Raw genomic sequence first — 53,941 nt, forward strand, 5'->3', positions numbered from 1 at the left:
GCGCGCCGTCCGCGAGAAGTTCCGTGACCTCCACGCGACCGAGATCAACACGCCGAAAATCGTCGCCACGGGGACCGAAGGCGGTACCGAGCTCTTCCCCATCACGTACTTCGGCAAAGAGGCGTTCATGAACCAGTCGCCACAGCTGTTCAAGCAGCTGATGGTCGGCTCCGGTCTCGAACGCGTCTTCGAAGTCGGCCCGATCTTCCGCGCCGAAGAGCACAACACGCCGCGCCACCTCAACGAAGCGACCTCCATCGACTTCGAGTCGGCGTTCATCGACCACACGGAAGCGATGGACGTCTGTGAGGCCGTCGTCAAGGCCGCCTACGAGGCAGTCGAGGAGAACTGTCAGGACCAGCTCGAAGCACTCGACCTGCAGGACGAGTTCGAAGCGCCGTCTGGCGAGTTCCCCCGCCTCACCTACGAAGAGGCCATCCAGCGCATCAACGCGACGGGCGAACTCGACGAGCAACTCGTCTGGGGCGACGACCTGCCGACCGAAGGCGAGAAAGCACTCGGCGAAGACGTCGGAACGCACTACTTCATCACCGACTGGCCGAGCGAAATCAAGCCGTTCTACATCAAGGACCACGACGACGACGAGACGCTCTCGACGGGCTTCGACATGATGCACCCGAACATGGAACTCGTCTCCGGTGGCCAGCGTGAACACCGCTACGACCAGCTCGTCGCAGGCTTCGAACAGCAGGGTCTCGACCCCGACGCGTTCGAGTACTACACGAAGATGTTCAAGTACGGGATGCCCCCGCACGCAGGCTTCGGTCTCGGCGGCGAGCGTCTCATCATGACGATGCTCGGACTGGAGAACATCCGTGAGGCAGTTCTGTTCCCGCGAGACAGACAACGCCTGAGTCCGTAGACGAAGGCGTTTCTGCGAGCGGGAGCTCGTCGGGCGAACGAAGTGAGTCCGACGGTGTTCCCGCGAGCCCGGCAGCGTCTGTCGCCCTAACCGGCACAAAACCCGACTCGGCTATTCTTTCGCAGTCTCGTCGATGAGCCGATAGGCCGTCTCTCGAAGTTCGCCAGTCATGTGCAATCCGCGAGAGTCGATTCGGCGGATGAGGTCTTTGGCCTCACTCGGGTCCAGTCCTTCGTGGACGGCGCGGACGACGACGCCCACAGTTCCGGTAACGGTCGCTCCGAGTCCTTCGGCGACAGTTCGGACGCGTCGGTCGTCAGAGACGATGGCAATCTCTGTATCGATATCACGCTTCCACAGCACCGTCTCGATGAGCACTACGTCGCCACTCGGCGATTCCTCACCCAGTATCTGCTGCGCCTTTTCCCGATATTTCGAAAAACTATCACGGTCACCAGAGCGGCGAGCGTCCTCGCGTTCTAACAGCGAATCGACGTTCGCCCGTGCTGGTTCCGTAGTGACCTCTTCGAGCACCGCCGTAGGTACGACGACGTTCCCGTCGAAGTTCAGCAACAGTTCCAACTCCCCAACCGTCCCCAGCGCTATCAACGTCGACGCGTCCACGTAGATATCCATCTACAAATCGAGCGCCGCGTCCGCCTCACGTTCCACTTCCTCGGGCGACAACTGTGAGGTCAGGTTTCGGTCGCGGGCGATTTCGAACCACTCTCCCAAACTCACACCCGCGAGACGTGCCGCTTGATTGAGTGAGACGTCGCCAGATTGGTATCGCTCGATGGCGACGCGAACGCGAAGTTCTCGAAGTCCCTCTCCGAGTGCTTTCCGAATCACAGTGCTTCGGTCCTCTCCCAGCAGTTCCGCAACGTCCTCCAGTTCGTCTCGTTCGTCGTCGGGGATTCGGGCACTGATAGACGGCATCTGTATACATTGTACTACAGCGTATTCATATTTGAACCTACGCACCGTCAGCGAAACAGTCGTTATCTCTCCGACACGTGGAGACAGTATGAACGAACGTCGCCGTCGGGGTCGAGTACAGTGAGCGACGCAAATCGAGTCGTCGAGGACGTCGTCGACGACGATGACGACACACCACTCGAACAGATCGTCGCAGGGTCGGTCATGGCACTCACCTTTCTCGTCGGGTTCGGCCTCCTCGCACTCGGCTACTGGTGGTTCTGGATCGTGTTTCCCATCGGGTTCGCCGGCGTCCTCCCCGCCGCAATCGGACTCGTGAGACTCTACGAGTCACGCCGCAGTGCGGACGACGGAGAAACGCAGTCTGAGACGGCGGGCGCACTGGAGACGCTCCGCCAGCGGTATGCGTCGGGCGAACTCACAGAAGAAGAGTTCGAGGAGAAAGTCGAGCGACTGTTGGAGACGGAGACGATTACAGACGCCCGCAACACGGTGGCCGCGCGTCGAGAACGAGAGGCCGAGGCAGACGTCGAATCAGAACGCTCCTGAACGAGTGGGACAGTCGAAACGGGTAGTCGCCCGAGAGCGACGAAACGCAACACCGTTAACCGACCCCCATCGTAGAAAGACCGATGAGCGACGACGCGACGGCATTCGTCCCCGGTCACATTACGGGCTTTTTCAGCGCCCATCCCGACGACGACCCGGCAGTCGCTGGGTCGCGCGGGGCAGGCGTGACGCTCTCTCACGGCGTCACCGTGACAGTCGAACCGGCAGCCGAGGCCGTCGTCTCCCTCGACGGCGAGACGGTGGAGATGGAACCCGTCGTGAACGTGCTTCAGGCGCTCGGCGTGACTGGTGCAGTCACCGCCGAAAGCGAGTTACCACTCGGTGCGGGCTTTGGCGTCTCCGGTGCGATGGCGCTCGGAACTGCGCTCGCCGCCAACGCAGTCTTCTCCTGTGGCCACTCCGAGAACGAACTCGTCACCGTGGCCCACCAAGCGGAAGTCGAAGCAGGAACCGGCCTCGGCGACGTCGTGGCGCAGGCCCGCGGCGGCATGCCCATCCGTATCGACCCTGGCGCGCCCAGTCACGGACGGATGGACGGTATTCCCGCCCGCCCACACATCGAGTACGTCACGTTCGGCGGCCTCTCGACGGCGGACATCCTCGGCGGCGACACGACCACGCTCACTGCCGCCGGCGAAACCGCGCTCGACGCACTCGTGGAGAAACCGACCGTAGAGCGGTTCCTCAGCGAATCGCGACAGTTCGCACGCGACGCCACCTTGCTCACCGACCGCGTCGAAGCAGCAATCGAAGACGTGCGAGACGTCGGGGGCGACGCGGCGATGGCGATGCTCGGAGAGACTGTCTTCGCCGTCGGAACCGGGCTTTCGGACGCTGGCTACGACCCCAAGCAGTGCCGCGTTCACCCGGCCGGGGCGACGTTGCAGAGCGAGTGACCCCCCGCCGCCGATGAGAAAACGTGTTAGTTCCGGAGTGACGACTCACCAGCAATGAGCGACATCGAGATTCCGGAGAGTCACCCGCGATACCAATCACTGCTCACTCGGCACCGAATCGAGGAAGGTGTCGACAAGGGTATCACGAGCAGACAGGGCCTCATCGCACAAGGTCGCGGCGAGGCGTTCGACTACCTCCTCGGTGAACGGACGATTCCGAGTGCCGACGACGCAGCACGTGTGGCCGCCGCGCATCTCCTCCTCGCAGACCACCCAGTCATCTCCGTCAACGGAAACGTCGCCGCCCTCTGTCCCGAAGAAATCGTCGAACTCGCTGACGCAGTCGACGCAGATATCGAAGTGAACCTGTTCAACCGCACCGACGAGCGCATGCGAGCAATCGTTGACCACCTCCGAGAACACGGTGCCGACGAGGTGAAAGGACTGACCGCAGACGGTCGAATCCCAGGTATCGACCACGAACGCGCCAAAGTCGACGCAGACGGCATCGGAACTGCCGACGTCGTCGTCGTCCCACTCGAAGACGGTGACCGCGCAGAAGCACTCGGTGCGATGGACAAAGTCGAAATCGTCGTGGACCTCAACCCGATGTCGCGGTCCGCACAGGTCGCCACCGTCCCCATCGTCGACAACATCGTGCGTGCCGTGCCGAACATCACCGCTCACGCGCGCGACCTGAAAGACGTGTCACGCGACGAACTCGAAGCAATCGTCACCGGATTCGACGCTGCCGCCGCCCTCGACGCGGCCGAGCGAGCGATTCGCTCGGGGAGCGACGGTGACGCCGGCGATGGCGACGACACCGACGCCGACACTAACTGAACCCGCTGACGAGAACTGCAAGCCATTGCGCCGGGTCGCGTCGTCTGCGAACCTCTATCGTGTCTATCCACTTCACCCACTGGAATCCGCGTCGGTTCGGCGCGACGAGTCGAAGCGGCGCACCGTGGCCATGCGAGAGCGACTCGCCGCCGACGTGTGTCGCGAGCAGCATCTCGCGTGCTTCCTCGATTGGGAACGACCACCGAAAGCCCGTCACCGACCTGACGGTGACCCACCGTGCTGACGAGTGAACACCGGCGGTTTCGAGAACGTCACCCAGTCTGACGCCGGTCCAGTCTTGTTCTGTGTACCACCCACTGGTACAGTCGAGGAGCACAGACGCAGTCTGGTCTGGGTCGAGGTCGGCGACGCCGAGAGCGAACGGGCGAGCGACGAGTCCATCGACGGAGAGTCGCCACGAGGTGGTGTCTATCGGGTCGGGGTCGTCGGCGACCCAACTCGTGACGGGGAACGCCGCGTTTCCAGTACCCGGTGGAAGCGGTCGTGAGCCTGTAAACCGGCGTTTCGTCCCTTGCAGTGCGCCAACTGCCTCTGTCGCTCGATACGTGGCCGCACCGAAGACGAGGAGTGCCCCGTACTGGAGCACCCGGCGGCGGTCGGCGAAGTCGACCCGACGAGGGGTGTGGAACCGCGAACGTAGGTGGACGAGGAGAACCGGCACGACGAGGAGGCCGAGTCCGATGTGGACGTTGAGGAGCGTCCAAAACCCGATTCGGACCTCGACACCCGCGACCCACGCGATGCCGGTTGCTAGCGCTGCGAGCGCGACCACAGCGAGAACAATCGAGGCGAGTGTGTGTCTGTCGTAGAGTCGCGAGTCGAGGACGCGATGGCGGACCCGGTACAGTTTGAACCCGACGAGAGCGACGAGCGTGAGGCCGGCAACTCCGTGGAGGAGAAACAGCACGCCGTTGGCTGGATGCCCCGCACCGAGACTCACGACTCCCGACAGCGCCTCGAACAGCACGAGAACGAGGATGGACCAATCGACCGCTCTCGGTGGAGGTTCGAACCGTCTGACTGCGCGGACGAACCGACTTCCCATGTGAATTAGTACCAATCCAGTGGGGAAGTATCCGTCGTGGCAGTGGGGATGTATCCGGCGTGGACGAGACGAGAAGTGAGACGGAGGGTGAGGGTGAGACGAGAAGTGAGAAAGACAGGGTTCGCAGTCGTCCTCAGTCGTCTGCAGAGAGCGCGGGCGGAAGTTCGGCCTCGAATCTGTCTCTGTCGTGTGGTTCGGTGAAGTCGAGGTCGGGACCGACGGCGAAGATACGCTTCGGATTGATGTCGCCGTGACTGACGAAGTAGTGCCGAACGATGTGGTCCATATTGACCGTCTCTTCGACCCCCTGCAGTTGGTAGACGTCCTTCGTGTAGTTCCAGAGGTTGTCGTACTCGTGAATCGCCTTCCGGTTACACTTGAAGTGCGTGTGGTAGACGTGGTCGAAGCGAATCAGCGTCGCGAACATCGCGATGTCTGCCTCGGTGAACACGTCGCCCGCGAGGAATCGCTGGTCAGAGAGGACGTCGTCCCAGTAGTCGAGCGCGTCGAACAGTTCGTCGACGGCGTTCTCGTAGGCCTCCTGTGTCGTCGCGAACCCAGCGCGGTAGACGCCGTTGTTGATTGGGTCGTAAATCTCGTCGATGGTTCGGTCGACGTCGTCTTCGTACCCGGCGGGATTGAGGTCCACGTCGTTCTCGGCAAGCGGGTCGAACGCCTCGTTCAGCATGCGCATTATCTCGCGCGACTCGTTGTTCACGATGGTCTCGCGCTCTGTGTCCCAGAGGACGGGAACAGTGACGCGGCCCGTGAACTCGTCGTCGGCCCGGAGGTAGACGTCACGGAGGAACGCCTCGCCGTAGAGTGGGTCGGGATGCGTTTCCGAAAACTCCCACCCGTCGTCGATACGGACCGGTTCGACGAGCGAGAGCGAAACGACGTCTTCGAGTCCTTTCAGCGCGCGGGCCATCGCTGTGCGGTGTGCCCACGGGCACGCCCGGCAGATGTAGAGGTGATATCGCCCCGCTTCGACGGGGAACCGCTCGTCCTCGCCGACCCAGTTTCGGAACGTCGTCGTCTGCCGTTCGAACTCGCCATCTTCGTTGTTCGCGACGAACTTCTCTGTCGTCCACTCGCCTTCGTAGAGCATGTTCATGCTCTCACGACCTGTGGTGTTCGCATTGGCCGTGGTTAGGGACTCACGGATAAAAGCAGGCAGGCGACACGAGTGTAACCGGCGACGAAGTGACAGCGACGAACCCGACGTCGTCGCAGTGCAGTAGCCGACAATCGTGTATTTATCGTACAATCCCCCGTGAAAAGAAACATTTTGCGGCAAAAAAGACTGTTTCTTGTAAGGGAAACATGAACAGAGTGTTGTCACTTTGAGAAACTATGATAATCTATGGTGTTAATTGTTGGTATACCACATGGTGGTAATTGACATAGAGACAGAAGATGGACAGAGAGAGGCTCTTCGACGGATGCTGACGATTCGGTCTTTCGACACGAAGGCTGGCGACCTGTTTGCGGATGGTGAACTTCCGGGATTCGTTCACCTCTACGTCGGCGAAGAAGCAGTCGGCGTCGGTGCGTGTTCGGCCCTCGAGGAGAACGACTACATCACGAGTACACACAGAGGCCACGGACACTGTATCGCGAAGGGACTCGACCCGAACGTGATGATGGCCGAACTGTACGGGAAAGCCGGCGGCTATTGTAACGGCAAAGGTGGCTCGATGCACATCGCAGACGTCGACGCCGGGATGCTCGGTGCGAACGGTATCGTCGGCGCGGGGCCGCCGCTCGCGACAGGTGCCGCACTCACGTCAGTCCTGAAAGGCGAAGACACAGTCGCACTCGCGTTCTTCGGCGACGGCGCAGTCGCACAGGGGCAAGTGCACGAAGCGATCAACATCGCGGCGACGTGGAACCTTCCGGCAATCTTCGTCGTCGAGAACAACCAGTACGGAGAGGCGACACCCGTCGAAAAACAACACAACGTCCAGAACCTCAGTGAGACTGCAGAGGCGTACAACATCCCTGGCTTCACCGTCGATGGGATGGACATCACTGCCGTCTACGAAGCGGTGAAAGAGGCGCGAAAGCGTGCCGCGAATGGTGAGGGCCCGACGTTCATCGAAGCCGAAACCTACCGGTACCACGGTCACTTCGAAGGCGACCAGCAACCGTACCGGACCAAAGAAGACGTCGACATCTGGAAAGACCGCGACGCCATCGAGACGTTCAAAGGACGACTCGTCGAGGCAGGCGTCATCACCGAAGACGAGTTCGACGAGATGAAAGCCGAAATCGACCAGCAGATAGACGACGCGGTCGTCGAGGCGAAGGAGGCACCGTACCCAGACCCAAGCGAAGCCTACGAAGACATGTACAGCGCAACCGTCCCCGAGATTAGTCAGTTTTCGAGTCAGATGCGGGCCGACGGAGGTGAAGACCGATGAGCACTGAGACGTCCTCCGGGTCTGGACCGGCCCAGACCGAGGAGATGACCTTCCGTGAGGCGATTCGACTCGCACTCCGCGAAGAGATGGAGCGAGACGAAGACGTGTTCATGATGGGCGAAGACGTCGGCAAGTTCGGCGGCGTCTTCGAAGTGACGGGTGACCTCGTCGAAGACTTCGGTGAGACACGCGTCCGCGACACACCCATCAGCGAAGCGGGGTTCATGGGTGCCGCAGTCGGTGCCGCGGCGACGGGAACGCGACCGGTCGTCGAGATTATGTTCGCCGACTTCATCGGCGTCTGCTCGGAGCAGATTATCAACCAGATGGCGAAGAACCGGTACATGTTCGGTGGCAAGACGGAGATGCCCGTCACGATTCGAACGACCGAAGGTGGCGGTATGGGTGCTGCAAGCCAGCACTCCGGGACGCTCCACACGTGGTTCGCCCACTTCCCCGGCGTCTTGGCCGTCGCCCCTGGGTCACCTGCGTCCGCAAAAGGGCTCTTGAAGTCGGCTATCCGGTCGAACGACCCGGTCATCGTCTTCGAGAACAAGATGATATACGAGCAGAAGGGCGAAGTCCCACTCGACGAGGACTTCACCATCCCAATCGGCCAGGCGAGCGTCGAACGCGAGGGTGAAGACGTGACCGTCGTCGCCACCCAGCGCATGGTCGGCGAGTCACTCGAACTGGCCGAACAACTCGACGGCCAGACGAGTGTCGAAGTCATCGACCTGCAGTCACTCTACCCGCTCGACACCGACACACTCGTCGAGAGTGTGAAGAAGACCGGCCGACTCGTCATCGCAGACGAGAGTCCGCTGTCGTACGGCACGCACGCCGAGGTCGCGACGCGCGTCATGGAGAACGCGTTCTTCAGCCTCGACGCGCCAGTCCAGCGCGTGGGCGTCGCAGACGTTCACATTCCGTTCAGCCCAGCGCTCGAACAGGAAGTGCTCCCGGACGGCTCCGACGTGGAAGCCGCAATCAACCGCATCGTATAAGTGACGACGACAGTCGGTCTCGTCGTCAACCCGGCCGCGGGTCGCGACATCCGTCGGCTCACCGGCGGCGCTAGCGTCAGTAACAACTACGCGAAGCGGCGTACAGCGGGGTGTGTCCTCGCGGGACTGACGCTGTGTGACGACGTCGAGGTGCTCGTCATGCCGGATAGCTCCGGCCTCGCAGACAGAATCGTCAGCGACGCGCCGTCCGAACTCGACGTCGGTTTCGTCGACATGCCGGTGACCGCCTCCGGGCAAGACAGTCGCACTGCGGCCGCGCACTTCGAAGAACACGCCGACGCGGTGGTCGTCCTCGGTGGCGACGGAACCACCAGAGACGTCGCCCACAGTATCGGTGACGTCCCAGTCGTGAGTATCTCGACGGGGACGAACAACGTCGTTCCCACGCCAATCGATGGAACCGTCGCGGGTGAAGCCGCGGGCCTCGTCGCGACAGGACTCGTTCCTGCGGACGAAGCGACGATTCGCCACGGAACCATCGTCGTCGACGTGGAGAGAGACACTGGGACGAGTACGATTCACGGACTCGCAACAGTCGGGGTTCTCGACCGCGCGTTCATCGGAACGCGGGCGATTCTCGACCCAGAAGACATCGTCGGTGGTGTCGTCTCGCGTGCGTCGCCGGCCGAAATCGGCCTGTCCGGTATCGCCGGTGGACTCGTCACCCATCGTCCAGACGACCCCGGTGGCGTCGGGTTCCAACTGGCCCGTGAGGGCGCATCCGGAACCCGCGTCCGCGGGATTACCGTCCCAGGGACGCTCTCTGACGTGCAGGTCGCGGACTATCAGGTCCTCGACGACGGCGAGGCGTACACCTTCGAGGTGCCTCGCGGTGTGGTCAGTGTCGACGGCGAACGCGAACACGAAGTAAAAGACGGTGTCGTCCGTCTCCGACCGGTTTCGGACGGGCCACGACTCGTCCAGATAGATTCAGTTCTCGAACGAGCAGCCAACGAAGGCTACTTCCGAGACTGAGCTGTCACTCTTTTTTGGCACGACAGCGACCCTACTGCCCACCTGCCGCGATGACGAGTGGCCACGGGTTCTCGACGTGTTCGACGAGACTTCCGAGGTAGCGTGCCGCGTCGGCACCGTCGACGATGCGGTGGTCGAACGACAAGGAGAACGAGATGACACGGCGGACTGCCACGTCTCCGTCGTCGGTCGGGACGACCTGTTTGCGAATCGTGTTGACGCCGAGGATAGCGACCTGTGGTGGGTTGATGACCGGGTCGAACGATTCGACGCCGAGGACGCCGAGGTTCGAGATGGTGAACGTGCCACCGGTCAGGTCGTCCATGGTGTAGTCACCAGAGAGCGCTCGTTGTGTGACCGCCGAACGAGTCTCGGCGAGTTCGGTGAGCGAAAGTGAATCGACGTCACGAACGACCGGAGCGATGAGTCCCTCTTCGATATCGACCGCCATACAGATGTTGTGAGACTCGTGGAGTTTGTGGACGCCGTCTTCGAACGTGGCGTTGAACGCGGGGTACTCGTCCAGCGCTGCTGAGACGGCGAGGATGAGAACGTCGGAAATCGACACGTCGACACCGAGTGCGTCGTCGGCCGCGTTCGCGGCCGCGAGGAGTTCTTCTGCGTCGGCGCTGCGGTTGACCGTCACGTGGACGGATTCGCGGTAGCTCTGTCCCAACCGGTCGGCGATGGTTCGACGCATACCCGACAGTGGTCGTTCCATCTCGACAGGCTCGGTCTCGGCAGGTGTCGGCTCGCCGCCGGCCTCGGCCGCGGCGCGCACGTCCGACTCGGTGATGCGCCCGTTCTTGCCCGACCCAGAGACGTTCGAGATGTCCACGCCGAGCTCCCGAGCTAAACGGCGAGCACTGGGTGGGGCGAACACCCGCTTGTCTGCGGTGCCCACCTCGTCTGCTGTCTCCGCCGCTGCAGGGGCCTCACTCGATGCCGACTCCGCCGCGGCCTCGACATCTGATTCGGTAATCGCTCCTTGGTACCCGGTTCCCTCGACGGTCGTCAGGTCGACGCCGAGGTCGCCTGCGAGTTGTTTCGCTCGTGGCGAGGCCTGAACGTCGCTCGACGCCGACTCCGCCGCAGATTCAGCGGACTCAGCCGCCTCCTCGACATCGTCCTCTGTAATCGAGCCTTGGAAGCCGGTCCCCTCGACAGTCGTCAGGTCGACACCGAGGTCGTCTGCGAGTTGTTTCGCCCGTGGCGAGGCGCGAACGTCGCTGGCGTCTGCTTTCGATTCGGTCGATTTCTGCGCCGTGGCACCCGACTGGGAAGAACTAGATGCCTCGGCAGTCGTCGTCTCACTTCCGTCCGCCTCGTCCGCGTCGTCTTCTCCGCCCGTGTCAGCAGCACCACCAGCGTCTGCTTCCAGCGAAGAGATGTCTTCGTCTGCCCCGGCGACGATTGCGACCACCCCACCGGGTTCTGTCGAGTCGCCTTCTGAGAGGTAAACCCGCCGCAGCACACCGTCTTCTTTCGCAGTAATCTCTGCAGTCGTCTTCTCAGACTCGATTTCGGCGATTGGCTCGCCTTCGGTCACATCCCCACCTTCCTCGACAAGCCACGTGGAGAGCTCGCCAGAACTCATCTCCAACCCGAGCTTGGGCATCTTGACAATATACGCCATGGTAACATCTTACACAATTGACCACGATATAAGTTCGTCAATAGGCGAGTTTCAAATGATTGCGCGTTGAACCGACGCCTTCGTGTTTTCCGGGGCGTAGAAGTTCAGATTCGGACCAATATCCCGTCAGTTACTCTCGTTCTGCGACGGTTCCTGCCCGAATCCGTGCGAATCCAAGGGCGTGCGTCGTCGCGTGAACGTCCCGGCACCTCGATTCGAGTGTTCGGTGGGCCGAGACGAGACGCTCGTCGAGCATCTCGGTCGGCGACTCACGCATCGTTCGTGTCCGCGGCGGTGCAGTCACCCGAACGAGGGCACGAAAGACGGGGTTGAGGACACGTCGCCACGACTGCGTCGTCCGCGCGAGGTCGACGAGACAGAGTCGCCCGCCCGGACCGACGAGGTCCGCCCACGACGAGACGACAGCGGCGGGGTCGGTGAACATCCCGGAGACGAACGTCGCGAGGACTGCGTCGGCGTCGGCGACCGGCGGACGAGTCGCGTCGGCGCGGACGAGAGAGACGTTCGGGTAGTCAGCGACGCGCGTTCGTGCCACGTCGAGGACACCGGGTGAAAAGTCGATTCCGACGACGGTCCCGTCGGGGCCGACACGCTCTGCGAGGGACGGGAGATTCGCGCCAGTTCCACACCCCATTTCGACGACAGTGTCGCCTGCTCCGAGTTGGAGGGCGTCTGCCGCTTCGGTACGGACGCTCTCGACACCCGGCGTTCGGCGAGCGATGGCGTCGTAGAGCGTCGCCCATCGCGTGTAAAACGACTGCGCGACCGCAGACGGTGACGATGGGGCGGGGTGGCGAACCATCAGAGGAGGATTCGGACGACGTCGGCGACGGTGGGCGCGTCCGGGCCGAGGATGTACGTGATGGGTTCGATGCCGTAGCCACCGGTCTGGTAGACGACGAACGTCTCTGGGAGGTCACGGTCTTCGAGCGCCGCGCGAACCGGGTCGGTCGGCGCGTCGGGGTCGAACTCGATGCACTCGTAGCCGGCGGCTTCGAGTTCGTCGACGACGCCCGCGTCGTAGACGACGTTGAGTGCGGCGTTGACGTCGACGCCGGCGGCGCGAGCGGACAGCAACACGCTGGCGACGTGTTCGCTGACGCCGAACTCCGGTTCACCGGGCACTGTCGCCTTCCCTTTTACGTCGAAGATACGACCGGGGATGGCGGCCACGTCGTCGATGTTCGTCGCGTTGGGGAGCGCTTCGACGAGGTTCGACCCGACGTTTGGGATGAGGCCGGCGAAGCCGGAAGTGTTGGTGAGTATCCGCAGTCCACGGCGAACCGAAGACCGAACCTGCTCGACCGACCGAAGGTGGCCTTCGGGGTCGTGGATACTGTGGAACCCGTCGTAGGCGGCGAGTTCCGGCATCGACTCTTCGTGGAGGTCTGCGAGGAGGTCGCCTTCTTCGAGTTGGCGGATGAGGACCTCGGCCTCGACGAGCGCCTGCACTGGCGTCATGTCGCCAGTGGCGAGTCCCGCACCGACGCGCGCGACCAGGTCGTGGACGCGAGCGTCTGCTGCGACGCGCTCGTTCACACTGACCTCACCGTGGGCGTACTTCGAGACGGCACTCTGGCTAATGCCGAGCGCCTCGGCGACGTCCGCCTGTGTGAATCCGCGTTCTCGGAGGTCTTCTGCAAGCAACGCTCTGAACGTGGGGAGAAACGCGTCGACGACTATCTCCTCGATGAATCTCATGTGTCGTCAGGAGTCTTCGTGAACTCTGGGTCAGAGCCGATTCGAGAGGCCTGCGGCCCTCGCTGGCCTTGATATTTCGACCCGCGCTCTGCGCCGTAGGGGCGCTCTGCGGGCGACTTCATCTCGGTGAAGACGAGTTGTGAGATGCGCATGCCGGGTTGGAGGGCGACGGGTGCAGTGCCGAGGTTCGACAGTTCGAGTGTAATCTGTCCTTCGTACCCTGGGTCGACGATACCGGCCGTGGCGTGGATGACGACTGCGAGTCGGCCGAGCGAGGACCGACCTTCGACCGTCGCCAAGAGGTCCGGTGGAATCTCGACGCGCTCTTTGGTCGTCCCGAGGACGAAGTCGCCCGGGTGGAGGATGAAGTCGTCACCCTCGTCGACGTGCGTCTCGCGGACGTACTTCGTCACTTCGTCTTCGCGGTTCGGGTGGATACACGAGATGTTCGTTCGCTGGAACTCCAGAAACTCCGTGCCCAGTCGGAGGTCGACGCTCGCAGGTTGCACTTGCATGTCGATGTCGTCGATTGGGTCGACCACGAGGTCACCTCGTTCGAGGCGCGCGAGGATATCTGCGTCCGAGAGTATCATTGTCGAAATGAGAGCGAGGAGGTAACGTAAATCCACCTTCTCAGGCGAGCGAGTTACACCAGTTCGAAGACGAGACCGACGAGGCTCAGTCCCACCGTGACGACGGCCGCATCGCTGACATCGAGGTCACGCCCGCGAGCGAGGCCATAGGTTCGGACGTACGTCGCCCACGCGACGACGACGAGCGTCACCACACCGCTGACGAGACCGAGTCCAGAGAGCGCGGACTCCATAACGGAGACGGCCGCTCCGGGGTCTGGTGGGAGCGAGATGTGGCCGAGTTTGTAGACGATGAACGCACCAACGACCAGCAGGCGGAGTGTGCTCGGAACCATCCCCCATCCAGCGACGGTGAGGGTGTCGGTGAAGCGTCCAGACCCGCCGACGAGCGAGGTGCCGAGGTGGAGCAGGACGCCCTCTATCAGCCACGCCAGCGGGACGAACACCAGCGTTGCCCACGGAACCCACGAGAGTTCCTGCCAGACGAGTTCGCCGAGTCGTTCGTCGACGTGTTCGGGGACCGACGGGTCACAGCCACTTGGTGTGGACATATCTTCGAATGGTCCACCGTCTTCGTACTTCTCACAGGCAAATTCGGGGTAGTGTTCGGGATTTTCGACCGAGACGGGTTGGTCGAGTTGGTTCGTGAACGACCAAAGGATACCGCCGACCCCGGCAGTGATAACGATGGTTACGAGTGCGACGACTGCGACGACGCGGCCGAAGTCGAACGGGGTCGTCTTCGATTCGAAGTATGCGCGGGGCTCGAGGAGGGGCGTTCGGGGACCAGCCATCGGTCGAACGTCGAAGGTGTCAACTATGTATCTTTTGGCCGCGCCGCGCGACGCCCGCGATGGGAGGACATTTACCCCGTCGGTGGGGAGAACACGCCATGAAACAGGCCATCGTCGCCCGAGCGGACCTCGGCATGGGCCGAGGGAAACTCGCCGCGCAGGTCGCCCACGCCTCGCTGTCCGCCTACGAAGATACGGACACACAGACGCGAAAGCGGTGGAAAGGCAGTGGACAGAAGAAAGTCGTCCTCAAAGTGAACGGCGAGTCGGCGCTGTTCCAACTCGCCGAGAAGGCCGAACGCGCCGGTCTCCCGACCGCCATCATCCGCGACGCCGGACACACGCAAGTCGACCCAGGAACGGTGACGGCGCTCGCAATCGGCCCCGGTGACGACGACGAAATCGACCGTGTGACGGGCGACCTCTCGCTATACTGATGCGCGAGGCACACCCGCTCGAACGCGCAGTCGGCATCGACTACTACGTGAGCGACGCAGACGGGACCGGCGGCACACTTCGGGTCACGCCCGAGGACTTCCGTGTTCGAGAACTCGAACTCGACTCGCTCAACATCAAACCAGCAGACGCTCACACCGGCGACTTCCCGAACCTCGTCCTCCGCGTCACCCTTCGGGGGTGGGATACGAACGACTTCGCAGGACGCCTCTCCGACGAACTCCACGTGAGCAGAGAGCGTGTCTCCTGGGCCGGGACGAAAGACAAACACGCCGTGACGACACAGTTGTTCACCGTCCACGGCGGCGAGGCCGACGACGTGCCCGACGTTCCGAACGCAGACATCGAAGTCGTCGGCCGACTCGGCCGCACACTCGACTTCGGAGACCTCGCAGGCAACGGGTTCCGAATCTACGTCCGCGACCCCGACCAGCAAGAGAACGTGTCGGCCATCACCGACGCACTCCACGAGTTCGGCGGCCGAGACGACATGGTCGGCGTCCCCAACTTCTTCGGCCACCAGCGCTTCGGAAGCATCCGCCCAATCACGCACACGGTCGGCTTGCACGTCGTCCGCGGCGAGTGGCGAGAGGCCGTCCTCGCGTACTGTGGCGGCCCCACCGAAGACGAACCTCCAGAGACCCAAGCAGGACGGGAAATCGTCGACGAAGAAGCCGAATCCGAAGACCCAGACTGGCACCGCGCACTCGACGCGATTCCGGGCTATCTCGGCTACGAACGCGGCATGCTCCACCGACTCGCCGAAGACGGGGCAGAGACTGACGGGGACTGGCGCAACGCGCTCGAATCGGTTCCGTCGAACCTCCAGCGACTGTTCGTCAACGCCGCCCAGTCGTACGTCTTCAATCGCGTCCTCTCGGAACGACTCGCCCGTGGCCTCCCGTTCGACGAACCCGTCGAAGGCGACGTGGTCTGTTTCGCCGACCGAGACGCGCCCGACGGACTCGAACTCCCCGACGTGAGTCGCCTCCAGTCTGCGACGGGTCGTCGTGTGGACGTGATGAGTCGTCACATCGAACGTGGGCGCGCATTCGTCACCGCCCCGTTGGTCGGAACCGAGACGGAACTCGCTGCGGGAGAACAGGGAGAAATCGAGCGTGCGGTTCTCGACGAACTCGGCCTCGAACCGGGGGATTTCGACCTGCCCGGAAACTTCCGTTCGACCGGTACTCGGCGGGCGATTCTCGTGCGAACTGACCTGACTATCGACGAGGACGACGATGGCTTCGCGGTCGACTTCGCGCTCCCGCACGGGTCGTACGCGACGGCCGTGATGCGCGAGTATCTGAAGGCCGGACCGCTGGACCTCTAACCGACTCGTCTCTTCTTACGTCGCCGTCGACGACGCTCCCGTCGTTCGAGCAGTCGCATAGCCAATCGCGGCGAACGGAAGCGACAGCGCCGTCGCGACGAGTGCGAACCCGACGGCGAGTGCGACTGTCCCGACCTGAAATCCCGACGCTTCCGCCGCCGGCGGGAAGTACACCCAGACGGGAACGGCGAACGCCACCGTCGAGACGGCCGCGCCGAGACGGTGTCGGCCGTGTGCGCTGGCGACGCCGAGTGCGTATCCAACCGCGAGGGGGAGCGCGAGCGACGACGTGCGCGCGACAGATGGGCCGACGAACGCGTAGGCGACGGCCGCACCGAGTGCGATTGGTGCTGTGGCGTACAGCGACCCCGTGACGACGCCTTCGGTGTTCGACCGCCCGGCGAGTATCGCACCGGCGGCGGCGAGGAAGACGACACCGGTCCCGACGACCACGACGGGCCTGTCACGGGCGAAGACAGCGACGAGTGGGATGCCCGCCGAGGCGACGAGTGCGAACACGAGTTCGGCGGTAGACCGAGTTTCCACGGGGTCTCTGTGGACGAAGAACGCACGGAACGTGCCGGCGGCCACCCACGCGAAGACGGCAAAGAGGGCAGTCGAGATGGGGGCCGCCCGCCGGAGATACGATGCGATACCACGGCCAGTCTCGACTATCGACCGACCGAGTTGGGTTGCGAGACGGACGGTCGTCTCCGGGTCGAGCGCGAGGGCGAACAACCCGACGAGACCGGCGAGGGCGAGCGGAGAGAGAGACGCGAGAAGGGCGCGACGACGCATACGATGGTCTCACGGACGTGGCACGAATAGGTTTCGCCACGGCAGCGGGGACAGAAGCACGCACGGAGGACACCCAACATAAACGGCCTTTTGTAGGCGCACATCTGAACCGACTGGTATGCAATGCCGGCGGTGTGGGAATCCGTTAGAGAAACCTGCAGACTACTGTCTCACCTGCAACACCGCCAACTGTGACGCCGTCGTCGTCGCCTTCGAACCGGACCGCGCGACGCTGACGTTCCTCGACGAAGACGACGTCGTGGGAGAGACGACGATTACGACCATCCCCGAGGCCGACGGCGACAGCAAAATCGTCCAACTGCGAAACTTCGCAGGACTCGTCGCCGACGAGATTCGCCGAAAGCGCCCGGAGACAGTCTACGCCGCCGGCGAGCGTGACCCACTCCGCGAGACACGGGCACAACTCCACTACGAATTTTATCGGGTTACCGAGACGGACCCGGTTGGAGCAGTCATCGACCGACGCGGCGAGCGAGCGCTCGAAGTCGTCGATATCCCACCAGTCGAGAAACTCGGCGGAAGCCACTCGACGCTCATCGGCGGCCGAAAAGGACGGCGAGCGATTGGTGTCGTCGCCGGCCACCCGCACGTCAAGAAAGTCATCCCCGGCCCCATCGACGCCAGCGGAACTGGGTCGCGGACGGGACTCCGGGCGAAAGTCACCCGCGCCGACGACAACGGAAACGTCAGACTCCTCTTGCGCGACGGGTCGAGCGTGCAGGAAAATCGTATCGTCACGACGGCGATGAACCGCGAGATGGGCGAGCGCGTCCGCGACGACCTGAACGAAGCACTCCGCGAAGACGAGTTACAAGACGAATAGTCCAACGGCTGATAGAAGTGGGGTGACACAGACAGAGGGTGAGTTCAGCGAACCACCCGTGTTCGTCTCACGCCGCCGTCGGTGGAATCACTCCTCGCGAAGGTATGCGGACGCCTCACGACGACCTGCCCCCAACAGGAGGATACCGAGAGCGACGAACCAGACTATCTGGGTCAGGCCGAAGATGCCCCCGCCGACTTCACCGAGCGCTGGAATCGCCGAGAGGATACCTGCCGTCCCGACGACGAGTCCGAAGTAGTTCACTAATCGGTGGAGCGCTCGCGCTCGCAGTGCGGCGACGCTCACGAGCAACGTCCAGAGGCCGCCGACGATTTCGTTGCCGCCGCCCAACCCGTCGATGACCGGACTGACTGCCAGCCAGACCGTCGTCGCCTGCGTCGGGTCAGCACTGTAGAGGTCGACGACGACGCCTGTCGCGAGGGTGGCAACCATCCCGCTGGCGATGACGAGCCCAGCCCAGATGAGCCCGAACGCAGTCGTCACCCGCATCAGCATCGGTGCGTCGGTCTTGAGTCGCTCGTGGAGCGCCAGAACGAGTGTCACTAGCACGATACCGAAGACCACGTAAATGAGCAGATACATCGCGGACAGACCCGTCTCGTTCGCGACAAACAGTTCCACCTGTTGGAGTGCCCCGGTGACACTCGCGAAATCGAGGATGACGAGAAAGTACGCGATACCGGCTACGTAGATGGCCGCTTCGGTTAGCGCGGCGAGACCGCCGACCGTCAGATAGTTCCAGCGGCCCACGGTGGACGACTGCCCGATATCCTCTACTGCTTGATCTGTAGTTGTTGCCATGTATTATCTGCCACGATGACATTACCGCCAACGGAGATAGCCATATCGTTCGCACGGCCCTCTCAACCACCCAGACGCCCACTGTCCGGAGACCGTGCAGATGTATCTGTCGTACTCGACGGTCGCTGAGAGAACGTTTCACAGACATCACTGACGCCCTCGAGGTTGGGGGGATTCTCATCTCATCTGAGAATCCAGCGTGGACGACTCGCGTCGAGTGACCGCATTGACGCAGGTACGTTCGGCCGGAACCGTGTGGTGCAGACGCACCCCCTATCCACAACGGCCTCGACGAACTGTCCGCGACTGAGGAGTTCACCAGAGCCAAACGATATCCCCTGTACGTTCAAGATGGCCGACCGCTGAGTAGATGTCATGCCTTCGGTCGATGTCGTAACGGTCGGCAGTGCCGTTATCGACCACGTATATAGCCTCTCGAACTTGCCGGAGCCCGATGGCGGTGCGTTCGCCCGTGAACACACGACCGACGTTGGTGGTGTCGCTGCAAATGTCGCCTCGGGACTCGCTGCATTCGGGACCGAGACGGGAATCGTCACACGCGTCGGAGCGGATGCCGCCGCCGAAATAGAAGCCGACCTCCGAGCACGCGACATCGACTGTTCTCGGATTCGCACCGGAACCGAAGAGTCGTCGTACACACTGATTCTTCGTGGACCGGACGGTGAGCGAATGATCGTCGCTGGGGGCCAAAGCGTGCCGAATCTTCGGCTCGATGGTCGTGATATCGAGTATGCGCGAGACGCCAGTGTCGTCTTCACCAGTGCCTACGCTCCCGACGAAGTGGTCTCGAGACTCGTGAGCGCGCGTGAGCGCGGTGAGATTTCGACACTGGTGTTCGACCTCGCAGGGCCGCTTTCGGAACTCGAAGGCCGGGGAACGACGCCCGAGACGATCGACCGACTGCTCTCTGTCGTCGACCTGTTCGTGGTCGGCGAGGTCGCCGCGCAGTCGTATTTCGGTGGCGGTGCCGAGGAAGCCAGTGCCACCCTCACACGACAGAACGTCTCTCGGGCGGCAATCACACGAGGAGGGGAGGGTGCCCTCCTTCTCGAAGGCGACACAGTACACGACGTTCCGGCCTTCGACGTCGAGGTGAACGATACGACCGGGGCTGGCGACAGCTTCACAGCGGGGTTGATTCAGACGTGGCTCCTCGACGACTACTCGGCACAGGACGCAGGCCGCTTTGCCGCTGCTACGGCAGCACTCAACTGCACAGCGATGGGCGCACGTGGCCACCTCCCATCCGAACCCGAGGTACAGGCGTTTGTGGGGAGTCAGTAGGAGAAGACGAAAAGAGGAGTCTATCGAACGGCCTCGACGAGACGCTCGACTGCCGCTTCGTCGACGGGGTTCGTCGTCTCGCCGTCGTGTTTGAGCGCCGTCCCGACGATAGCGCCGTCGGCGACAGAGAGCAGGTCGGGTGCTGTCTCGGGCGTCACCCCACTTCCGATCAAGACAGGGACGTCGAGCCCACGAGCATCGCGAGCGTCGACGACTCGCTCGAGGACGGTCGTATCGACCGCTTCTCCGGTGCCAGTGCCGCTCACGATGAGTCCGTCGGCGCTACCGCGTTCGACGAGTTCGGCAACGACGTCGTCTATGGCGCGCTCGGCGAGCGGCGCGGAGTGTTTCACGTCGATATCTGCAAGGATGGACACGTCAGTATCGAGTTGGTCACGGAGTCGTAACGTTTCGTGGGCCATCCCCTCGATGATCCCTTGGTCAGTAAGACGGGCACCGGTATGGACGTTCACACGGACGAACGACCCGCCCGTCGCGGCGGCGATACCGAGCGCACTCCGAACGTCGTTCCTGAGGACGTTCACACCGAACGGAACCGAGACGTGGTCACGAAGCGTCGCGGCGAGTGCTGCGACGTCAGCCACGACGTGGCGAGGAACGCGGTCCGGATAGAACGGGGCGTCACCGAAGTTTTCGAGCATAATCCCGTCGACGCCACCCGATTCGAGTGCCTCCGCGTCCTCACGGAGTCGCGTGCGAAGTTCGCGTCGGTCTCCGTCGAACCCAGGCGACCCAGGGAGCGGCGGTAAGTGTACCATCCCGATAATCGGGGGTCCCGTACTGAAGATGTCCATGTCCTGCGTGGCCCTCCCAGAGACTTAATCGTGAACATCGACCCGGTCGGTACGCTGGTGTACCGAAGCGGATACTGAAGCAAACACCGAAGGGACTGAGGGACATCGGTGAGACGGCAAAGCGTTACGAAAAAGAGTGCTCTAGGTCCACCGGCGACACACAGTTCGCTGGGTTACGTACAGGTAATCGTCTCGCCATCGGTATCGATGTGTCCCCGCTCAGTGAGCGTGCGGAGAATCGGATAGAGGGCAAGCGAGTTCATCTGTAGCATGTTGGTCAGTTCTGCGGGCGTCGGTTCGTCAGCGACGTCGACGGCGAGGTAGACGAGTTTCGCTCCATCCGACTCGAGGTCGTTGGGCACCGAGGTGAGCGTGTGATTCTGGGGCGTCTGCTCGTCGACGTCGTCGCTCGACGAAGCAGCGTGGAACACGTTATCAGTCACGTTACCACTCCATCCCGCCGTTGACGCCGAGTATCTGGCCGGTCATGTACCCCGAGTCTTCGCTCGCGACGAACGAGACGATACCCGAGATGTCGGAAACCGTCGCAAAGCAGCCGAGGGGAATCCGCTCGCGAATCTTCTCTTGGATGTGTTCGTCGACATTTTCGAGCATGTCCGTCTTCGTGAATCCGGGGGCAACACAGTTGACTGTCGAGTCGGACCTCGCGAGCTCGAGTGCGAGCGTTCGGGTGAACCCGAACAGACCGCTCTTGGTCGTCGCGTAGTTCGCCTGTCCGTAGTTACCCTGTTGGCCGACGACACTCGAGATGTTGATGACGCGCCCCTCGTCAGCCTGCTTGATATCGTCGTAGAAGGCTTTCGTGGAGTTGAACACGCCGCCGAGGTTCACATCGATGACCTGCTCCCAGTCCTCGCGAGTCATCTTCTTGAACGTCCGGTCACGGGTGATACCCGCGTTGTTCACGAGGACGTCGATCGGGCCGAACGCGTCGTGGACCCGGTCAGCCATTCCCATCATCTCGTCGTAGTCGGAGACGTCACCTTGGAGGGCGATTGCCGTCCCACCGTCGGCTTCTATCGCGTCGACGACGTCGTACGCTTCTGCCTCGGAACTCCGATAGTTGACGACGACGTTGAAGCCGTCTTCTGCTAGTTGTTCGGCGATACCACGGCCAATTCCACGTGAAGAACCTGTCACCACACAGGTGCGATTGCGTTCCGTCATTGTGTTTCTCGTGAGGGGACCACACTTCGAGGCGACTTCTCGTCCACCACCTTGCTGATTGCATCCAGCTCCTCGGTCGTGTAAGGCCAGTGACCCTCTATGTAACGAGGGCCGTGTCATTCTACATAACCGTTACCTAGAACAGCCCTTATACACAGAAACCGAGTTTATACAAGTTTAATCATACCACTCACATATCGTCGTGCCTGTGCGTGGCAACATCGACCGACTGGACCAAAAACGGCCAGATTGGACGACTACGTCGGGAGGTCGTCGACGAGGACGACTGCCTCGCCATCGACGATCATCTCGCCGGATTCGTCGACGACGTCTGTCGTGAGTCGGAACTTGTCGTCTCCGAGTTGTTCGACGACTTCGATGACGGCCGTGTAGCGCTGACCGATCGTTGCAGGACGGGTAAAGCGGATATCCTGCGAGAGATAGATGGTCAACCCTGGAAGTCGGGCGAGTGCAGCGCTAATCAGGCCAAGGACGAGGATACCGTGAGCGATTGGTTCGCCGAAGCGGGAGTTACTCGCGAACGCCTCGTCGAGGTGGAGTCTGTTCGTATCGCCAGTCGCATCGGCGAAGGCCTCGACGTTCGCTTCGGAGATTACCTTCGAGAAGCGGAGGGTGTCTCCTACAGTCACATCGGTGTCGCACGCAACGTCTCGCTCGAGCGACCACCCACGCCGTGAGTACCCAATCGACACCTCCGACGACTCAGTGGCCTCCCCATCGATGTCTCCGCCACTAAACGCGGAGAGGACCGCCTGGTTCGCCTCGGAGATGTTCTTCAGCATCTGCGCCGATGCGTTCGTCCACGCACGGGTCACCTCCGCCATCGTTCGCCCCGAGGCCGCGAACAGTGACGACACGTCTTGTTGTGGGTCGCCGTCACTCATCGGTAGCCCATCCTGTGTGACCAGTTCGGCACCGTCGTCGGGGGGGTCGGACCGCCGTCCGTTCTTCTAAACCATCTCTTACCATCGTATACCATTTGAGGGCATCGTGGGGAAATTATATATAATCCACGACCGTTGTCTCAACCGAGATGACGAACAACGACGATGTGCTGTGGCCTCCTGCCATGTTCACCGAGCAGTTGCGCAAGGCAGGCGAGGAGTTCACCCAGCAGCAACAACGGTTCTACGAGCAGTTGCTCGCTGCGAACCAGGGAGGGTCCGCCGGCGGTCTCTCCGACTTCGGTGCGATGAGTATGGGGACTGCGATGTTCAAAACCCGCGTCCAGAGTGGTGGCCGATTGAGCATCCCCGATGCAGAACGCGAGGCATTAGGTATCGACGAAGGCGACCTCGTGCAGGCGTTCGTCATCCCAATCAGCAAACAGAGAGACAACAATGAGTGAATCAAACTTCGGTTTTGACCCCGTTTCGCAGCTGATGGAACCGTTCGGTATGGTCACGCAGATGCAGCGACAGTCGCTCGAGCAAGCACGAGAGGCAACCCGCGAGGGATTCGAACTGCAAAAGCGCCTCGTACACGCTGCGGCCGACAGTGTCGAGTCCCAGCAGACCGCTCAGCAGAAGAGTAGCGAGCTCACCCGGTCGTCCGTCCAAACGGCAGTCGACGCGATGCAGGAGTCGACGCAAGGCGAAGAGCGAACTCTGGGTGACTTCTCCGAAGTCGTCGACGAGCAGTTCGACGCGATGGACGAGATGTCCGAGCAAGCGTGGGACGCCGTCCACCAGTCGATAGACGGGAACGTCGAAGCCTACGACGAACTGGTCGACCAGTACGCCTCGTTCGTCGACGACTCGTTCGAACTCTACCTCGAGTCACTCGCCGCGGCCGAGGCCACAGCGACCGACGAGTCTCCCGCAGACACAGAGTAACACCCGAATCACGAAGTAATAACGACTCGAATCACCAACCATGAGCGACGCGACACCAAACGAAGACAGTCTCGACCAGTGGGCCGAGATGATGAACGAGATGAACCGAACGACCCTCGAAGCGTTCGAGGAGAGCGTCCAGATGCAGGCGCAGTTCGTCGAATCGTGGATCGACACGGTCGAAAACGACCAGGCGGTCGTCGAGACGATGGACGAAGGGCTCGAGGGCTACGCGCATGCCTACCAGACCTGGATGGACGCCGCAGTGCAGATGCTCGAGCGGACGAACGACGCCGTCGAAGGAGAAGATATCTCGACTGACGAGTTCCGAGATATCTGGCTGCGCGCCGCGAACCAGTCGTTCAAAGACGTCATGGAGACCAGCACCTTCGCTGCCGTCACAGGAGCGACTGTGAGCGACGTTCTCGAGTACCAAGAGAAGGTCGACGAGACGGCCGCCGAGACGCTGCACTCGCTCGGCTTCGCGACCAAGAACGACGTCCAAGAGATCGGTGAGCGACTGGTCGAGTTCGAACGACGACAGCACGCCGTCGAGAAGAAACTCGACCGACTGCTCGACGCCATGGAGTCATGAATCCGTTCACTGCAGCGATGAACTTCCAGCGCAAGCAGTTCGAGACTGCGGCCGAGGCGTTCGAAACGAATGCCTCCCTTCCGGCGCAGGTCGAGCGAGCGAACGCCGTCGAGGTCGGACAGACGCCGAGTGAGGTCGTCTACGAAGAGAACAAACTCCAGCTTCTCCATTACGAGTCGCAGACCGAATCGCAGTACGACGTCCCGATTCTCGTCGTGTACGCCCTCATCAACCGGCCGTACATCCTCGACCTCCAACCGGACCGAAGCGTCGTCCGCACGCTCCTCGAGAACGGGTTCGACGTCTACCTCATCGACTGGGGAGAGCCATCACTTCTCGACGCTTCACTCACGCTCGACGACTACGTCAACCGCTATCTGGAGAACTGTGTCGACGTCGTTCGCGAGCGCTCGGGACAAGATTCCATCAACGTCCTCGGCTACTGTATGGGAGGAACGATGAGTGCGATGTACGCCGCGCTCCACCCCGAGAAGGTTCGAAACCTCGGTCTGATGGCCGCGGGACTCTGCTTCGACCAGACGGGTGGCGTCCTCGAACGCTGGGGGGACGAATCGTACTTCACGCCTGAAGCCGTCACCGAGGCGTTCGGCAACGTCCCCTCCGAATTCCTCGACCTCGGGTTCGCACTGATGGACCCAGTGGGCAACTTCGTGACGAAGTACGTCCGCTTTTACGACAACCTCGAGGACGACGAATTCGTCGAGAACTTCGCGCGGATGGAACGGTGGCTCGGCGATGGCATCGACGTGGCTGGCGAGACGTACCGACAGTTCCTCGAAGACATCTACCAGTCGAACAAGCTCGTCAGTGGTGAGCTATATCTGGGCGACTCCCGCGTCGATTTGTCGGCGGTGGATATGCCAGTCCTCCAGATTACGGGCGAATACGACCACCTCATCCCACCGGAAGCGAGTACGCCCTTCAACGACTTCGTCGCCAGCGACGACACGGCCGTCATGGAGTTCCCGACCGGTCACATCGGGCTGTCGGTGTCGTCGAGTTCCCACGAGCAACTCTGGCCCGATGTCTGCGAGTGGTTCGCCGAGCGGTCGGCGACGGACGAGGCGACGACCCAATCGAGTGACGCTGACTCGTCGTCGCCCGTCGAAGAGATGGAGACGCCGGAACCAGACGCTGATGCAACCGCTCAGACCGACGACCTCGAAACGATCGACGGCATCGGACCGAACTACGCACAGCGACTCCGCGATGCGGGTGTGACGAGTCCCACCGACCTCGCGAACGCGGACGCGGACGCGTTGGTGGCGGCCATCGGCGTCGGCGCTGAGCGAGTCCAAACCTGGATCGACGAGGCGCGACAACGACTGAGTGAGTGACGCGTCAGAGCGTACACAGGACCGACGAGTACCAGTTCACTGGTGCGTCGCTCCGAACGACTGTTCTTCCCCTGTCTCGATGTGAATCGGCCCCGTCACTGGTTCCTGCTCACGATACCACGCGACAGTCGCGTCGATAGCCGTTTCGAGCGACGTCGCCGTTACGGCGTCGCCGAACGCGTTTCGGAACTTCGAGTCGTCGACGATGTACGGTGCTTCGAACGAGTATCGTCGTTCGACGAACTCCTTTAGCGGCGGCGAGTTGACGAAGCCGTCGAGCGACGAACTCACGGCCCCGCCCAGCGTCAGCAACGGCCCAGAGAGATAGACGATTCGGGGGAGAACCGGGTCGACCTCCGCGGCGTCGTAGACGAGTTCGACGAACTGTCGCGTCGAGACGGTTTCGGGATTCGGGACGTGCCACGCCTCGCCAAGTGCGTCGTCTCGTTCACCGAGGAGAACGAGGGCGCGTGCGAAGTCGGGGACGTAGGTGTAGGTGTGTGGAAGTTTTGGTTTCCCGAGGACCCTCGCAGGCTTGCCGTCGACCGCCTCACCGAACACCTGCTCGCCGACCACAGAGTTGCGGACGCGCGGTCCGAAGAAGTCGCTTGCGCGGCCGATGGTCGCCTCGATTCGCCCCTCGTCGTGGGCGTCGAGGACCATTCGCGCACACTCTGCGCGGGTTCTGCCGTTGGGGCCAGTGGCCGCATATGGCAGGTCTTCCGTGATTCTGTCGTCGACGTCGCCGTACATGTAGAGGTTCTCGGCGACGACCAGTCGCGCACCGGTGGCTTCGACACCTTCGACGATGCCGCGAGTCAACTCCGGAAACAGGTCGGGCCACAGGTCGTACGGCGGTTGCGCGCAGTGATAGACCACGTCGGCGTCTTCGAACGCCGCTTTCGCGAGAGCTGCGTCAGTCACGTCGATACGCCGATGCTCGGCCCCCACAGGGAGTTTGTCGGTGACGTGTCGCGCCACCACAGCGACGTCGTCACCACGTTCTCGGAGATGTTCTGCGACCGCGAGTCCGACCGGACCGGCCCCGACCACGACGTGTGTCGTCATACCATTCATACGCGCAGAATCGACATAGCGGTGTCTAGGGGGCGCACACCGGAGTCGTCAGGGAGGTTCTCGCCGACGCGACTCGTAGGGTTTATCCATACTGCTGAGGTAGTTGGCGGTACTATGGCCGACAAGAAGGCACGATCCGTTGGAAGTGCCGGGCGCTTCGGTGCTCGGTACGGCCGTGTCGCCCGCCGCCGCGTCAAGGAAATCGAAGCAGAGATGCGAAACTCGAAAGTCGACGGCGACGACGTCACCCGCGTCGGAACCGGCATCTGGAAGAACGAGAAGACCGGCGAGGTCTTCACTGGCGGTACCTACCGTCCCCAGACCCCCGCAGGAAAGCAGGTTCGCCGTTCCATCCGCGCCGCACTCACCGGCGAGTCGGAATAACCGAGTACCCTCGATTCCTCACATCTCACAATGAGCTACAAGTGTTCCCGGTGCAAACGCGACGTCGAACTGGACGAGTTCGGTGGCGTTCGTTGCCCGTACTGTGGGCACCGCGTCCTGCTGAAGGAGCGGACCCCCAACGTGAAAGAAGTCAACGTCGAGTAACGTGCGCCCCGCGCACAGCGCTTCTCTCGAGTTCGACTACCCCGACGAGCGGCGCGCACGCATCGTCGAACAGAGCGTCGCCGTCGAAGTCGGGGAGATAGACGACGCGCGGTCGCGTGCGCACGCCGAGCGCGATGGCCGGACTGTCGTGGTGACCGTCGACGCCGACGACATCGTCGCACTTCGCGCCGGGGTAAACACGTGGATTCGCCTCGTAGAGACCGCAGAAGCCGTCGCAGTCGCGAGCGAGAATCGTTCCCAAACTGCGTAGCAGACCGCGGGTGTTTTAGGGCCGGCGTCCCGTCGGTTCGGGTATGCAGGGAAGTCTGCCGCCGGAAGCGCAAGAGAAGCTCGAAGAACTGCAGAACCTTCAGGAGACCGCACAGAGCGTCTCCGAGCAGAAGCAGTCCTCCGAGACGGCACTCAACGAAGCTCAGACGGCGCTCAACACGCTCGAAGACGTCGATTCTGACTCGAAGATGTACCGCGAAGTCGGTGAACTCCTCATCGAGACGGACTACGAGGCGGCTCAAGAAGACCTCGAAGAGAAGGTCGAGAACCTCGAAGTTCGCGTCGAGCAGCTGACGAAGCAAGAAGAGCGCGTCCAAGAGAAGTTCGAGAGTCTGCAGGAAGAGCTCCAGCAGATGCTGCAGGGTGGCGCAGGCGGTGCCGGCCCGATGGGCCCCGGCGGCGCATAAATGCCACAGCCGACGGACGAAGAAGTGGTCCAGACCGCCGCCGAGGCGGCCGAGGGCCTCATCTTCGCCCGGTTCAAGCAGTCGCGCGTCACTGACTTCGACGTCACTGTGACGTTCGAAGACGGCGTGCTCGACGTCGACGTGTACATCAACGCACCCGACGACGCCGACGACGCCGAAGCGGTCGCCGACGAGGCGGCCCGAACGGCACAGGAAGCCGTGGACGAACTGTTCGCGGCCGCCGACGAAGAGTAGGGTTTTCTGCGGGCACCCCCCGCGTCTCGCTCGACCGGTGAGCGACGCGTCGGTCGTCACGAAACTAGTACTCCACCATCGTCCGATGATTTTTCCCACGAACGACGAATCAACGCCACAAATCGTCGTTTTCGTTGTGATAACCGAACCCCAACCGGGTTGGGACTGTCCAATCGTCCGATACAATTATCAGTAACAATGATGTATGTTACCCCATGTCAATCAGGCGTACTCCGAGAGGGACGACTGCGTTGGACAGACTGCGAGAACGCTACACTGACGCCGAGCGCGTCTGTTCTTCGTGTGGATACGACGACGTGGACGGCGAGTGGTCCGCCAAGACGACTGGTTCAGACGTCTTCTATCGGCACATCTGCCCGAGTTGCGGTGCCATCGAGACCCGGACGCTCTCGCTGAAGTAAGTGCGACGAGGCGGATTCTCTCGTCGTTCGAATCTACGTCTGTGAGTGACGACGAAACCAAGAAAACAGCGTCCCGCCTACGCCAGCAAGAACACGAGTAGACTGACGGCCATCGACGCGAGGATGACGGCGAGCGCCAACGCACCCCCCATCGAGACGACGGCGTTGGCGTGGCTCGCGAGCGTCTCGGTGCGGTCGTTGCCGAAGATGGTCACTTCTGCACGCTGGGTTGCCATCCCTGCAGAGACTGATTCGCGGTCCGAGAGCGCCTGCTCGACGAGGCCCTCGATGGTCGCCAGCAGTTCGTCTTGGTCGATTGCCGCGCCGACCTGGTTTTCTGCTTCGACAGTGTTGACGATGTGCGTGTCTGTCGTCATGACTTCGGCGACGTCGGCCAGTGCGTCCGGTCCCTCCGTCAGCACGTCTACGATGTAATCTCGGAGGCCGGGTTCCATGTTGTTCCCGTCGATGAGGACGTACGCCGTCACCTGGTCGTTCACGTCCGTCACAGCGACTCGGATACCGAGGGGGCCGATTCCGTCCCGTGGAATCCAGTCGGTTTCGTCCCACGCCGTCCCGAGTTCGAGCGCACCGTCCGGCAACTCACCGAGTTCGTCGCCCGCGATACCCGCCGCAGATATCATGTCGAACGAGCGTTTGCTTCCGGGGGTGACGTGGCCGAGGTCTGGCCCCTGGAGTCCGTTGTTGCAGTTGTGAGCGTCCACGAGGAGGACGTTTTCGAGGCCGGTCGTCCGGGCCTCGGCGGACGCCGAGAGGCCGACAGCGTACTCCACGTCGTCTGCAAACAGGGGCGCGTACGTCGAGACGAGAACGGCGTCGTCACCGAATCGCTGGCCGAGCATCTTCGCGTCGCCGGAGGCGACACGGACGCTCTCTGTGGCCTCGTCGGTGTATTCGATGGTCTCGCAGGCGGCGTCGGCGGCGTCGAGAACCACGTCTACCTCGCGTTCGGTCACGAGGTTGAAGTCGTGGCCGGCAGTCGCGTGGGGCGGGAACGCGAGGCCTTCGGACCGTCGCGCGACTCGTTCGGGGAAGTTCCCGCCGCCGATTTCGCCCATCGGTCCTGGGTGAATCATCGGGAGGACGAAGCGTGCCTTCTCGGACCCGTCCTCGCGGCGGAACGAGAGGACGGTGACGGGGACGATTGCCTCTTGGCCCAGTTGTTCGAAGAAGTCTTCCAGTTCTCGCGTCCCCTCGGCGACGTGGCCGATGAACCCACGGATGAAGTCGAGAACCGACACACCGAGACTGCGTCGCCACGGGCGGTCGACGACTTGAAGGAAGGCGTAGACACCGAGTGAGTAGACGACGCACATGATAGCGAGCAGTTGGAAGTGACTGAGTGCGATAGCCGAGAGTTCGGGCGGGGCACGGTCCGGCCGGGCCAGATACGGCAACAGATACGCATCGAGGATGGGGCCACCCACCTCGAAGAAGGCCAGCGTCCCGCTGTAGACGAAGAGCAAGGCCGCCGCCGTGAGCGTCTGGATACTCGCCGGGACCGCCGCGATGAGGAGTGACGACCGGGAGACTGCCATGACGATGAGCAATCGGAACGCGAACACCGACGCGAGGGCGACGACGAGTGCGTCGAAGACGAACCGCTGTCCGAGGCCGGTGAACACCGAGATGATGGCCGCGACCGTGACGAAGCCGACGATGATGACTTCGCCCGCCAGTGCGAGGAGTGAAGAACGATTGTGCGTCAGTTTTCCGCCGACGAATCGGTCGACGCCGGTGGTTCCGAACGCCGCGACGACCGTCGGGATACCGATAAAGAAGATGCCTTCCCAGGCGTCTCGGCCGAGGAAGAAGATTCCTCGCCACGAGCTTTCGAGGTCACCCGAGTCGAACGCCGCGATACCGGCCATCGCGGCGACGAGCAAGGCGAACCCGAGACTCGTGTACCACTTGGGCGCGCGGAAGATGAACCGCGACAACCCGGCGAGGTCGCTCTGCGTGGAGGTCATTTCCCGAATAGACTGAGTCGAGTGGGGTAAATCCCTCGTATTATTCCGGCCGGAAAAGGATGATAGATAGAAGACCGCCAAGCAGGCGGGCGATTTTCCGACCACAGACGACGACGTGGTGAGCCGACCGCAAACGACGGAGTGGTGGTTCCGACCGTAGACAACCGAGCGGTGGGCCGACCGACCGTCTACTGCTCGCAGATAGCGATGAAGTTCTCGAAGACTTCCTCACCCTCGTCGGTGTGGGCCACTTCGGGGTGCCACTGGACGCCGTAGAGGTTGCGGTCGGTGTCGCTCATCGCTTCGATGGTACAGACGTCGCTCGTTGCGGTGTGGGTGAACCCTTCTGGGACCTCTTTCACTTCGTCGGCGTGACTGGCCCAGACACGCGTCTCGGGTGCGAGAGAGCCAACGAGTGGGTCGTCTTCGTCGAGGATTTCGACGTCGACGTCGGCGTAGCCGCCGTAGTCGCCGGAGCCGACGCGGCCGCCGAGTTCTTCGGCGAGAATCTGCATCCCGAGACAGATACCGAGAATCGGCACGTCGAGGTCGAGGTAGTCGGCACAGCGACCGATGCGGTCCATATCTGGGCCGCCGGAGAGGACGATGCCGTCTGCGTCGATATCTTCTGGAGCCGTGTCGTTGTCGACGAGTTCGGTGTCGACGCCGAGGTCACGGAGTGCGCGCCGTTCGAGGTGGGTAAACTGCCCGTGGTTGTCGATGACGACGATGCGGGTCATATCTCGGGTTGGACTAGCGTGCCTAAAAGTGGTTCGAAGACCGGTCGAGATGCGCGTATCCGTGCATTAGATTAGCATATCGACGCCCGTGGTGCTCGGTGGTCACTCGGTGTCGGCGCGTTCGAGGGCCGACTGAAACCCCATCTCCTCTAGCTCTTTCGTCCGTCGCGCTTCACGTGCAGCGATGGCCTCCGGGTCGGGCGAGGCGTCGTCGTCGATGCGAGCGAACGACTTGTGGACTTTCGTGTGGCACCACCGGCAGAGTGCGACGGTAATCTCGTGTGACGGGTCGCCGCCGCTGTGACTGCCGTACGAGAGGTGATGTTCTTCGAGGAGGGGTCGGGCCGTCGAGTCGTGTGCCATGCGGACTTCTTCGATGCCACAGCGGGTACACTCCCGGCCGTTCGTCGTGGACGCGTAGTGTGGACAGTCTCGAAACTCGCAGTCCTCGGCGGCGGCGACGCACTCGTAATCGAATCGTGCGCGCTCACGCGCGAACTCGGGGTCTCGGTCAGCGTACTCGCGAGCGAGGCGACAGTTACCGTCGCTCGTGAGGTGGTCACACCGGCCGGCGTGGTCGTAGGGGTCGTCGACACCTACGGGTGTGCCTGTCGGCGTCTGCTCCATACTGTGGGTGTGGTCAGCGCGAGTGTAAACGTTGCTTTCGAGAGAGTCGGGTCGAGAGAACCAAGGCGAGGAAATCGACCTGTCCGTACGGCAGGCCGAGCAAATCGGCCGACACCGGTCGGGACCACAGCCAGCGATGGTTTCATCATGTAGACGGTCCAAAAAATACCTGTGAGGCTCGTACACCGACAGAACGGCGACCAATCGACGCTCGCGTCGAACGTCGAAACCGCCGATTCGTTCCTCTCGAAGGCCCGCGGGCTGATGTTCCGTGGGTCGGTCCCCGACGACTACGCTCTCGTGTTCAGATTCGACGACGCCGACCGACACAGTCTACACATGGTGTTCGTCCCGTTCGACATCGACGCGCTGTGGCTCATCGGAGACGAAGTCAAGCAGAAAAAGCGCCTGTCCGCGTGGACGGGTATCGGGTTCGGGATGGCCGACACCATCATCGAACTCCCCGCTGGGGCCGCAGAAGACGTCGAACCCGGCGACCTGGTAGAACTCTCCGAGTAATCGGCCGGTTCCTCCACCGACGAGACACCAATAACTGTCGGAACCATCTCTTTTATACATTCGACAACATATGTGTTCACTTACTATGTCGGAACCTACCACACCGACGGAGGATAGAGTAAGTCGTCGCGAGACGGCTGGCTGTGAAATTCGACGGTTCTAACCTACAAGGACACGATTCTACCGTGAATAATCGATTCGGGAAGACCCCCGAGCTACGCACTTCTGATTCGGTACAGCTGTTAGATACTACGCTTCGCGATGGCGAGCAAGCGCCCGGCGTCTCACTGACACCGGGCGAGAAGGCAGATATCGCACTGGCACTCGACCGCGCCAAGGTGGACTACATCGAGGCGGGGAGTGCCTGCACCGGCCCCGGTGAACGCGAGACCATCAAACGCGTCACGTCGCTCGGTCTCGACGCGACGGTGACGAGTTTCGCACGGGGCGTCCAGAACGACATCGACCTCGCGCTCGACTGCGACGTCGGCGGCATCACGCTCGTCGTTCCGGCGAGCGAACGCCACATCGAGTCGAAGGTCGGGACGACCCGCGAGGGCGTCCTCCAGACGACCGACGAACTCGTCGCGTACGCCAAAGACCACGGCCTGTGGGTCGAGGTCATCGGCGAAGACGGCTCTCGCGCGTCACTGGAGTTCTTAGACGAGTTAGCCCAGGTCTCTCACAACGCTGGCGCAGACCGGTTCTGTTTCGCCGACACGGTCGGCCACACCAGCCCCGAACACACCTACGAGGCCGTCTCTCGCGTTGCCGAGTACGGACCGACGTCGACCCACACCCACGACGACCTGGGACTCGCGATGGCCAACGTCCACGCGAGTCTCGCCGCGGGTGCGGACCTCGTCCACACGACGGTCAACGGCATCGGAGAACGTGCTGGCAACGTCGCGCTCGAAGAGGTCGCAATCGCGCTCCATCACTGCTACGACGTCGAGTCGGTCAAACTCGACGAACTCTACGGACTGGCGCAGAAAGTCGCCCACGCGACGGGCGTCGCGCTCCCGCCGAACAAGGCAGTCGTCGGTCAGAACGCCTTCACGCACGAAAGCGGCATCCACACCGACGGCACGCTCAAAGACGACGCGATGTACGAACCGTACTCGCCGGAGACGGTGGGGCGCGAACGTCGCCTCGTCCTCGGAAAGCACGCTGGCCGTGCCGGCGTCAAAGCCGCTCTCGACGAACACGGTGTCGATGCGACGGACGAAGACGTCGCTGCGGTCGTCAAGCGAGTGAAAGAACTCGGCGACCGAGGGAAGCGCGTCACCGACGCGGACCTCCTCGCGTTCGCAGAAGACGTCCAGGGCCGCGAGCGTGACCGGACGGTCGAACTCCTCGACCTCACGGCAGCGTCCGGTGGCGGTACGCCGACGGCGAGTGTCAGACTCAACGTCGACGGCGAAGAACGGGTCGCCTCGGGCACCGGGTCCGGTCCGGTCGACGCCGCAGTGAAAGCAGTTCGGCAAGCACTCGGCCCCGACGCAGACGCACAACTCGACGAGTACCACGTCGACGCCATCACCGGCGGCACCGACGCCGTCGTCACCGTCGAAGTGACCATGTCGCTCGGAGACCGAAGCGTCACCGTCGCCGCGTCGGACGCGGACATCACGCGAGCGAGCGTGCAAGCGATGGTCGATGCGCTCGACCGACTACTCGAAAAGAGTCAGGGCACGCTGGAACCTGCGTCGGCAGACGACTAGCGCGTCTCTGTCGCGTCTGGCGTCTCTGTCGCGCCGAGTACCGCGCGTTCAACGCGTCTCTTTTGCGACGAGGTAGGTCCATCCACCTCGGCGCTCGAACCCGATGGCGTCGTCGCCGAGTTTCGACTCTGCGTAGTCGGCGACGCGACCCGTTCGGACCGTCGTGACGTCTATTCGGCGCGTCTCACCGTCTTCGCTCGTATTCGTGTTCGCCGCATTCGCGCTCATACAACTGCAATCGGACGGAGATGATATGTATCGAATCCTAGGAGAGTGAAAGTGAAACCGAAAGACAGCGGCGGGTGGTGTCACGAGTTAGCGTATCAGGGTGTTCCGACGTCGTATCGAAGCCAGACGAGCCCATCGTGGAGTGACTCGACCGACTGTCGACGAAGTTCGACAGCCTGTGGTTCGAGTCCTGCCGCGGGGTCTGGCCCACGACAGAACGTCCGTGCTGACTCACCGCCGACGAGTCGCGGGTGGACGAGAACGCTCACCTCGTTTACGAGCCCACCACGGAGAAGGATTCCAGAGAGCGTTCCGCCGCTATCGACGAGAATCGTCTCGCTGCCGAACTCGGATTCGAGCGTCTCGAGTGCAGTCTGCAGGTTGACTCGGTCTGCTCCCGCTTCGATGGCTTCGATACCCACCTGTTCGAGATACGTTCGGTAGTCTTCTGGCGTCGAGTGGGAGACGAGCGCGACGCCTCGGCTCCAGAAGGGGCTTTCGAGGAGGCCCCGCCAGTTTCTGATTCGGCCGCGGCTATCGGGGACCACCAGTAGTGGACAGCCCTCGTTTTGAACCTCGAACGGATCGAGCGCGTCAGGGTCGTCGGCCGGCGGCGCGTCCTCGTTTGCGAGGAGCGTCTCGCTCCCGACGAGGTGGACGTCGGCATTCCACGTCGCTGCGAGTTCGTAGAACGTGCCGATGTCTGCGGGGAACCCTTCGATTCGGCCGTCGAGACTGACGGCGTTGTGGACGACGACGTGAGCCATACGAACCGTAGGTCGTACACGGGCAAATGGACACCGCGGCGTACTCGGCCTCTGACCTCTGGACCGCGTCGTACAAGGCCCCGGAGAGACGATGTCTCACCGTGACCGACGCCGCCTTCGTCGTCGATATCAAGCCCTCGGCCCGCCGGACCAACGGCGCAGTGGGGACGCTCGTCAACAAACGCGGGAGGCGTCACGTGTTCAGTTCGCGTGACGACGCGGAGATGTGGGCCAGTGGACTGTCGAGTCGCGGCGGCGTCGCTGTCTGGATTCGCAGTGCCGACCCGCGAGACGAGAGTGATACCGACGCGTATCTCGTCGGGCGGCGTCACCGGGAACCGACACTGGCAGGGGCGTACGACAAACGCCGGCGGCGGTTGCGGAACGGAGAGAGTAGCGAACAGTCTCACTTCGAGATGAGTCAGGAGGAGTCTGCGAAGTCAACTAATCGCTGACAGGTTTGGGAAGCGGTGCTGAATACAGCGCGTGTATCGGCTAGCAGCGATAGTCGTCTTCGAGACGGTGGGGTTGGTCTATACAGCGACTGGAGTTACCAACGGGCATTCTCCAGAGGAACCATCGACGACTTTTGCACTCAACTTACACTACGGATGCCGGGGGTGAGGTGGCAGCAAACACACCTGACGCTGTCGGTGTGACACCCCAGAGGGGGACACTCGCGTACACTAATCTGTTGTTGAGACACACCGTCCGTCGCTCCTCACCCACCAGCGGGCGATACAATCGCTATGCATCTAGAGGTCACCGATATCGATACCCAGTGTACGCATGAGTTCTCAGCTTCGCAGCGATACCGGTGGTACGACACTGTTTATCTGTGGTGTCGTTCACCGACGGTGGCTGGTCGTTTCGGGGTTCATCGAGGAGCCTCCGATACGAGTGGCGGAGAACGCACGGTATTTAAAATCCTTAAAATGAGTCCCGCAACGTTACTCCGGCCAGTCAAGAACTACTCAATATGACTGCTAACCGACCTCCGAACTTGAATCAGTCATCACGGGAAGAGACCTCCCAGATGTCCACCTCACGGCGAGATGTGATCGCTGCCAGTGGCGCTGCAGTCTTGGGGTCCGTTACGGGGTGTCTGGGGCAGAACACTAGCCAGGGTACCGAATCGAAGGAGCCCGAACCGCCCTGGACCACGGAGGCGCTCGCCGACTACATCGACGGTGACGAGACGATTACCATCTACACGTCGACCGGGTCCTCCGACGAGTGGTACGACGTCATCGAGGTGATAAACGACGAGTTCGGCACCAGTCTCGAACCCAACGTGTTCGCGAGTTACGGGAGCAAGGTCACCCAGCGGTTCATCCAGGAGCGCCAGGCAGACAACGACAAGGCCGACGTCCTGAGCAGTCCGAGCGGCATCGACGAGCGGATGACGATCACTGCCAAGGAGGAAGGCAAGGAAGCGGCACTGGACATCGGTAAGAAGTTCTTCGAGTGGGACCTCGACAAGAACTTCTGGTTCAACGACGTGCTCGAGGACGTCCAGCAGTATCCGTTCTACGCGACGGCTTACAACGGCGGCCCAGGACTGGCGATGCCCATCAACGAGGAGATATTCGAGGAGCGCGGGCTCGACGTTCCACGAACCTACAACGACCTGTTCGACGACCAGTACGAGGGGCTGAAGACGACCATTTCCAGCAGCTACATCGCCGCGGACATGGTCGGTTGGATCATCAAACACCACGCCGAAGAGCGGGGCGTGAGCGAACTGGAGTGGGCGAAACAGCTGAGCGACCACCTCGAGTTCGTGGGCGCGAGTTCCCACACGGCCGCCGCACGGGAGGTCCGCGACGGCAACGCGCCGATGTCGCTCTACAACTGGCCGACGGTGCTGGGGCCGTTCGCGGGCGATGACTCCCCGCTCAGAGCTGTCTTCCCCGAGGACGTCAAAAGCGACATGAACGGGTCGCCGGTGGCCATCAACAAGAACGCCCCCAACCCGTGGGTCGCGCGCTTCTTCCTCAGCGCGTACCTCGAGGAGTCGGTCCAGCGGCGGCTGGTCACCGACGTCGTCAGACAGATTCCCTGCCGGCTCGACCTGGACTACTCCGCACAGGACCCCGGCGCGTTCACCCAAAAGCGGCTGAACACGGCGTTCGAGCCGGTGTCGTTCTGGGACACCTGGCAGACCGCCCAAGTCGGGCAGGAGGCGAAAGACAAAGGTGTATTCGACCTGTGAGGACCGATAATTCGATACCCTGCGGAATCCGGTAACCGCCCCACCATGACCGACGACCACCAGTTGACCGTTCGCGGCCTCGGCAAGCGCTTCAGCGACGCCTTCGAAATCGCCGGCGTCGACCTGACCGTCGGGTCAGACGAGATCGTGGCCCTGCTCGGCCCGAGCGGTTGTGGCAAGACGACGATACTCCGGTGTATCGCCGGCGTCGAGACGCCCGACAGCGGCGAGATCACCATCGGTGGCGAGACGGTCTACGGGGACGGTGTCTCCAGGCCTCCGGAAACGCGCGACATCGGGATGGTCTACCAGAACTACGCGATATGGCCCCACAAGACCGTCTACGAGAACGTCGTCTTCCCGCTGAAACACGCCACCCACGACGTTCCCCGCGAGCGCTACGAGGAGCGCGTCGACTGGATGCTCGAACTGATGGAGATTGCCAGCAAGCGAGACGACCCTGCGACGGACCTCAGTGGCGGCCAGCAACAGCGGACCGCGCTGGCCCGCGCGCTGGTCCACGGGCCCGACCTGTTGTTACTGGACGAACCACTGAGCAACCTCGACAAGGAACTGCGCAAGGGGATGCGGTACGAACTCCAGCGCCTCCAGCACGAACTCGACGTGAGTATGCTCTACGTGACGCACGACCAGGAGGAGGCGTTCTACCTGGCCGACCGAGTCGTCATCGTCAACGACGGCGAGGTCGTCGAACGGGGTGTCCCCGAGGAACTACACCGCGCCCCGAAGACGGCGTTCACCCGTCGCTTCGTTGGTGCACGCAACCCGTTCGAGGGGACGATCGAACCCGGTTCCGATGGGGGGTTGGTCGTTAGAACTGACCTCGCCGACGTCCCACTCGACCGGACTGACTACATGTTCAGCAGCGAGAACCCCGGCGACGTCGAGTGTTTCCTCCGTCCCGAGGACCTGATAGTCCGCGACGTCGACCCCGCCGGTCGGATGACGGCCGCGGACCGACCGGTCGAGACCAACGGGGTTGTCCAACAAGCAGCAAGCGACGGTGGCGAGACTGACGGGGCCATCCGACAAGCAGCAAGCGACGGTGGTGAGACCGGCGGGACCGTCCAGCAAGCAGCAAGTGACTGTGGTGAGACTGGCCCCACGGTGGACGGCCACGTCGAACTGATGGGGACGGTCGTTGCCGAGGGTATCCTCGGTGACCGCTACGAGGTGACGGTCGGGTTCGAGGGGACCGACACCGAACTCACCGTCCACTGTGACGACTACCGGGACTTCGCCCGTGGGGACCCGATACGGCTTGGGTTCGACCCAGGCGCGATGCAGGTCTACCGGACGACACCTGACCGAGAGCACGCCACGAGTACGACTGTGAACACGACCACGCAATGAGTTCGAAACGACCGCTGGCCGAGGCGGCCGCCGCCGCGTTCGACCGGCTCCCAGGAGTCGAAACCCAGTTCGACACCGACAGTGAACCGGTCAAAGGGGTGATCCTCGGGGTGGTCGTAGCCGTGGTGGTTGGGCTGACGGTCGTGCCGCTGGTCTTTCTCCTGTGGACGAGCGTGTGGTCGGGCTACCCTGGGGAGTTCGGTGCGCGATTCACCCTCGAAAACTTCCGTGCGGTGTACTTGGAGGGCTTTTTCCCAGTCGTCGAACTGGTCGCGAACTCGTTGATAGTCGCCGTCGGGATGACGGGGACGGGCCTGGTGTTCGGACTTGGTGCCGCCTGGTTGTTCGTGCGGACGAATCTCCCGACGAAAGGCGAGATGGAACTGGTTTTGCTGTCGTGCCAGACGATTCCGGGGTACGTCTACGCCATCATGTACGTCACGACCTACGGCGCCGACAACGGCATTCTCGCGACGGCCGTGCGCGAGGCGTTCGGCCTCGCGTCACTCCCAGTCGACATCTTCAACCCGTGGGCCATCGCCTTTATCGCCGGAATCAACGTCGTTCCGACGTTCTACCTGCTCACCGTCCCGGCGCTCCAGGACATGGACCCCGCCCTGGAGGAGGTGAGTCGCATCCACGGCGCGAGCGTGAGAGAGACCGTTCGCTCGGTCACGTTTCCGCTGATCAAGCCGGCGATTCTCTCGGGGTCGATCGTCATCTTCCTCTACGGGATGGGCGAGTTCGCCGTCGTCTCTATCCTCGGCGTACGCAACGGCTTCGACGTCTACTCGACGACCATCTTCACGGCGATCAAGGGTCGGTTCCCCGCCGCCTACGGGCAGGCGGCCGCGCTGGCGTGTAGCCTCCTCCTGATGATGCTCGTGTTCGTGTGGTACTACCGGAAGGTGACCAGCCGCAAGGAGGACTTCATGACGCTGACCGGACGGCGACACAACGCCCGCGTCTGGGACCTCGGTCGGTGGCGGTGGCCCCTCGCGGCCGGCATCTGGGCACTCCTGCTCGTCGTCTGGGTGGTCCCCATCGTCGCGCTCGTGGTGACGTCGCTCCACGTGAACTGGTACGGCGAGGTCGACCTGTCACAGTTAACGCTGGCCCACTACGTCACGGTGCTGACGGACCCGCAACTGCGAAAGGCGTTCGTCAACAGTCTACTCGTCGCCGGCGGCGGTGCGACGCTGGGAACGGTGTTGGTCATCGGTATGGCCTACTACACCGAGCGAACGAAAGCCCGCCTGCGCGGGTTCGTCGACTTCCTGTCGCTCACGCCGCTCGCCGTCCCCGGAATCATCACCGGCGCCGGTCTCCTCTTTACGTTCCTGTGGGTCGGGAAGATTCACCCCTTGCTCGACTGGTACGGGACGCTCGCCATCATCATCGTGGGGTCGGTCATGGTGTTCCTCCCGATGTCCTCGCGGATCGCCGTCGGGAACATCGTCCAGATACACGACGACCTCGAGGAGGCCGCCCGGGTCGCCGGCGCCAGTTGGCTCCAGGGGATGCGCGAGGTCTTCCTCCCGCTGTTCCGAAACACCGCCGTTGTCCTGTGGTTCTTCCTCGCGATGCATATCGTCCAACTGCTGTCGATCCCGATGATGACCTACACGTCGAAGACCATCGTGATACCAGTCAAACTCTTCGAGCTCTACACCTACGGCTCCGACATCACGCTCGTGGCCGCCATCTCCTCGCTGTTCATCCTGCTGACCGTCGTCTTCCTCATCGGACTCCGCCTCACCGGAATCACGTTCTACGAACTCGGCCAGCAATAATCAGTCTCCGACGGTCGCCCCGACTCGGACGTCGCCGTTCGTGACTAACGCCGGACGACTCAGAGCGTCGACTCGACGAACAGGTCTTCGAGGTCTCGGGGCTCGGACACGATTCCGTGGTCGACGGCGTAGGACTGCAGTGTCGACAGCGCCCGCCGGTTCTCGTCGGTCAGGCCGTACTCCCAGGGATTCTCTCCCATGATATCGTGTTGGCGCTCGACGTGCTGGTTCGCCCACGCCAGTGGGAACCACCGAGGTTTGCTGAGTCGGCCCAGACACTGTTCCAGGGACTCCTCGAACGCCTCGTAGAGTTTGTTCGCGACCCAGGGGTAGCGCTCGAGCAGGTCGTCGCTGACGACGACCGTGTGCATCGGCGGGAAGATACCCGTCTCCCGGTAGTAGCCCTCCTCGACCGCCTGCGAGTCGTCGAGGACGCGCTCGATCTTCGTGTGGTCGAACGAGGGGCCGTCCTGTGCCCGCCGGTCGGAGTCGCCACCGGTCAGCGGGCGGTGAATCGGGGTGGGCACGAACACGGCGTCGAGTTCGCCTTCGACGAGCAGTTCCCCGAGCGCGGCAGACGCCCGCCCGGAGCGGTCGTGTCGGACGACGTCGAACCGGTTGGGAATATCGACGGGGACGATGTCGCTCTCGGGCTTGACGGTGTGCCAGGTGACCGACGCCAGGTCGACGCCGTAGTGTTCGGCCACGGTCCCGCGCTGCCAGATTCCCGTCGTCGTCTGCCAGTGGACGAGCCCGACGTCCTTGCCCTCGAGGTCAGCGAGGCCGAAGTCGTCGTCGGTCCGCCGGAAGATAAACGAGTGGCGGAACTTCCGGTAGGGAAAGACCGGGATGGCGGTGAAGGGGTACTCCCGGTCGGCAGCGACGGACGAGAGGTACGACCCCAGCGACAGTTCGCAGGCGTCGAACTCCCCGTGGCGGACCATCCGCTCGAAGCGCTCGGGGTTGTGATAGTCGACGACGTGGAGGTTCGTCCCCTCGGGTTCGACCACTCCGTCCCAGAGCGGTCGCGTCCAGTCGTACTCCGTACAGGCGAGCGTGAGGTCGACGGTCATCGGCCCGGAGTTCTCCCGCGGGGCACAAGTCGTTTCGGACCCTTCCCGCCGTTCGACACCAGGTCCCCACGTTTATGCACCCATGGGACGGACCCGCAGGCATGAGAGACCTCCGCGAGTTCGTGGCCGCGATCGAAGAGCGCGGTCAGCTCGAACGCGTCTCGGGAGCGGATCTGGAACTGGAGATCGGCGGCATCTCGAAGATCGCCCGCCGCGACGAACTCGGGACAGCGCTGCTGTTCGGTGACTTCGAGGGGACGGTGCCAGGTTCTCGGGTGCTGACGAACGCGCTCGACACGCCGTTACAAGTGACGCTCGCGCTGGGTCACGAGCCGACCTCGGACATCCGCGAGGCGGTGCTCGCACAGAAGGAGACAGCCTCGGAGATGAAGACGCGGCCGGTCGAGGTGGTCGAGGACGGCCCAGTCTTCGAGAACGTCCAGCGCGGCGACGACGTCGACCTCACGGCGTTCCCGGCGCCCCGATGGCACGAGAACGACGGCGGCCGCTATATCGGGACCGGCGACGTCGTAATCACCGAGAGCCCGGACGGCGACGACCGCAACGCCGGCACCTACCGCGTGCAGGTCCACGGGCCGAAGACGGCGACGCTGAACATCAGACCGGGTCGCGACGCCGACCGCCACCGACAGGCGTACTTCGACCGCGACGAGCCGTTCCCGGCGGTCATCTCGCTCGGGCACCAGCCCGACCTCTTCATGGCCGCCAACCAGCGCTTTCCCTCACACGTCGACGAGATGGAATACGTGAGCGCCCAGCGCGACCAGCCCCTCGAAGTCGTCGAGGGCGAAGTCTCGGGACTCCCCATCCCCGCACACGCGGAACTCGTCGTCGAAGGCAAAGTCTGGCCGGACGCCGAGGAGATAACGGAGGGGCCGTTCGGTGAGTGGACGGGCTACTACGGGGCGGGCGAGACTCAGCAGCGCCCGTTCGAGATCGACCGGATCTACTACCGTGACGACCCGATAGTCCTCACGTACAACAACGTCCCGATGACCGCGACGGCGATGTCGACGATTCGCTCGGGGGCGGCACTGTGGCACCAACTCGAGGAGGCCGGCATGACGGGTATCGACGAGGTGACGACCATCTTCCCAGGAATCTGGTTCCAGGTAATCTCCATCGAACAGCAGTACCCCGGCCACAGCACGCAGGTCGGGTTGCAGGCTATGTCGCTCCCGGCGGGCTCGTGGGAGGGTCGAATCACCATCGTCGTTGACGAGGACATCAACGTTTACGACTTAGACGAGGTTCTGTGGGCGACTGTGAGCCGGTGTGACCCCGCCGAGGATATGCAACTGATCGAGAACTGCGTGAGTTCGCGAATCAACCCGCGGCTGTCCGCCGAGCAGGAGAAGTCGGGCGACCACACCAAGAGCCGCCTGTTCTTCGACGCGACGAAACCCTACCACTGGAAAGAAGAGTTTCCGCCGGACACGAAACTCGACCCCGACATGGAAGCCGACCTCAGAGCGGAGTGGAGCGACCTGCTCTCGAAGCCGTGACTCGGGAGCCTGCGGTCAGGTGGAGTCGGCCGACGCGACGGTCTCGAGTTTCGAGAGCACGTCCTCGAGGGGCGTGACGTCGGCGTACCGCAGGTCCATGTCGAACAACGCCACCTCGTGAGTGAGGGTGACGGCGTCGGCCACGCACTCCGGCGGGACGATGGTCCGGAAGCCACTGGAGTGGCTGTCGACGACCGTGGCGCGGAGACAGCCGCCGGTGTTCGTCCCGCAGACGACCAGCGTGTCGACCCCGTAGTAGTGAAGCAGGTTCGCGAGATGCGTGTCGAAGAAGGCGCTCGCGCGGGGTTTCTCGACGACGTGCTCGCTCTCGCGCGGTTCGATTGCCGGCGGGAGCCGGTCGAGTTTCGCCACCCAGTCCTCACGGTCGCGGTCGGTGGTGGCGTCGTCGGGGGTGCGGTCCGACGACGCCGACCCCTTTATCGGGACCGGATATCCCTCGGGTAGCGACCGCCCCGACGGGACTGCGTAGAAGACGGGGACGTCGACTGAGCGCGCAGCGTCGAGCAGCCGGGCCGTGTCCGCGACGCAGTCCGGGGTGGTTCGACGCCCGTCGAGGAACGCCTCAGTCGCGTCCACCACGAGCAGTGCCGGTCTCTCGCCCCAGCCGACACGGTTGCCGTACCGCGACTGCGATTCGAGGTACGCCACGTCCGACGCCGGGACGATATCCGGGATGTACAGGTCGCTGTCGTCGCTCATAGCGGGCGGTTGTCGACCAAGTGCCATAAAGCGCCGGGGGCAGGACAGCGACATCCCCGTGACTTAGGGCCCGGTCGACCGTATCGTCCAGCGATGGACGGCGCGAACGGGAGGACAGTCGACAGCCGACCTGCCGACTCGACCGACGAACGAACGCCCGAGACCGGCGAGGTCGTCGTGGTGCATTACTCACGGACTGGGACCACGGCACAGGTCGCCGCGGACGTCACTGCCGCGCTCGAAGCGGGCGCGGGGACAGACTCCGGTGAACAGGTCGACCCGCGAACCGAGCGAATCGACCCCCGCCGGGAGCGCTCGTACTGGAACTGGCTCGCACGTTCGTTCGTTCCGGGGTCACGGGTCTCCATCAGACCGGTCGATATCGACCTCCGCGACGTCCGGGCGGTCTTTCTGGGCACACCCAAGTGGACACTCTCGTGTCCGCCCGTCACCGAGTTTTGCCGGCGAGTCACCTTCGACGAGACCCCAGTCGGGGTCTTTCTTACGTACGGCGGCTTTGACGAGGAACGGTACGCTCGGTCGCTCGCCGCAACGCTCCGCGACCGGGGCGCTGACGTCCGCGCAACGCTGCTCGTCCAGCGCGACGAGGTCGGGTCCGGTAGCTATCACGACCAGGTCGAACGCTTCTGCGAGCGCGTGCTATTCTGACTACCCGTCGGCCTCGCGCAGTTCGAGGACGTAGCCGTCGGGATCTCGGGCGAGGAAGATGCGCCCGCCCCACGGCACCTCGCGAGGTTCGACCAGCAGTTCCCCCGGCCGCTCGTCGAGTTCGCGCTCCATCCGCGCGTAGACGTCAGCGAGCGGTTCGTCGACGACCAGCACGACGACGGCGCCGTCGCCGCGCTCGCTTCCCGGCGGCGAGAGACCAAAGGCCGCCAGTTCTTCGGGGTCGAAATCCGCCTCTATTTTCAGTTCGCACGCGCCGGTCTCGTAGGCGACGCTGCCATTGCTGACCGTCCGTGGTTCCAACCCCACCGCCACCTCGTAGAACTCGCGTGCGGTCGCCAAGTCGCCGCTCGTCAGAAACAACTGTGCGAGTGTCGCCATGTGTCCCGCGTCGTCGGGCGCACCCAAATAACACCGGTCTCGACGCGCCCGAGTCCTGTGTCAGCGGACCGCGCTCAACTGGTCGACGTGGAGAAAACTCGTCCCGGCCGTGGCGGCAGCGGCCGCGTCGCCGTCGGTCGCACCGACGTAGACGCCGTTTCCGGGCGTCGCGTCGAGTCGGGCGAACACCTCGGCCAGTCGCTCCCCCGACGCGCCCCCCTCGACAGACGAACACGACAGGGTGTCGGGGAGCGAACCGGCGTCGAACGCTCCGTCAGCGCCGACCACCACGGCGTCGAACGCGTCGAGCGCCGCGGGGTCGGCGGTGAGGGTTGACGGCGACGAATCGTCGACGGTGAGTCTGACGCTGTCTCCGGGGCCGACCCGGAACAGTGACCGGAGCCGAACGGGGGCGACGACCTCGACTTTCGTCGGAGGGTACCCTGGGACGAGCGGCCGGAGTACGGCAGCGCGGACGCCGCCGACCCGACACGCCGTCAGGTCGACGCCGTCACAGTGGTCGTTGCCGACCTCGTCGAGCGACGCGGTCGGAGCCGGTCGCGTCGTCTCCGCGTCTATCTCGAGGTTGAGGGTGCCGTGGAACGGCTCGAAGCCGAGAGCCGCCCCGAGGGCGTCGTCGACCGCCGCGACGAACCCGGCGGCGGTCCCCGAGCCAGTCGTGAGCATTCCGTGCACAGTCTCGGAGAGGAGTGGGACCGGCTTGAATCGGTCGGTGGTGGCCTCCCGCCTGCGTCGTTTCCCATGGAAAGAAGTATTCCGTTCGAGTGCGAACGTCGGCCGATGACCGACCGAGTGATCGTCGGTGTGACCGGCGCGACTGGGCAGATATACGCGGTTTCCGCGCTTCGGTTGCTGGACGAGACGGACTACGAGGTCCACCTGATTCTCTCGAACGCGGCGAAGGTCAACCTCCGACAGGAGAGAGACCACTCCGTCGGTGACGTGACGGAGCTGGGCGACGTCGTCCACGACGTCGACAACATCGGTGCGAGTCCGGCCAGTGGCTCGTTCCGGAACGACGGGATGATAATCACGCCGTGTTCGATGAAGACGCTCGCTGAGATCGCACACGGCCACAGTCGCAACCTCATCACGCGGTCGGCCGACGTGGCGCTCAAGGAACGCCGCCCGCTCGTCCTCATGCCCCGCGAGACGCCGTTCAACCGCATCCACATAGAGAATATGCTGTCGGTCACGGACGCCGGTGCCATCGTCGTCCCGCCGTTCCCAGCGTTCTACCAGAACCCCGACTCTATCGAGGCGATGGTCGCCAACACGATGGCCAGAGCGCTGTCTCACCTCGGCGTCGACGTCGACTACGAGGAGTGGCAGGGGCTCGGGAGATGAGAGACGACGAACGGCGAGAACCGGTGGAATGAACGAGGGGACCAGCGTCGTTGCTGTCGGTTACCTCGAACTTCTCCTCCGGCCCGTTCGTACATGTCTGGGTAGGGAGCGAACACCACGGTCCCCGAAACCACCCGTTCTTCACCGGTCGCAGTGTCGAAACCACGAACCGAGACGTGGGTGTCTGCTCCCCCGTGGAACAGCGGCGCAACGTCGACGATGAACTGTCAGATATTCACGTACTCGATGGGTGGTTCACTTTTTCGAACGGTCGACGAGTGCGACGAGAAATCTCACGTGGGTACACTCACGTCACGCGGGGCGAGAGACAGTCGTCTCTCGAGGGGTGACGGTCGGAAGAAGCGCCGAGGGTGAGATTTGAACTCACGTGTCCGAATGGACAGTAGATTTCGAATCTACCGCCTTGGCCGGGCTAGGCTACCTCGGCTTACATCGTCATCTCTCTCCCGGATAGTTTAATCCGTTTCGATTTACGAAGGCTTCGAGTGGTGTGACCGAGGGACGAAACCGTGGCTCGTCGGCCTCGCCGACCACTGTTACTAAGTCACACGAAGACGGGATTGTCGCATGGACATCGATACGGCGAGCGAGACGTGTACGCAGGTTCTCGACGCCATCTCGGAGGCCGTCATCGCCGAGCGGTCGTTCCTCGAGACAGTCCTCACCGGCGTTCTCGCCCGCGGGCACGTCCTCCTCGAAGACGTCCCCGGAACGGGGAAGACGCTCACCGCACGGAGTTTCGCGACCGCGCTGGGGCTCTCGTTTTCTCGCGTGCAGTTCACCCCGGACCTGCTCCCCGCCGACGTGACGGGGACCAACATCTACGACGAACGCGACCGGTCGTTCGAGTTCTCTCCCGGCCCCATCTTCGCAAACGTCGTCCTCGCCGACGAGATTAATCGCGCCCCACCGAAGACGCAGGCGGCCCTCCTCGAAGCGATGGAAGAAGGACAAGTCACCGTCGACGGAGAGACACACCCACTTCCAAAACCGTTCTTCGTCATCGCCACACAGAATCCGGTCGAACAGGAAGGGACGTTCACCCTGCCGGAAGCGCAAGTCGACCGATTCGTCGTGAAGTCAGCAATCGGCTATCCAGACCTCGATGGCGAAGTCGAACTGCTCCGGCGACGCGCCGGCCGCGAAGAACAGAGTCCGAGTATCGACCGCGTCCTCGACCGCGACTCAGTCGTCGCCATTCGACGAGCGCCAGAACAGGTCCGCGTCGACGACGACCTGTTGCGCTACATGGCCGAACTCACCCAGGCGACACGGTCCGACCGCCGCGTCCGTGTCGGCGTCTCGCCGCGAGGGACCCAGCGATTGTTCGAAGCCTCGCGCGGTCGCGCGGTCGTCGAAGGTCGGGCGTTCGTCACCCCAGACGATATCAAACGCGTCGCCCAGTCGGTCCTCGCGCATCGTCTCGTTCTGACCCCGGACGCTCGCGTCGAAGACGTGCAGAAAGCCGACGTGGTTCGTGGCGTCCTCGAGAAGGTGGCAGTGCCGACAGTCGAGTAGGGACGGGATAGTTCAGGGAGTGACCGTCACCGTCTGACCGCCGCGACGAGCGCGATTGCACCCACCAACAGCAACACGACCGCCGCGATGGGTTGGCCGCCCGACGCGACTGCCCAGATGGCGTAGACGACGCCGGCACCGACGGTGAGAACGACCAGCGTCGTCGCCGCGTGAACGATTTCGAGACGTGTCGTGTCGGTCTCTCTCCCGAGGTGTTCACCGACAGAGAGTGCGTTCTCCGCGACGTCCCACGCGAGAATCGACGCGACGGCAGCGAGGAGCAATGCTTCGGTCCCCACCCCGCCGAGGCCGGCGAAGAGGAGTGCGAGGAAGAAGACACCACCGGCCGCGTCGAGCGTGCGGCGAGACCCGCGGGTCAACCCGGCGGCGATGACGAGCGTGCCGACGAGGCCGCCAACTGCTGCAGTCGCCGTGGTGAACGCGAGGGCGAGCGTCGCGAGTCCGGCAGCAGACAACGCTATCGCCGCCCCCGAACGAGTCGGCCGCCGAGTGATTTCACTCACTGCGACCACCCCGACTCTGCGCGGGCGAGGGCGACTGCGAGCGGTTCTGCTCGCCAATCGACGACGCGGATGCCGGACCGTCGCAGTTCACGGAGACGTAAGTCGCGTTCGAGGCGAGCGAGTCTGGCACCGATGGTTCGAGTCACCGTCGGGTCGGGTGAGACGACGGTGACAGCGTGACCGTACGCTTCCAGTCGGCGGGCGACGGAGACGGCGTAGTCGTCGGTGAGCGGTGAGCAGAAGATGACCTGCGCGTCGCTGGAGAGTCGCCGTCGCAGACGTTTCACCGCGATAGCGGGGAAGAACGCTTCCTTCGGCGGCGTCGGTGCAAACGCAGGGTGGGTCGCGAACAGGCGTCGAGCACGGGCGCGATGGTCGGCACCCGACGAGGGTTCGAGCCAGCACTCGTTCGGGCCGAACCCGGCCACGCCGACTCTGTCACCACTGTCGAGAAGCGCCGAAAATGCGATACTCGCGGCATCGACACTTCGTTCGACTGCCGTCTCGGCGTCCGATTCGGGGGCGACGTGTGCGTCAGAACGAGTATCGACCACGAGGACGACAGTCGCGGCACGTTCCTCGCGGAACTGGACCGTCGCGAGTTCGCCGGTTCGTGCGCGTCGATTCCAGTCGATGCGGCGAATCGGGTCGCCGTGTCGGTACTCGCGAATGGAGGCGAACTCCAATCCGGCGCCCGAAACGTCCGTCTCGACGCGTCCGGCGTATTTCGAGGTGAGTCCGCGGAGCGGGAGGTCCGCCGTCGCCGCCAGTTCGGGTTCACATCGCATCGTCGTCTCGGTGTGTATCGTCTCACGTCGCTCGACTGCACCGCTGGGGTCGCGGGCGACGACGACCGTCTCACCCCACGTGTGCTCGCCGCGAATCGCCGTGACGGTGTACGTCGTCGTCGCAGTCGCGCCGGGACGGAGCGCCGTTCCGAGGCGTGCAGGGTCGCCCGAGACGGCCAGCGCCGGTGGAACACCGTCGACGACCCGCAGGTCGAAGAGCGTCCGTGTTCCCTCGTTGGTGACGGTGAGCGTCACTTCGACGTCGTCGTCGGCGTCTGGCGTCGTATCCGAGAGTTCTCGCTCGACGGCGAGATTCACGTCGGGAACTGCGGCGATGCGGATGTATCCGAGGAAGACGACGCCGAGTCCAGCGAGTAAGAGGGGTGCTGGTTCGCGGGTGAACACACCCACTGCGGCGGCGACGAGAACGAGTCCTTCGAGGCCCGTCCAGCGTGCCGTGTCGAACCCCAGAGTCATCGGGGCGCTCCTGTGAGCTCGGCAGGTGAGTTGGCCTCACTGTCGTCGAATCGGGTTGGGTCGGTACCGACGTTCTCTATCGCCGCGATAGTTCGTTCGACGCGGGCGACCAGCACAGACTGCCCGGAGAGTAGCAGTCGAAGACGAAAGGAGAGTGGAACCGAGATATCTGCACCGAGGAAGCGGGCGGCGACGACGTCGTCTGTCCACGCCCCCGTGTCGATGAGCAAGCGAGCGTCTTCGGGGGTTCTGCCGTCGCGGAGGACGAGCGCCCGTTGCGCACGCTGTTCGAGACGTGAGACGAGGCGGTCGCGAGTATCCCATCGACTGCGGCGCGTCATGGCAGCGACGAGTTCGTCGTCGAAGTCGGACCCTGGGACAGGAACTTCGACGCGGAGTTCCGGGTCGCCAGTCGTCGAGGTCCGCATCGGTGTGTCACGGCGACGTTGTACGTATCTGAGTCCCTGTATCACCGCGAGACCGCCGACGATAGCGAGAAACAGGTCGGTGAGTTCGAGGCCGAGTGATGCGCCCGCGACGAGCGCGAACCCGAGGCCGGTGGCGACGATTCCGACGAGATACGCGAGCGAACGACGCTTCGTCATCGTCCTTCCTGTCCGGTGTGGGTCTCCCGGTCGGTGTGGGTCCCTCGGTCGGTTGTCGTCCTTCGGTCGGTGTGGGTCCCCTGTCTGGTGTCCGTCCCCCGGTCAGTGGTCGTCCCCTGCCCGGTGTCCGCCCCTTGCTCGGGAGGCGCGTAGACTGATTCGATATTTCGAAGCGCGTCGACCGCTCGTCGTTCACGTTCTGCCGTCGCCTCGGCACCGCCGTATCGGACGACTTCGAAGAGGTCTGTGAGTTCGGTTACGTCGTCTCGTGCCATGCCGGCGTCGACGGCCGCGGCGGCGAACTCCGCAGGAGTCGCGGACTGCCGGTTCGGGACGTCGAGCAGTGCCGTCATCTCTGCCCACGCGCGGAACACTTCGTTTTCGACGTCGGTCTCGCCCGATTCGATTCGCTCGGCAGCAGCACCAGCAGCACGACCGACTGCCGCGACGTTCGACTCTCCTTCGAGCGATGGGTTCGCAGATTCGTCGTCGGCGTCGGGCGTGTCACTCGTTCCGGCGACGAGCATGAATAGGGCAACCACGAGCGCGACGACAAGCAAGATACTGAACAGTATCGTCGGCGGAGAGACGCTCTGAATGCCGCCGGCACCCTCACCGAGACGTCCCCCGCCACCGGGGGCGAACAGTGAGATGTTGCCTGCGGCCGCCGCGGCACGTGTCGAAAAGGAGAAGCCTCTGTTGCACGCGGTCAGCAAGCCGAAGAGGAGAACCACCGGCGGTCCGAGCGCCAAGACGACCGCCACCGGTGGGAGCAGTGACTTGGTTTCCCAGTAGGCATAGCCGGCGACGAGGAGAAATGCGGCGGCGACGATACCGAGCACCTCGGGCGAGAAAAGCCACGGCAGACACGGCGTTGGGATACTGATACCTTCGGTGTCTCCCGAGAGCGGTTCGAATCCGGTGTCTTCTGTCTCGCCAACACCGCCGCCGCCAGCGGAACCGGCACCGAATCCAGCGGGACCGCCGTCTGTCACGACCGTCGAGTCGATAGTCGCGGCCGCGACGGCGAAAGCCACGACGGCGAGGAGGGCCAGTGCGAGCGCACCGAGAGTCGAGCGGTCCACGACAACAAGTAACAGTATCCGAGGTAAAGGCATTTCGAGGGACGGCGTAGACCGATGCGGGTTCGAGGCCCGAGAGAGACGGTGAAGGTTCTGAAAATAGTCGGGCAGACGTCTGCTATTTGCCAGTTCGAGGTTACAGAATAGCTGTCCCCATCGACACCTCGGAGACAGACCACTGTTACACGTGAACGGCGAGTCGTGACGACGTGTTCGAATGCCGGGTACCGGCCGCGGCACACCACATTTACAAGTGAATTAGCGGAGCGAAGTGAGACAGGAGTAGACCCACAGACACCACTGTTGCAAGTGAAAGCTCACGAGTGTGTGAGGGTGGTGAGTGCGGAGAGACCACGTTTACAAGTGAATTGACTCCGGACAGAATGTTCTCGGACCCACCACGATTGCAGGTGAATCGGGAGAGAGGAGGTGGCTTGCGTACAAACTCCGCCGAACGACATCACGTGCGGCCATGGTTCTGACCCCCAGTTCATGTCGGCGCTCTAGTTGAAACGATGCACTGTTGTTCTTCTAGAGACTCTCGTCTCTCGTCTTCACTTGCAACAGTGGAGTGTGTCTGTGTCCACGGTGTCAGTATCGAGACGTACCCCACGTTCGAGAGGCATCTTCGATTCGACTACCGACGTGACTGAACAACCACTCGACAACTTCTCGTGTCGTCTTCGTCAGGTAGTTCAGAAATTCACATGAATCAGATGAAATCGCGGTTTTAAATAGGGGGACGCTACAACGACCCGACGTTAATGCGCCGGTTCGAGCGAAAACAGAACGTCTTCATCAACAAGGACGCCCTTGGTGAGTCTTACAAACCCGAGCGCATCGAAGAGCGCGACGACGAGATTTCGGAGTATATGGATGCACTCCAACCTGTCGTCGACGGGTGGGAACCGAACAACATCTTCCTCTACGGGAACACCGGCGTTGGAAAGACGGCAGTGACCGAGTTCCTCCTCGAGATGCTTCTCGAAGACGTCTCGAAGTACGACGACGTCGATTTGAGCGTCATCTCTATCAACTGCAAGACGCTCAACTCCTCGTATCAAGTCGCGGTCGAACTCGTCAACGAACTTCGCCCCGCTGGTGCGGAGATTAGTTCGACAGGCTACCCACAACAGACCGTCTTCAAGAAGTTGTTCGAAGAGTTAGACGACGTTGGGGGGACGGTTCTCATCGTCCTCGACGAGGTCGACTCTATCGGTGAGCGTGACGAACTGCTCTACGAACTCCCACGCGCCCGTTCGAACGGCAAACTCGACGAGGCGAAAGTCGGCCTCATCGGCATCTCGAACGACTTCAAATTCCACGACCAACTCGACCCGCGCGTCCAAGACACGCTCTGTGAGCGCGAACTCCACTTCCCACCGTATCAGGCACCCGAGCTGCAGAATATCCTCGAATCGCGTGCAGACGTCGCCATCGCGGGCGACTCCTGTGAGGAAGGCGTGCTCAACCTGTGTGCTGCACTCGCCGCCCGCGACAGTGGAAGCGCACGACAGGCCCTCGACTTACTCCGGTTGGCGGGAGAACACGCCGAGAACAAAGACGACGACCGAATCACACTCGACCACGTCGACATCGCCCGACAGAAACTCGAACAAGAGCGTGTGGTCGAGGGGATGCGCGAACTCACCGAGAACGGGCACTTCGCACTTCTCGCAGTCGTCTCGAAGGCGGCCCACGACGAGACACCGTGTCGGATGCGCGACCTCTATCAGGAGTATCTCCGTCTGTGTAACTCCGCCGGCATCGACCCGCTGGCCCAGCGGTCGGTCCACAACCACCTCTCGGACCTCCGCATGCTCGGTATCCTCTCTGCCGAAGAAAACCGCACCGGGTCGCGTGGCAACTACTACAGTTACGCCCTCGACGTTCCGTTCTCCAGCGCGATGGAAGCGCTCTCGGACGTTCTCTCACTCGACTCCGTCCTCGACGAGATTCGGAAGACGGCACAGCAGACAAAGGCTGTCTGAGAGAGCCCGGAGGACCAAGGCTGTCTGAGAGAACTCATAGGACAAGGCTGTCTGAGAGAACCCACAGACTCACTCTGATGTCGCCAGTCGACACCTGTTAGGCTGGGCGGTTCTGCTGGAAGAGTTGCCACAGCAACAGCACACTCGCGAACGAGAAGGCCGCGAACAAGATGAGCGACGCCGTATTCGGGGTGCTGCTGAAGACAGTATTTGCTTGGCTAATCGCCCCGACGAGCGTGAGGACGAAGAGCAGGACCAACCCTCTGCGACTCGGACCGGTCGGTCTATCCATACCCAATTATGTGTTTGTACCTACATGAGTTTGCTGGAACTCGTGGATTCGTCGGAAGCCATGGGTTCGTCGGAAGCCGTGGATTCGGTGAGTGGCTCGTCGTCGGTGGCACGTCTGGCGAAGACGAACTCACTGGTCGTCCCGAGTGGGTCGTCGGCGACCCGAGTCTCC

At 62.9% G+C, this 53,941-nt stretch carries 63 protein-coding genes and 1 tRNA gene (2 of these 64 running past the window's edge); 32 read left to right on the top strand and 32 right to left on the bottom strand.

Going from position 1 to position 53,941, the window contains the following annotated elements:
• A protein-coding gene (gene aspS, locus GJR99_RS05970) for an aspartate--tRNA(Asn) ligase (protein ID WP_151110239.1) crosses the window boundary here: on the top strand, positions 1-883 show its 3' portion. The gene continues 422 nt to the left of window position 1, outside the view; 883 of the gene's 1,305 nt are visible here — the last part of the coding sequence; the start codon falls outside the window, past its left edge; it ends in the stop codon at positions 881-883.
• Between the two features lie 111 nt (positions 884-994).
• Here aspS and GJR99_RS05975 read toward each other — a convergent pair whose 3' ends face one another.
• Both GJR99_RS05975 and GJR99_RS05980 read right to left on the bottom strand, forming a co-directional pair.
• Entirely contained in the window at positions 995-1,519 is a 525-nt protein-coding gene (locus GJR99_RS05975; protein WP_151110241.1) for a hypothetical protein, read from the bottom strand.
• Positions 1,520-1,822, bottom strand: a complete 303-nt coding sequence (locus tag GJR99_RS05980) for a UPF0175 family protein (protein ID WP_151110243.1) — start codon at positions 1,820-1,822, stop codon at positions 1,520-1,522.
• A 120-nt stretch (positions 1,823-1,942) separates the two neighbouring features.
• Between GJR99_RS05980 and GJR99_RS05985 the strand changes: the two genes are divergently transcribed.
• The 3 genes from GJR99_RS05985 to GJR99_RS05995 all read left to right on the top strand — a co-directional run bounded on the left by GJR99_RS05985 (position 1,943) and on the right by GJR99_RS05995 (position 4,131).
• Positions 1,943-2,371, top strand: a complete 429-nt coding sequence (locus GJR99_RS05985) for an SHOCT domain-containing protein (protein WP_191967079.1) — start codon at positions 1,943-1,945, stop codon at positions 2,369-2,371.
• A gap of 83 nt (positions 2,372-2,454) precedes the next feature.
• Positions 2,455-3,288, top strand: a complete 834-nt coding sequence (locus tag GJR99_RS05990) for a pantoate kinase (RefSeq protein WP_151110245.1) — start codon at positions 2,455-2,457, stop codon at positions 3,286-3,288.
• Positions 3,289-3,342: 54 nt separating this feature from the next.
• Positions 3,343-4,131, top strand: coding sequence for a 4-phosphopantoate--beta-alanine ligase (locus tag GJR99_RS05995; protein ID WP_151110247.1), 789 nt, complete (start codon positions 3,343-3,345; stop codon positions 4,129-4,131).
• Here the strand turns inward: GJR99_RS05995 and GJR99_RS06000 are convergent.
• Together GJR99_RS06000 and GJR99_RS06005 are read right to left on the bottom strand one after the other, a co-directional pair.
• Entirely contained in the window at positions 4,124-5,197 is a 1,074-nt protein-coding gene (locus GJR99_RS06000) for a molybdopterin-dependent oxidoreductase (protein ID WP_151110249.1), read from the bottom strand. The genes GJR99_RS05995 and GJR99_RS06000 overlap by 8 nt on opposite strands.
• A gap of 133 nt (positions 5,198-5,330) precedes the next feature.
• Positions 5,331-6,311, bottom strand: a complete 981-nt coding sequence (locus tag GJR99_RS06005) for a glutathione S-transferase family protein (RefSeq protein WP_151110251.1) — start codon at positions 6,309-6,311, stop codon at positions 5,331-5,333.
• A 274-nt stretch (positions 6,312-6,585) separates the two neighbouring features.
• Between GJR99_RS06005 and GJR99_RS06010 the strand changes: the two genes are divergently transcribed.
• From GJR99_RS06010 to GJR99_RS06020, 3 genes are read left to right on the top strand one after another with little or no spacing between them, the layout of a single operon-like run.
• Complete coding sequence (locus GJR99_RS06010; protein ID WP_151110253.1) at positions 6,586-7,620, top strand: thiamine pyrophosphate-dependent dehydrogenase E1 component subunit alpha; 1,035 nt, start codon at positions 6,586-6,588, stop codon at positions 7,618-7,620.
• Positions 7,617-8,627: an alpha-ketoacid dehydrogenase subunit beta gene (locus GJR99_RS06015; RefSeq protein WP_151110255.1), complete on the top strand. Its 1,011-nt coding sequence runs from the start codon at positions 7,617-7,619 to the stop codon at positions 8,625-8,627. Before GJR99_RS06010 ends, GJR99_RS06015 begins: the two co-directional genes overlap by 4 nt.
• Entirely contained in the window at positions 8,628-9,623 is a 996-nt protein-coding gene (locus GJR99_RS06020) for an NAD(+)/NADH kinase (RefSeq protein ID WP_151110257.1), read from the top strand. It abuts the gene before it with no gap.
• A 31-nt stretch (positions 9,624-9,654) separates the two neighbouring features.
• On the opposite strand, the gene GJR99_RS06025 is transcribed toward GJR99_RS06020, so the two are convergent.
• From GJR99_RS06025 to GJR99_RS06045, 5 genes are all read right to left on the bottom strand, one after another.
• A complete protein-coding gene (locus GJR99_RS06025) occupies positions 9,655-11,259 on the bottom strand; it encodes a 2-oxo acid dehydrogenase subunit E2 (RefSeq protein WP_151110259.1) in 1,605 nt (534 codons plus the stop codon).
• A gap of 130 nt (positions 11,260-11,389) precedes the next feature.
• Positions 11,390-12,082 carry a class I SAM-dependent methyltransferase gene (locus GJR99_RS06030; RefSeq protein ID WP_151110261.1) on the bottom strand — a complete coding sequence of 231 codons (693 nt, stop codon included), beginning with the start codon at positions 12,080-12,082 and terminating at the stop codon, positions 11,390-11,392.
• On the bottom strand, positions 12,082-12,981 hold the full coding sequence (locus tag GJR99_RS06035; RefSeq protein ID WP_151110263.1) for a thiamine-phosphate synthase family protein: 900 nt from the start codon (positions 12,979-12,981) through the stop codon (positions 12,082-12,084). The genes GJR99_RS06030 and GJR99_RS06035 overlap by 1 nt, the downstream gene beginning before the upstream one ends.
• Complete coding sequence (gene dcd / locus GJR99_RS06040; RefSeq protein ID WP_151110265.1) at positions 12,978-13,574, bottom strand: dCTP deaminase; 597 nt, start codon at positions 13,572-13,574, stop codon at positions 12,978-12,980. The genes GJR99_RS06035 and dcd overlap by 4 nt, the downstream gene beginning before the upstream one ends.
• A 53-nt stretch (positions 13,575-13,627) precedes the next feature.
• A complete protein-coding gene (locus tag GJR99_RS06045; RefSeq protein WP_151110266.1) occupies positions 13,628-14,368 on the bottom strand; it encodes a Yip1 family protein in 741 nt (246 codons plus the stop codon).
• A 98-nt stretch (positions 14,369-14,466) separates the two neighbouring features.
• On the opposite strand from GJR99_RS06045, the gene pth2 reads away from it, so the two are divergent.
• Positions 14,467-14,805, top strand: a complete 339-nt coding sequence (gene pth2, locus GJR99_RS06050) for a peptidyl-tRNA hydrolase Pth2 (RefSeq protein WP_151110268.1) — start codon at positions 14,467-14,469, stop codon at positions 14,803-14,805.
• Positions 14,805-16,157, top strand: coding sequence for a tRNA pseudouridine(13) synthase TruD (truD, locus tag GJR99_RS06055; RefSeq protein ID WP_151110270.1), 1,353 nt, complete (start codon positions 14,805-14,807; stop codon positions 16,155-16,157). The genes pth2 and truD overlap by 1 nt, the downstream gene beginning before the upstream one ends.
• 15 nt (positions 16,158-16,172) lie before the next feature.
• Here the strand turns inward: truD and GJR99_RS06060 are convergent, their stop codons facing one another.
• Positions 16,173-16,955, bottom strand: coding sequence for a hypothetical protein (locus GJR99_RS06060; RefSeq protein ID WP_151110272.1), 783 nt, complete (start codon positions 16,953-16,955; stop codon positions 16,173-16,175).
• Positions 16,956-17,073: 118 nt separating this feature from the next.
• Here GJR99_RS06060 and GJR99_RS06065 point away from each other — a divergent pair, with 118 nt between their 5' ends.
• Positions 17,074-17,799 (top strand): DUF2103 domain-containing protein, encoded by a 726-nt coding sequence (locus tag GJR99_RS06065; protein WP_151110274.1) that lies wholly within the window; start codon positions 17,074-17,076, stop codon positions 17,797-17,799.
• A gap of 87 nt (positions 17,800-17,886) precedes the next feature.
• Here GJR99_RS06065 and GJR99_RS06070 read toward each other — a convergent pair whose 3' ends face one another.
• Positions 17,887-18,621: a DUF4386 family protein gene (locus GJR99_RS06070; RefSeq protein ID WP_154325947.1), complete on the bottom strand. Its 735-nt coding sequence runs from the start codon at positions 18,619-18,621 to the stop codon at positions 17,887-17,889.
• 375 nt (positions 18,622-18,996) lie between these two features.
• On the opposite strand from GJR99_RS06070, the gene GJR99_RS06075 reads away from it, so the two are divergent.
• Positions 18,997-19,926 carry a carbohydrate kinase family protein gene (locus GJR99_RS06075; protein WP_151110276.1) on the top strand — a complete coding sequence of 310 codons (930 nt, stop codon included), beginning with the start codon at positions 18,997-18,999 and terminating at the stop codon, positions 19,924-19,926.
• Positions 19,927-19,946: 20 nt separating this feature from the next.
• On the opposite strand, the gene GJR99_RS06080 is transcribed toward GJR99_RS06075, so the two are convergent.
• The 4 genes from GJR99_RS06080 to GJR99_RS06095 all read right to left on the bottom strand — a co-directional run bounded on the left by GJR99_RS06080 (position 19,947) and on the right by GJR99_RS06095 (position 22,834).
• Entirely contained in the window at positions 19,947-20,741 is a 795-nt protein-coding gene (locus tag GJR99_RS06080; RefSeq protein ID WP_151110278.1) for a BtpA/SgcQ family protein, read from the bottom strand.
• A 173-nt stretch (positions 20,742-20,914) separates the two neighbouring features.
• Positions 20,915-21,184 (bottom strand): TrmB family transcriptional regulator, encoded by a 270-nt coding sequence (locus GJR99_RS06085; RefSeq protein ID WP_195759443.1) that lies wholly within the window; start codon positions 21,182-21,184, stop codon positions 20,915-20,917.
• Between the two features lies 1 nt (position 21,185).
• A complete protein-coding gene (locus GJR99_RS06090) occupies positions 21,186-21,929 on the bottom strand; it encodes a beta-ketoacyl-ACP reductase (RefSeq protein ID WP_151110280.1) in 744 nt (247 codons plus the stop codon).
• A gap of 257 nt (positions 21,930-22,186) precedes the next feature.
• Positions 22,187-22,834 (bottom strand): MaoC family dehydratase, encoded by a 648-nt coding sequence (locus GJR99_RS06095; RefSeq protein WP_225317600.1) that lies wholly within the window; start codon positions 22,832-22,834, stop codon positions 22,187-22,189.
• Positions 22,835-22,983: 149 nt separating this feature from the next.
• Here GJR99_RS06095 and GJR99_RS06100 point away from each other — a divergent pair, with 149 nt between their 5' ends.
• From GJR99_RS06100 to phaC, 4 genes are read left to right on the top strand one after another with little or no spacing between them, the layout of a single operon-like run.
• The gene (locus GJR99_RS06100; RefSeq protein ID WP_151110282.1) at positions 22,984-23,298 is read left to right on the top strand and encodes an AbrB/MazE/SpoVT family DNA-binding domain-containing protein; all 315 of its coding nucleotides are present in this window, start codon (positions 22,984-22,986) and stop codon (positions 23,296-23,298) included.
• 34 nt (positions 23,299-23,332) lie between these two features.
• Positions 23,333-23,785, top strand: coding sequence for a hypothetical protein (locus tag GJR99_RS06105; RefSeq protein WP_151110284.1), 453 nt, complete (start codon positions 23,333-23,335; stop codon positions 23,783-23,785).
• Positions 23,786-23,825: 40 nt separating this feature from the next.
• Complete coding sequence (locus tag GJR99_RS06110; protein ID WP_151110286.1) at positions 23,826-24,380, top strand: poly(R)-hydroxyalkanoic acid synthase subunit PhaE; 555 nt, start codon at positions 23,826-23,828, stop codon at positions 24,378-24,380.
• Entirely contained in the window at positions 24,377-25,738 is a 1,362-nt protein-coding gene (gene phaC / locus GJR99_RS06115) for a class III poly(R)-hydroxyalkanoic acid synthase subunit PhaC (RefSeq protein WP_151110288.1), read from the top strand. The genes GJR99_RS06110 and phaC overlap by 4 nt, the downstream gene beginning before the upstream one ends.
• Before the next feature lie 36 nt (positions 25,739-25,774).
• Here phaC and GJR99_RS06120 read toward each other — a convergent pair whose 3' ends face one another.
• A complete protein-coding gene (locus GJR99_RS06120; protein WP_151110290.1) occupies positions 25,775-26,806 on the bottom strand; it encodes an NAD-dependent epimerase/dehydratase family protein in 1,032 nt (343 codons plus the stop codon).
• 123 nt (positions 26,807-26,929) lie between these two features.
• Between GJR99_RS06120 and GJR99_RS06125 the strand changes: the two genes are divergently transcribed.
• From GJR99_RS06125 to GJR99_RS06150, 6 genes are all read left to right on the top strand, one after another.
• A complete protein-coding gene (locus GJR99_RS06125) occupies positions 26,930-27,199 on the top strand; it encodes an eL43 family ribosomal protein (RefSeq protein ID WP_151110293.1) in 270 nt (89 codons plus the stop codon).
• Positions 27,200-27,229: 30 nt separating this feature from the next.
• Positions 27,230-27,364 (top strand): DNA-directed RNA polymerase subunit P, encoded by a 135-nt coding sequence (locus GJR99_RS06130; RefSeq protein ID WP_151110295.1) that lies wholly within the window; start codon positions 27,230-27,232, stop codon positions 27,362-27,364.
• Position 27,365: 1 nt separating this feature from the next.
• The gene (locus GJR99_RS06135) at positions 27,366-27,635 is read left to right on the top strand and encodes a KEOPS complex subunit Pcc1 (protein WP_151110297.1); all 270 of its coding nucleotides are present in this window, start codon (positions 27,366-27,368) and stop codon (positions 27,633-27,635) included.
• A gap of 43 nt (positions 27,636-27,678) precedes the next feature.
• The gene (locus tag GJR99_RS06140) at positions 27,679-28,062 is read left to right on the top strand and encodes a prefoldin subunit beta (protein ID WP_151110299.1); all 384 of its coding nucleotides are present in this window, start codon (positions 27,679-27,681) and stop codon (positions 28,060-28,062) included.
• Positions 28,063-28,317, top strand: coding sequence for a DUF3194 domain-containing protein (locus GJR99_RS06145; RefSeq protein WP_151110301.1), 255 nt, complete (start codon positions 28,063-28,065; stop codon positions 28,315-28,317).
• A 215-nt stretch (positions 28,318-28,532) separates the two neighbouring features.
• The gene (locus tag GJR99_RS06150) at positions 28,533-28,739 is read left to right on the top strand and encodes an HVO_0649 family zinc finger protein (RefSeq protein WP_151110303.1); all 207 of its coding nucleotides are present in this window, start codon (positions 28,533-28,535) and stop codon (positions 28,737-28,739) included.
• Between the two features lie 77 nt (positions 28,740-28,816).
• Here GJR99_RS06150 and GJR99_RS06155 read toward each other — a convergent pair whose 3' ends face one another.
• The 3 genes from GJR99_RS06155 to GJR99_RS06165 form a co-directional block, all read right to left on the bottom strand.
• Positions 28,817-30,730 (bottom strand): DUF2070 family protein, encoded by a 1,914-nt coding sequence (locus GJR99_RS06155; RefSeq protein ID WP_151110305.1) that lies wholly within the window; start codon positions 30,728-30,730, stop codon positions 28,817-28,819.
• Between the two features lie 188 nt (positions 30,731-30,918).
• Positions 30,919-31,470: a GMP synthase subunit A gene (locus tag GJR99_RS06160; protein WP_151110307.1), complete on the bottom strand. Its 552-nt coding sequence runs from the start codon at positions 31,468-31,470 to the stop codon at positions 30,919-30,921.
• Between the two features lie 102 nt (positions 31,471-31,572).
• The gene (locus tag GJR99_RS06165; protein ID WP_151110309.1) at positions 31,573-32,097 is read right to left on the bottom strand and encodes a DUF7097 family protein; all 525 of its coding nucleotides are present in this window, start codon (positions 32,095-32,097) and stop codon (positions 31,573-31,575) included.
• Positions 32,098-32,268: 171 nt separating this feature from the next.
• Between GJR99_RS06165 and GJR99_RS06170 the strand changes: the two genes are divergently transcribed.
• Together GJR99_RS06170 and GJR99_RS06175 are read left to right on the top strand one after the other, a co-directional pair.
• The gene (locus tag GJR99_RS06170) at positions 32,269-32,616 is read left to right on the top strand and encodes a DUF192 domain-containing protein (RefSeq protein ID WP_151110311.1); all 348 of its coding nucleotides are present in this window, start codon (positions 32,269-32,271) and stop codon (positions 32,614-32,616) included.
• Positions 32,617-32,801: 185 nt separating this feature from the next.
• Entirely contained in the window at positions 32,802-34,340 is a 1,539-nt protein-coding gene (locus GJR99_RS06175) for a (R)-citramalate synthase (protein ID WP_151110313.1), read from the top strand.
• Positions 34,341-34,388: 48 nt separating this feature from the next.
• On the opposite strand, the gene GJR99_RS06180 is transcribed toward GJR99_RS06175, so the two are convergent.
• On the bottom strand, positions 34,389-34,568 hold the full coding sequence (locus tag GJR99_RS06180; protein ID WP_151110315.1) for a hypothetical protein: 180 nt from the start codon (positions 34,566-34,568) through the stop codon (positions 34,389-34,391).
• 95 nt (positions 34,569-34,663) lie between these two features.
• Positions 34,664-35,335, bottom strand: coding sequence for a dihydrofolate reductase family protein (locus tag GJR99_RS06185; RefSeq protein ID WP_151110317.1), 672 nt, complete (start codon positions 35,333-35,335; stop codon positions 34,664-34,666).
• Between the two features lie 26 nt (positions 35,336-35,361).
• Between GJR99_RS06185 and GJR99_RS17570 the strand changes: the two genes are divergently transcribed.
• From GJR99_RS17570 to GJR99_RS06205, 4 genes are all read left to right on the top strand, one after another.
• On the top strand, positions 35,362-35,790 hold the full coding sequence (locus GJR99_RS17570; RefSeq protein WP_225317601.1) for a hypothetical protein: 429 nt from the start codon (positions 35,362-35,364) through the stop codon (positions 35,788-35,790).
• A 602-nt stretch (positions 35,791-36,392) separates the two neighbouring features.
• Positions 36,393-37,550 carry a type 2 periplasmic-binding domain-containing protein gene (locus GJR99_RS06195; RefSeq protein ID WP_151110319.1) on the top strand — a complete coding sequence of 386 codons (1,158 nt, stop codon included), beginning with the start codon at positions 36,393-36,395 and terminating at the stop codon, positions 37,548-37,550.
• A 45-nt stretch (positions 37,551-37,595) separates the two neighbouring features.
• Complete coding sequence (locus GJR99_RS06200; RefSeq protein WP_225317602.1) at positions 37,596-38,924, top strand: ABC transporter ATP-binding protein; 1,329 nt, start codon at positions 37,596-37,598, stop codon at positions 38,922-38,924.
• The gene (locus GJR99_RS06205) at positions 38,921-40,717 is read left to right on the top strand and encodes an ABC transporter permease (RefSeq protein ID WP_151110321.1); all 1,797 of its coding nucleotides are present in this window, start codon (positions 38,921-38,923) and stop codon (positions 40,715-40,717) included. The genes GJR99_RS06200 and GJR99_RS06205 overlap by 4 nt, the downstream gene beginning before the upstream one ends.
• A 59-nt stretch (positions 40,718-40,776) precedes the next feature.
• On the opposite strand, the gene GJR99_RS06210 is transcribed toward GJR99_RS06205, so the two are convergent.
• Entirely contained in the window at positions 40,777-41,790 is a 1,014-nt protein-coding gene (locus GJR99_RS06210; RefSeq protein WP_151110323.1) for a substrate-binding domain-containing protein, read from the bottom strand.
• A gap of 101 nt (positions 41,791-41,891) precedes the next feature.
• Here GJR99_RS06210 and GJR99_RS06215 point away from each other — a divergent pair, with 101 nt between their 5' ends.
• Positions 41,892-43,316: a UbiD family decarboxylase gene (locus GJR99_RS06215; RefSeq protein WP_191967080.1), complete on the top strand. Its 1,425-nt coding sequence runs from the start codon at positions 41,892-41,894 to the stop codon at positions 43,314-43,316.
• 15 nt (positions 43,317-43,331) lie between these two features.
• Here the strand turns inward: GJR99_RS06215 and GJR99_RS06220 are convergent, their stop codons facing one another.
• On the bottom strand, positions 43,332-44,036 hold the full coding sequence (locus GJR99_RS06220; protein ID WP_191967081.1) for an isochorismatase family protein: 705 nt from the start codon (positions 44,034-44,036) through the stop codon (positions 43,332-43,334).
• Positions 44,037-44,129: 93 nt separating this feature from the next.
• On the opposite strand from GJR99_RS06220, the gene GJR99_RS06225 reads away from it, so the two are divergent.
• Positions 44,130-44,705: a flavodoxin family protein gene (locus GJR99_RS06225; protein ID WP_151110329.1), complete on the top strand. Its 576-nt coding sequence runs from the start codon at positions 44,130-44,132 to the stop codon at positions 44,703-44,705.
• Here the strand turns inward: GJR99_RS06225 and GJR99_RS06230 are convergent, their stop codons facing one another.
• Both GJR99_RS06230 and GJR99_RS06235 read right to left on the bottom strand, forming a co-directional pair.
• Complete coding sequence (locus GJR99_RS06230; RefSeq protein WP_151110331.1) at positions 44,706-45,104, bottom strand: VOC family protein; 399 nt, start codon at positions 45,102-45,104, stop codon at positions 44,706-44,708.
• A 60-nt stretch (positions 45,105-45,164) separates the two neighbouring features.
• Entirely contained in the window at positions 45,165-45,791 is a 627-nt protein-coding gene (locus GJR99_RS06235) for a CTP-dependent riboflavin kinase (protein WP_225317652.1), read from the bottom strand.
• 114 nt (positions 45,792-45,905) lie between these two features.
• On the opposite strand from GJR99_RS06235, the gene GJR99_RS06240 reads away from it, so the two are divergent.
• The gene (locus GJR99_RS06240; RefSeq protein ID WP_151110335.1) at positions 45,906-46,472 is read left to right on the top strand and encodes a UbiX family flavin prenyltransferase; all 567 of its coding nucleotides are present in this window, start codon (positions 45,906-45,908) and stop codon (positions 46,470-46,472) included.
• Between the two features lie 363 nt (positions 46,473-46,835).
• Here GJR99_RS06240 and GJR99_RS06245 read toward each other — a convergent pair.
• Positions 46,836-46,920, bottom strand: a tRNA-Ser gene (locus tag GJR99_RS06245).
• A gap of 140 nt (positions 46,921-47,060) precedes the next feature.
• Here GJR99_RS06245 and GJR99_RS06250 point away from each other — a divergent pair.
• Complete coding sequence (locus tag GJR99_RS06250; RefSeq protein WP_151110337.1) at positions 47,061-48,011, top strand: AAA family ATPase; 951 nt, start codon at positions 47,061-47,063, stop codon at positions 48,009-48,011.
• 26 nt (positions 48,012-48,037) lie between these two features.
• Here the strand turns inward: GJR99_RS06250 and GJR99_RS06255 are convergent, their stop codons facing one another.
• Genes GJR99_RS06255 through GJR99_RS06270 form a run of 4 tightly spaced genes read right to left on the bottom strand, consistent with a single transcriptional unit; the run spans position 48,038 to position 51,490 of the window.
• The gene (locus GJR99_RS06255; protein WP_151110339.1) at positions 48,038-48,544 is read right to left on the bottom strand and encodes a DUF7519 family protein; all 507 of its coding nucleotides are present in this window, start codon (positions 48,542-48,544) and stop codon (positions 48,038-48,040) included.
• On the bottom strand, positions 48,532-49,800 hold the full coding sequence (locus GJR99_RS06260) for a DUF58 domain-containing protein (RefSeq protein WP_151110341.1): 1,269 nt from the start codon (positions 49,798-49,800) through the stop codon (positions 48,532-48,534). The genes GJR99_RS06255 and GJR99_RS06260 overlap by 13 nt, the downstream gene beginning before the upstream one ends.
• Entirely contained in the window at positions 49,797-50,405 is a 609-nt protein-coding gene (locus tag GJR99_RS06265) for a DUF7269 family protein (protein WP_225317603.1), read from the bottom strand. The genes GJR99_RS06260 and GJR99_RS06265 overlap by 4 nt, the downstream gene beginning before the upstream one ends.
• Positions 50,402-51,490, bottom strand: coding sequence for a DUF4129 domain-containing protein (locus GJR99_RS06270; RefSeq protein WP_151110343.1), 1,089 nt, complete (start codon positions 51,488-51,490; stop codon positions 50,402-50,404). The genes GJR99_RS06265 and GJR99_RS06270 overlap by 4 nt, the downstream gene beginning before the upstream one ends.
• 761 nt (positions 51,491-52,251) lie before the next feature.
• On the opposite strand from GJR99_RS06270, the gene GJR99_RS06275 reads away from it, so the two are divergent.
• Complete coding sequence (locus GJR99_RS06275; protein WP_151110345.1) at positions 52,252-53,478, top strand: orc1/cdc6 family replication initiation protein; 1,227 nt, start codon at positions 52,252-52,254, stop codon at positions 53,476-53,478.
• Between the two features lie 97 nt (positions 53,479-53,575).
• Here GJR99_RS06275 and GJR99_RS06280 read toward each other — a convergent pair whose 3' ends face one another.
• Complete coding sequence (locus GJR99_RS06280) at positions 53,576-53,770, bottom strand: hypothetical protein (RefSeq protein WP_151110347.1); 195 nt, start codon at positions 53,768-53,770, stop codon at positions 53,576-53,578.
• Positions 53,771-53,790: 20 nt separating this feature from the next.
• Positions 53,791-53,941 carry the 3' portion of a class I SAM-dependent methyltransferase gene (locus GJR99_RS06285; protein ID WP_151110349.1) on the bottom strand. It continues 530 nt past the right edge of the window, so 151 of the gene's 681 nt are visible here — the last part of the coding sequence; its start codon lies off the right edge, out of view; it ends in the stop codon at positions 53,791-53,793.

It is taken from the genome of Haloferax marinum (assembly GCF_009674625.1).
Taxonomy (GTDB): domain Archaea; phylum Halobacteriota; class Halobacteria; order Halobacteriales; family Haloferacaceae; genus Haloferax; species Haloferax marinum.

Excerpts from the sequence above, each read along its gene's own strand:
- GJR99_RS06180 (WP_151110315.1), bottom strand. The coding sequence starts at position 34,568 with ATGAGCGCGAATGCGGCGAACACGAATACGAGCGAAGACGGTGAGACG.
- GJR99_RS05990 (WP_151110245.1), top strand. The coding sequence starts at position 2,455 with ATGAGCGACGACGCGACGGCATTCGTCCCCGGTCACATTACGGGCTTT.
- GJR99_RS06025 (WP_151110259.1), bottom strand. The coding sequence starts at position 11,259 with ATGGCGTATATTGTCAAGATGCCCAAGCTCGGGTTGGAGATGAGTTCT.
- GJR99_RS06225 (WP_151110329.1), top strand. The coding sequence starts at position 44,130 with ATGGACGGCGCGAACGGGAGGACAGTCGACAGCCGACCTGCCGACTCG.
- GJR99_RS06030 (WP_151110261.1), bottom strand. The coding sequence starts at position 12,082 with ATGGTTCGCCACCCCGCCCCATCGTCACCGTCTGCGGTCGCGCAGTCG.
- GJR99_RS06200 (WP_225317602.1), top strand. The coding sequence starts at position 37,596 with ATGACCGACGACCACCAGTTGACCGTTCGCGGCCTCGGCAAGCGCTTC.
- GJR99_RS06060 (WP_151110272.1), bottom strand. The coding sequence starts at position 16,955 with ATGCGTCGTCGCGCCCTTCTCGCGTCTCTCTCTCCGCTCGCCCTCGCC.
- GJR99_RS06100 (WP_151110282.1), top strand. The coding sequence starts at position 22,984 with ATGACGAACAACGACGATGTGCTGTGGCCTCCTGCCATGTTCACCGAG.
- GJR99_RS06130 (WP_151110295.1), top strand. The coding sequence starts at position 27,230 with ATGAGCTACAAGTGTTCCCGGTGCAAACGCGACGTCGAACTGGACGAG.
- phaC (WP_151110288.1), top strand. The coding sequence starts at position 24,377 with ATGAATCCGTTCACTGCAGCGATGAACTTCCAGCGCAAGCAGTTCGAG.
- GJR99_RS06070 (WP_154325947.1), bottom strand. The coding sequence starts at position 18,621 with ATGGCAACAACTACAGATCAAGCAGTAGAGGATATCGGGCAGTCGTCC.
- GJR99_RS06095 (WP_225317600.1), bottom strand. The coding sequence starts at position 22,834 with ATGAGTGACGGCGACCCACAACAAGACGTGTCGTCACTGTTCGCGGCC.
- GJR99_RS06240 (WP_151110335.1), top strand. The coding sequence starts at position 45,906 with ATGACCGACCGAGTGATCGTCGGTGTGACCGGCGCGACTGGGCAGATA.
- GJR99_RS06235 (WP_225317652.1), bottom strand. The coding sequence starts at position 45,791 with ATGCTCACGACTGGCTCGGGGACCGCCGCCGGGTTCGTCGCGGCGGTC.
- GJR99_RS06000 (WP_151110249.1), bottom strand. The coding sequence starts at position 5,197 with ATGGGAAGTCGGTTCGTCCGCGCAGTCAGACGGTTCGAACCTCCACCG.
- GJR99_RS06210 (WP_151110323.1), bottom strand. The coding sequence starts at position 41,790 with ATGACCGTCGACCTCACGCTCGCCTGTACGGAGTACGACTGGACGCGA.
- GJR99_RS06090 (WP_151110280.1), bottom strand. The coding sequence starts at position 21,929 with ATGACGGAACGCAATCGCACCTGTGTGGTGACAGGTTCTTCACGTGGA.
- GJR99_RS06005 (WP_151110251.1), bottom strand. The coding sequence starts at position 6,311 with ATGAACATGCTCTACGAAGGCGAGTGGACGACAGAGAAGTTCGTCGCG.
- GJR99_RS06280 (WP_151110347.1), bottom strand. The coding sequence starts at position 53,770 with ATGGATAGACCGACCGGTCCGAGTCGCAGAGGGTTGGTCCTGCTCTTC.
- truD (WP_151110270.1), top strand. The coding sequence starts at position 14,805 with ATGCGCGAGGCACACCCGCTCGAACGCGCAGTCGGCATCGACTACTAC.
- GJR99_RS06275 (WP_151110345.1), top strand. The coding sequence starts at position 52,252 with ATGCGCCGGTTCGAGCGAAAACAGAACGTCTTCATCAACAAGGACGCC.
- GJR99_RS06145 (WP_151110301.1), top strand. The coding sequence starts at position 28,063 with ATGCCACAGCCGACGGACGAAGAAGTGGTCCAGACCGCCGCCGAGGCG.
- dcd (WP_151110265.1), bottom strand. The coding sequence starts at position 13,574 with ATGATACTCTCGGACGCAGATATCCTCGCGCGCCTCGAACGAGGTGAC.
- GJR99_RS06015 (WP_151110255.1), top strand. The coding sequence starts at position 7,617 with ATGAGCACTGAGACGTCCTCCGGGTCTGGACCGGCCCAGACCGAGGAG.
- GJR99_RS06110 (WP_151110286.1), top strand. The coding sequence starts at position 23,826 with ATGAGCGACGCGACACCAAACGAAGACAGTCTCGACCAGTGGGCCGAG.
- GJR99_RS06045 (WP_151110266.1), bottom strand. The coding sequence starts at position 14,368 with ATGGCTGGTCCCCGAACGCCCCTCCTCGAGCCCCGCGCATACTTCGAA.
- GJR99_RS06160 (WP_151110307.1), bottom strand. The coding sequence starts at position 31,470 with ATGACCCGCATCGTCGTCATCGACAACCACGGGCAGTTTACCCACCTC.
- GJR99_RS06080 (WP_151110278.1), bottom strand. The coding sequence starts at position 20,741 with ATGGACATCTTCAGTACGGGACCCCCGATTATCGGGATGGTACACTTA.
- GJR99_RS06105 (WP_151110284.1), top strand. The coding sequence starts at position 23,333 with ATGGAACCGTTCGGTATGGTCACGCAGATGCAGCGACAGTCGCTCGAG.
- GJR99_RS05995 (WP_151110247.1), top strand. The coding sequence starts at position 3,343 with ATGAGCGACATCGAGATTCCGGAGAGTCACCCGCGATACCAATCACTG.
- GJR99_RS06155 (WP_151110305.1), bottom strand. The coding sequence starts at position 30,730 with ATGACCTCCACGCAGAGCGACCTCGCCGGGTTGTCGCGGTTCATCTTC.
- GJR99_RS06250 (WP_151110337.1), top strand. The coding sequence starts at position 47,061 with ATGGACATCGATACGGCGAGCGAGACGTGTACGCAGGTTCTCGACGCC.
- GJR99_RS06215 (WP_191967080.1), top strand. The coding sequence starts at position 41,892 with ATGAGAGACCTCCGCGAGTTCGTGGCCGCGATCGAAGAGCGCGGTCAG.
- GJR99_RS06120 (WP_151110290.1), bottom strand. The coding sequence starts at position 26,806 with ATGACGACACACGTCGTGGTCGGGGCCGGTCCGGTCGGACTCGCGGTC.
- GJR99_RS06220 (WP_191967081.1), bottom strand. The coding sequence starts at position 44,036 with ATGAGCGACGACAGCGACCTGTACATCCCGGATATCGTCCCGGCGTCG.
- GJR99_RS05980 (WP_151110243.1), bottom strand. The coding sequence starts at position 1,822 with ATGCCGTCTATCAGTGCCCGAATCCCCGACGACGAACGAGACGAACTG.
- GJR99_RS06165 (WP_151110309.1), bottom strand. The coding sequence starts at position 32,097 with ATGGAGCAGACGCCGACAGGCACACCCGTAGGTGTCGACGACCCCTAC.
- GJR99_RS06075 (WP_151110276.1), top strand. The coding sequence starts at position 18,997 with ATGCCTTCGGTCGATGTCGTAACGGTCGGCAGTGCCGTTATCGACCAC.
- GJR99_RS06230 (WP_151110331.1), bottom strand. The coding sequence starts at position 45,104 with ATGGCGACACTCGCACAGTTGTTTCTGACGAGCGGCGACTTGGCGACC.
- GJR99_RS06150 (WP_151110303.1), top strand. The coding sequence starts at position 28,533 with ATGTCAATCAGGCGTACTCCGAGAGGGACGACTGCGTTGGACAGACTG.
- pth2 (WP_151110268.1), top strand. The coding sequence starts at position 14,467 with ATGAAACAGGCCATCGTCGCCCGAGCGGACCTCGGCATGGGCCGAGGG.
- GJR99_RS17570 (WP_225317601.1), top strand. The coding sequence starts at position 35,362 with ATGGACACCGCGGCGTACTCGGCCTCTGACCTCTGGACCGCGTCGTAC.
- GJR99_RS06125 (WP_151110293.1), top strand. The coding sequence starts at position 26,930 with ATGGCCGACAAGAAGGCACGATCCGTTGGAAGTGCCGGGCGCTTCGGT.
- GJR99_RS06205 (WP_151110321.1), top strand. The coding sequence starts at position 38,921 with ATGAGTTCGAAACGACCGCTGGCCGAGGCGGCCGCCGCCGCGTTCGAC.
- GJR99_RS05975 (WP_151110241.1), bottom strand. The coding sequence starts at position 1,519 with ATGGATATCTACGTGGACGCGTCGACGTTGATAGCGCTGGGGACGGTT.
- GJR99_RS06185 (WP_151110317.1), bottom strand. The coding sequence starts at position 35,335 with ATGGCTCACGTCGTCGTCCACAACGCCGTCAGTCTCGACGGCCGAATC.
- GJR99_RS06265 (WP_225317603.1), bottom strand. The coding sequence starts at position 50,405 with ATGACGAAGCGTCGTTCGCTCGCGTATCTCGTCGGAATCGTCGCCACC.
- GJR99_RS06065 (WP_151110274.1), top strand. The coding sequence starts at position 17,074 with ATGCAATGCCGGCGGTGTGGGAATCCGTTAGAGAAACCTGCAGACTAC.
- GJR99_RS06140 (WP_151110299.1), top strand. The coding sequence starts at position 27,679 with ATGCAGGGAAGTCTGCCGCCGGAAGCGCAAGAGAAGCTCGAAGAACTG.
- GJR99_RS06010 (WP_151110253.1), top strand. The coding sequence starts at position 6,586 with ATGGTGGTAATTGACATAGAGACAGAAGATGGACAGAGAGAGGCTCTT.
- GJR99_RS06260 (WP_151110341.1), bottom strand. The coding sequence starts at position 49,800 with ATGACTCTGGGGTTCGACACGGCACGCTGGACGGGCCTCGAAGGACTC.
- GJR99_RS06035 (WP_151110263.1), bottom strand. The coding sequence starts at position 12,981 with ATGAGATTCATCGAGGAGATAGTCGTCGACGCGTTTCTCCCCACGTTC.